46 protein-coding genes and 1 tRNA gene are annotated in these 56,063 nt (G+C 46.6%); 24 read left to right on the forward strand and 23 right to left on the reverse strand.

Features of this window, described 5'->3' with window-relative positions:
• Positions 1-166 precede the first annotated feature (166 nt).
• From QZ176_RS07335 to QZ176_RS07345, 3 genes are all read left to right on the forward strand, one after another.
• Positions 167-1,384, forward strand: coding sequence for a 2-hydroxyacyl-CoA dehydratase (locus QZ176_RS07335; protein ID WP_295152423.1), 1,218 nt, complete (start codon positions 167-169; stop codon positions 1,382-1,384).
• Entirely contained in the window at positions 1,362-1,484 is a 123-nt protein-coding gene (locus tag QZ176_RS07340; RefSeq protein ID WP_295152424.1) for a hypothetical protein, read from the forward strand. Before QZ176_RS07335 ends, QZ176_RS07340 begins: the two co-directional genes overlap by 23 nt.
• Positions 1,485-1,758: 274 nt before the next feature.
• A complete protein-coding gene (locus tag QZ176_RS07345) occupies positions 1,759-2,388 on the forward strand; it encodes a hypothetical protein (RefSeq protein ID WP_295152426.1) in 630 nt (209 codons plus the stop codon).
• A gap of 51 nt (positions 2,389-2,439) precedes the next feature.
• On the opposite strand, the gene QZ176_RS07350 is transcribed toward QZ176_RS07345, so the two are convergent.
• From QZ176_RS07350 to QZ176_RS07360, 3 genes are all read right to left on the reverse strand, one after another.
• Positions 2,440-2,530: transfer RNA gene (locus tag QZ176_RS07350), tRNA-Ser, on the reverse strand.
• A gap of 606 nt (positions 2,531-3,136) precedes the next feature.
• Positions 3,137-3,553: a polymer-forming cytoskeletal protein gene (locus tag QZ176_RS07355; RefSeq protein ID WP_005873147.1), complete on the reverse strand. Its 417-nt coding sequence runs from the start codon at positions 3,551-3,553 to the stop codon at positions 3,137-3,139.
• Entirely contained in the window at positions 3,505-4,425 is a 921-nt protein-coding gene (locus tag QZ176_RS07360) for a M23 family metallopeptidase (protein WP_306528386.1), read from the reverse strand. Before QZ176_RS07360 ends, QZ176_RS07355 begins: the two co-directional genes overlap by 49 nt.
• 165 nt (positions 4,426-4,590) lie before the next feature.
• Between QZ176_RS07360 and QZ176_RS07365 the strand changes: the two genes are divergently transcribed.
• Positions 4,591-5,034 (forward strand): Dps family protein, encoded by a 444-nt coding sequence (locus QZ176_RS07365; protein WP_005873145.1) that lies wholly within the window; start codon positions 4,591-4,593, stop codon positions 5,032-5,034.
• Between the two features lie 197 nt (positions 5,035-5,231).
• On the opposite strand, the gene QZ176_RS07370 is transcribed toward QZ176_RS07365, so the two are convergent.
• Both QZ176_RS07370 and QZ176_RS07375 read right to left on the reverse strand, forming a co-directional pair.
• Positions 5,232-5,363, reverse strand: a complete 132-nt coding sequence (locus QZ176_RS07370; RefSeq protein WP_295152428.1) for a hypothetical protein — start codon at positions 5,361-5,363, stop codon at positions 5,232-5,234.
• Between the two features lie 207 nt (positions 5,364-5,570).
• A complete protein-coding gene (locus tag QZ176_RS07375) occupies positions 5,571-5,927 on the reverse strand; it encodes a histidine triad nucleotide-binding protein (protein ID WP_177387424.1) in 357 nt (118 codons plus the stop codon).
• A gap of 130 nt (positions 5,928-6,057) precedes the next feature.
• Between QZ176_RS07375 and pheS the strand changes: the two genes are divergently transcribed.
• The 6 genes from pheS (at position 6,058) to serA (ending at position 14,891) form a co-directional block, all read left to right on the forward strand.
• Complete coding sequence (pheS, locus tag QZ176_RS07380; protein ID WP_295152431.1) at positions 6,058-7,053, forward strand: phenylalanine--tRNA ligase subunit alpha; 996 nt, start codon at positions 6,058-6,060, stop codon at positions 7,051-7,053.
• On the forward strand, positions 7,050-9,380 hold the full coding sequence (gene pheT / locus QZ176_RS07385) for a phenylalanine--tRNA ligase subunit beta (protein WP_295152433.1): 2,331 nt from the start codon (positions 7,050-7,052) through the stop codon (positions 9,378-9,380). The genes pheS and pheT overlap by 4 nt, the downstream gene beginning before the upstream one ends.
• Positions 9,377-10,651, forward strand: a complete 1,275-nt coding sequence (gene aroA / locus QZ176_RS07390; protein ID WP_295152435.1) for a 3-phosphoshikimate 1-carboxyvinyltransferase — start codon at positions 9,377-9,379, stop codon at positions 10,649-10,651. The genes pheT and aroA overlap by 4 nt, the downstream gene beginning before the upstream one ends.
• Positions 10,641-11,477, forward strand: coding sequence for a 4-hydroxy-3-methylbut-2-enyl diphosphate reductase (locus tag QZ176_RS07395; protein WP_295152436.1), 837 nt, complete (start codon positions 10,641-10,643; stop codon positions 11,475-11,477). Before aroA ends, QZ176_RS07395 begins: the two co-directional genes overlap by 11 nt.
• 112 nt (positions 11,478-11,589) lie before the next feature.
• Positions 11,590-13,257: a 30S ribosomal protein S1 gene (locus QZ176_RS07400; protein WP_295152438.1), complete on the forward strand. Its 1,668-nt coding sequence runs from the start codon at positions 11,590-11,592 to the stop codon at positions 13,255-13,257.
• Between the two features lie 56 nt (positions 13,258-13,313).
• On the forward strand, positions 13,314-14,891 hold the full coding sequence (gene serA / locus QZ176_RS07405; protein WP_295152440.1) for a phosphoglycerate dehydrogenase: 1,578 nt from the start codon (positions 13,314-13,316) through the stop codon (positions 14,889-14,891).
• Positions 14,892-15,492: 601 nt separating this feature from the next.
• Here serA and QZ176_RS07410 read toward each other — a convergent pair.
• The 3 genes from QZ176_RS07410 to QZ176_RS07420 form a co-directional block, all read right to left on the reverse strand.
• Positions 15,493-16,443, reverse strand: a complete 951-nt coding sequence (locus QZ176_RS07410; protein ID WP_295152442.1) for a DUF3137 domain-containing protein — start codon at positions 16,441-16,443, stop codon at positions 15,493-15,495.
• A 242-nt stretch (positions 16,444-16,685) separates the two neighbouring features.
• Positions 16,686-18,983 carry a DUF1007 family protein gene (locus QZ176_RS07415; RefSeq protein WP_295152444.1) on the reverse strand — a complete coding sequence of 766 codons (2,298 nt, stop codon included), beginning with the start codon at positions 18,981-18,983 and terminating at the stop codon, positions 16,686-16,688.
• A gap of 3 nt (positions 18,984-18,986) precedes the next feature.
• Positions 18,987-19,913, reverse strand: a complete 927-nt coding sequence (locus QZ176_RS07420; RefSeq protein WP_295152446.1) for a zinc ABC transporter substrate-binding protein — start codon at positions 19,911-19,913, stop codon at positions 18,987-18,989.
• Between the two features lie 114 nt (positions 19,914-20,027).
• Between QZ176_RS07420 and QZ176_RS07425 the strand changes: the two genes are divergently transcribed.
• Positions 20,028-20,381, forward strand: a complete 354-nt coding sequence (locus tag QZ176_RS07425; RefSeq protein WP_295152447.1) for an HTH domain-containing protein — start codon at positions 20,028-20,030, stop codon at positions 20,379-20,381.
• A 133-nt stretch (positions 20,382-20,514) separates the two neighbouring features.
• Positions 20,515-20,955 (forward strand): hypothetical protein, encoded by a 441-nt coding sequence (locus tag QZ176_RS07430; protein WP_005873131.1) that lies wholly within the window; start codon positions 20,515-20,517, stop codon positions 20,953-20,955.
• Between the two features lie 847 nt (positions 20,956-21,802).
• Here the strand turns inward: QZ176_RS07430 and QZ176_RS07435 are convergent.
• The 4 genes from QZ176_RS07435 to rpmB form a co-directional block, all read right to left on the reverse strand.
• Positions 21,803-22,033, reverse strand: coding sequence for a YdcH family protein (locus tag QZ176_RS07435; RefSeq protein ID WP_177387402.1), 231 nt, complete (start codon positions 22,031-22,033; stop codon positions 21,803-21,805).
• A gap of 246 nt (positions 22,034-22,279) precedes the next feature.
• Complete coding sequence (argJ, locus tag QZ176_RS07440) at positions 22,280-23,473, reverse strand: bifunctional glutamate N-acetyltransferase/amino-acid acetyltransferase ArgJ (RefSeq protein WP_295152449.1); 1,194 nt, start codon at positions 23,471-23,473, stop codon at positions 22,280-22,282.
• The gene (locus QZ176_RS07445; RefSeq protein WP_177387602.1) at positions 23,466-24,596 is read right to left on the reverse strand and encodes a potassium channel protein; all 1,131 of its coding nucleotides are present in this window, start codon (positions 24,594-24,596) and stop codon (positions 23,466-23,468) included. Before QZ176_RS07445 ends, argJ begins: the two co-directional genes overlap by 8 nt.
• An 18-nt stretch (positions 24,597-24,614) precedes the next feature.
• A complete protein-coding gene (gene rpmB / locus QZ176_RS07450; protein ID WP_040304421.1) occupies positions 24,615-24,806 on the reverse strand; it encodes a 50S ribosomal protein L28 in 192 nt (63 codons plus the stop codon).
• A 145-nt stretch (positions 24,807-24,951) separates the two neighbouring features.
• Here rpmB and rpe point away from each other — a divergent pair, with 145 nt between their 5' ends.
• Entirely contained in the window at positions 24,952-25,593 is a 642-nt protein-coding gene (gene rpe, locus QZ176_RS07455; RefSeq protein ID WP_295152451.1) for a ribulose-phosphate 3-epimerase, read from the forward strand.
• 21 nt (positions 25,594-25,614) lie between these two features.
• Positions 25,615-26,421: a 3'-5' exonuclease gene (locus QZ176_RS07460; RefSeq protein ID WP_295152453.1), complete on the forward strand. Its 807-nt coding sequence runs from the start codon at positions 25,615-25,617 to the stop codon at positions 26,419-26,421.
• Between the two features lie 1,859 nt (positions 26,422-28,280).
• On the opposite strand, the gene QZ176_RS07465 is transcribed toward QZ176_RS07460, so the two are convergent.
• Entirely contained in the window at positions 28,281-29,417 is a 1,137-nt protein-coding gene (locus QZ176_RS07465; protein WP_295152455.1) for a glycerate kinase, read from the reverse strand.
• A 395-nt stretch (positions 29,418-29,812) separates the two neighbouring features.
• On the reverse strand, positions 29,813-31,189 hold the full coding sequence (locus QZ176_RS07470) for a GntP family permease (RefSeq protein WP_295152457.1): 1,377 nt from the start codon (positions 31,187-31,189) through the stop codon (positions 29,813-29,815).
• A 327-nt stretch (positions 31,190-31,516) separates the two neighbouring features.
• Here QZ176_RS07470 and QZ176_RS07475 point away from each other — a divergent pair, with 327 nt between their 5' ends.
• Positions 31,517-31,669: a hypothetical protein gene (locus QZ176_RS07475; protein WP_295152459.1), complete on the forward strand. Its 153-nt coding sequence runs from the start codon at positions 31,517-31,519 to the stop codon at positions 31,667-31,669.
• 148 nt (positions 31,670-31,817) lie between these two features.
• Positions 31,818-31,961: a hypothetical protein gene (locus tag QZ176_RS07480; RefSeq protein WP_295152461.1), complete on the forward strand. Its 144-nt coding sequence runs from the start codon at positions 31,818-31,820 to the stop codon at positions 31,959-31,961.
• Positions 31,962-32,313: 352 nt separating this feature from the next.
• On the opposite strand, the gene QZ176_RS07485 is transcribed toward QZ176_RS07480, so the two are convergent.
• From QZ176_RS07485 to bamD, 5 genes are all read right to left on the reverse strand, one after another.
• Entirely contained in the window at positions 32,314-32,736 is a 423-nt protein-coding gene (locus tag QZ176_RS07485) for a Sua5/YciO/YrdC/YwlC family protein (protein ID WP_295152463.1), read from the reverse strand.
• A 13-nt stretch (positions 32,737-32,749) separates the two neighbouring features.
• Positions 32,750-33,649 carry a DMT family transporter gene (locus QZ176_RS07490; RefSeq protein WP_295152464.1) on the reverse strand — a complete coding sequence of 300 codons (900 nt, stop codon included), beginning with the start codon at positions 33,647-33,649 and terminating at the stop codon, positions 32,750-32,752.
• Positions 33,650-33,940: 291 nt separating this feature from the next.
• Complete coding sequence (locus tag QZ176_RS07495; RefSeq protein ID WP_295152466.1) at positions 33,941-34,576, reverse strand: GyrI-like domain-containing protein; 636 nt, start codon at positions 34,574-34,576, stop codon at positions 33,941-33,943.
• 321 nt (positions 34,577-34,897) lie between these two features.
• Positions 34,898-37,405: an endopeptidase La gene (gene lon / locus QZ176_RS07500; RefSeq protein ID WP_295152468.1), complete on the reverse strand. Its 2,508-nt coding sequence runs from the start codon at positions 37,403-37,405 to the stop codon at positions 34,898-34,900.
• Positions 37,406-37,413: 8 nt separating this feature from the next.
• Positions 37,414-38,061, reverse strand: coding sequence for an outer membrane protein assembly factor BamD (bamD, locus tag QZ176_RS07505; protein WP_295152470.1), 648 nt, complete (start codon positions 38,059-38,061; stop codon positions 37,414-37,416).
• A gap of 252 nt (positions 38,062-38,313) precedes the next feature.
• Here bamD and QZ176_RS07510 point away from each other — a divergent pair, with 252 nt between their 5' ends.
• From QZ176_RS07510 to QZ176_RS07540, 7 genes are all read left to right on the forward strand, one after another.
• Positions 38,314-39,060 (forward strand): type II secretion system protein, encoded by a 747-nt coding sequence (locus QZ176_RS07510; protein ID WP_295152472.1) that lies wholly within the window; start codon positions 38,314-38,316, stop codon positions 39,058-39,060.
• Positions 39,061-39,072: 12 nt separating this feature from the next.
• The gene (locus tag QZ176_RS07515; RefSeq protein ID WP_295152474.1) at positions 39,073-40,137 is read left to right on the forward strand and encodes a type II secretion system protein; all 1,065 of its coding nucleotides are present in this window, start codon (positions 39,073-39,075) and stop codon (positions 40,135-40,137) included.
• Complete coding sequence (locus QZ176_RS07520) at positions 40,137-40,670, forward strand: hypothetical protein (protein ID WP_295152476.1); 534 nt, start codon at positions 40,137-40,139, stop codon at positions 40,668-40,670. Before QZ176_RS07515 ends, QZ176_RS07520 begins: the two co-directional genes overlap by 1 nt.
• 15 nt (positions 40,671-40,685) lie before the next feature.
• Complete coding sequence (gene raiA / locus QZ176_RS07525; protein ID WP_177388896.1) at positions 40,686-41,228, forward strand: ribosome-associated translation inhibitor RaiA; 543 nt, start codon at positions 40,686-40,688, stop codon at positions 41,226-41,228.
• A 284-nt stretch (positions 41,229-41,512) separates the two neighbouring features.
• The gene (locus tag QZ176_RS07530; protein WP_295152478.1) at positions 41,513-47,623 is read left to right on the forward strand and encodes a hypothetical protein; all 6,111 of its coding nucleotides are present in this window, start codon (positions 41,513-41,515) and stop codon (positions 47,621-47,623) included.
• Between the two features lie 689 nt (positions 47,624-48,312).
• On the forward strand, positions 48,313-50,109 hold the full coding sequence (gene lepA / locus QZ176_RS07535; RefSeq protein ID WP_295152480.1) for a translation elongation factor 4: 1,797 nt from the start codon (positions 48,313-48,315) through the stop codon (positions 50,107-50,109).
• A 662-nt stretch (positions 50,110-50,771) separates the two neighbouring features.
• Complete coding sequence (locus tag QZ176_RS07540) at positions 50,772-51,416, forward strand: DUF6882 domain-containing protein (RefSeq protein ID WP_365951719.1); 645 nt, start codon at positions 50,772-50,774, stop codon at positions 51,414-51,416.
• A gap of 212 nt (positions 51,417-51,628) precedes the next feature.
• On the opposite strand, the gene QZ176_RS07545 is transcribed toward QZ176_RS07540, so the two are convergent.
• Positions 51,629-52,372 (reverse strand): hypothetical protein, encoded by a 744-nt coding sequence (locus QZ176_RS07545; protein ID WP_295152484.1) that lies wholly within the window; start codon positions 52,370-52,372, stop codon positions 51,629-51,631.
• Positions 52,373-52,676: 304 nt separating this feature from the next.
• Between QZ176_RS07545 and QZ176_RS07550 the strand changes: the two genes are divergently transcribed.
• On the forward strand, positions 52,677-53,195 hold the full coding sequence (locus QZ176_RS07550; RefSeq protein WP_295152486.1) for a hypothetical protein: 519 nt from the start codon (positions 52,677-52,679) through the stop codon (positions 53,193-53,195).
• An 803-nt stretch (positions 53,196-53,998) separates the two neighbouring features.
• On the opposite strand, the gene QZ176_RS07555 is transcribed toward QZ176_RS07550, so the two are convergent.
• The 3 genes from QZ176_RS07555 to QZ176_RS07565 form a co-directional block, all read right to left on the reverse strand.
• On the reverse strand, positions 53,999-54,928 hold the full coding sequence (locus QZ176_RS07555) for a ribose-phosphate pyrophosphokinase (protein WP_005873085.1): 930 nt from the start codon (positions 54,926-54,928) through the stop codon (positions 53,999-54,001).
• Between the two features lie 143 nt (positions 54,929-55,071).
• Positions 55,072-55,245, reverse strand: coding sequence for a hypothetical protein (locus QZ176_RS07560; RefSeq protein WP_295152489.1), 174 nt, complete (start codon positions 55,243-55,245; stop codon positions 55,072-55,074).
• A 479-nt stretch (positions 55,246-55,724) separates the two neighbouring features.
• Positions 55,725-56,063: hypothetical protein (locus QZ176_RS07565; protein ID WP_295152491.1), on the reverse strand; the 339-nt coding region annotated here is incomplete at its 5' end.

Consider the following 56,063-nt stretch of genomic DNA (forward strand, 5'->3'; position numbering starts at 1 on the left):
AGGTGCGCGACATACTGCGCCAAAACGGTAAAATTTACACTCAACTTAAAATCGACGAGGTTACGAACCTAGGTGCGGTCAAGATCCGCCTGCGTAGCCTAAAAGCGACTATGATAGAGCGCGAAAGGCAAGGCGCGCAACAAGAAGCAAGAAAGGATGCGCGCTAATGTTTGCTAAATTTACGAAAGATATGAAAGCGACCCACACGATATTGATCCCCACGATGATCGATCCGCATTTTCGCTTTATGCAAGGCGTGCTGCGCGACGAGGGCTACAAGAGCGTCTTGCTCGGCGAAAATCGTCAAAATATCGTCGAGGAGGGGCTTCGCAGCGTGCATAACGACATGTGCTACCCCGCGCTGCTCGTCATAGGGCAGTTTATCGACGCGCTAAAAAGCGGCGAGTTCGATACGCACAAAGTAGCGCTTCTCATCAGCCAAACGGGCGGCGGCTGCAGGGCGAGCAACTACATAAATTTGCTTCGCAAAGCGCTTGAGGACAGCGGCTTTAGCTACGTCCCCGCGATCTCGTTAAATTTCGGCTCGCTAGATGAGAATGAATTTAGCCTCGGCAAAAAATCGCTTCTAAAGCTCTTTGCCGCGATATTTTACGGCGATTTGATGATGGGGCTGTATAATCAGTGCAAGCCCTACGAAAAGATCAAAAATCAAACGAATGAAATTTACGAACTATGCGCCGAGCGGATCAAAAATTTGACTGATCAAAGATCGTTTTTCAATCTCAAGAAAAATTTCAAATTTATCCTCTCACAGTTCGCTAAAATCGAGCGTGACGATAAGCCGCGAGTGAAGGTAGGCATCGTGGGCGAAATTTATCTCAAATACTCGCCCATCGGCAACAACGGGCTAAACGCCTACCTCATCCGCGAAAATGCCGAGCCCGTAAATACGGGACTGATGGACTTCGTGCTTACCTGCATCTACGATGCGGTTTACGACAAGCAGCTCTACGGTAAGGGCGGCGTGGCGTATTACGGTTCGCTTGCGGTCGCTAAGGTAGTGGAATTTTTCCAGCGCATGATGATTAGGCAGATGAAGCGCTTCGGATTTCGCGCGCCGAGCCCATTTAGCGAGGTTCGCGCCGCCGCCGACGGCTACATCGGTCACGGCGTGAAGATGGGCGAGGGCTGGCTGCTGACGGCGGAGATGGTCGAGTTTATGCGCCACGGCATACAAAACGTCGTGTGCGCGCAGCCCTTCGGCTGCCTGCCAAACCACATCATCGCGCGCGGAATGATCCGAAAGATCAAACAGAACTATCCGCAGGCAAACATCGCCGCTATCGACTACGACCCGGGCGCAAGCGCGGTAAATCAAGAGAACCGCATAAAGCTGATGCTTGCCAACGCAAATAGAAAGTAGCGCGCCGCATATCAAAAATGGCTTTGGAATTTTAAATTCTAAAGCCTGCCGTAAAATTTTAAAATTTAAAAGCAAGCTCGCGATGATGGTTAAATTTTGACGCGCAAATAGCTCGCTTCCTTCCGCGAAATTTCCTCGAGATTTTAAAATTTTAAAATCTTGGCAGCGCCATTGCGCCTATTTTGCCTTTTCCGTGCGTTTTGGCTTCAATTCTTGCGAAATTTCATCGGAATTTTATGGAAGTCCGCGCGGAATTCTACGCGCCGCCGCCATAGAATTCCACCGCAGAATTCTATTCCGCTGCGCCGTAAAATTCCACTCTCGTTAAGGCAAAATTTAATACAATCCGCTTTTAAATTTTACGAAGGAAGTTTATGAAATTTTGGATTTACGGCGCAGTTTTGGCGCTATGCTGTGGGATTTTTAGCGGATGTGCGAGTAAGAATTTGCCAGGCTACATGCAGGGGCGTGAGCATATCGTCGCAATGAGCGCGGCGTCTGGCGGTCAGCTGCGTATGAGTGGCGAGATTTACGATTATGTATTTGATGCAAATCTTAGTGCCGTGCGCGCTAAGGTCGCGAGTCTGGCGTCGCTAAATAAAGACGCGATAAGGCGCAACGTAAGTATGCTCACGATCGACAGATACAACGAGGGCAGCGATGCCGCGTATATTCAGCACGAAATCGAGCTCGTAAAATACGATCTGCCGCTATCCGTGCAGGCTAAGCTGATGGACGACCCAGAGCAGCTGGAGCCCGCGTATAGTTCTACGTTTCGCTACTCTTATCTGATCGAAGGCAAATATTTTAAGCGCTTAAAAGATCACGACGAGCTGCGCAGATCGCACCGCCTAAGCGTACCGATCGAATACCCCGCGCGTATAGCGGTCGATAGCGGGATCAAAAGCGAGCGCGACGCGAAAATGGATACCGACATACAAGGGCTCATCGTGATGCCGCTAATGATGCCAGTGCTGCTTTTAGGCAGTATCCTAAGCGGCTGAAATCAGCTGAATCACGGAAGTGAAATTTAATTGATTTAAATTCTAAGGTAGTGGCGGACAGAGAGGGATTTGAACCCTCGAGCCCCGGTTAGAAGCTGCACCCTTAGCAGGGGTGTGGTTTCGGCCACTCACCCATCTGTCCACAAAAAGAAATCGCATTATACATAACTAATCTAATAATGGGCTTAAAAATTAGCTCAGTCCGCGGAATTTATCACCTCGCGGATATTTGAGCTGGCGGCACAAAGAGCTATAATGAGTCAAAACATCCGGCGGAGATAATTTATACTTGCTTACACAGCTTATGCGAAACTTAAAACTTATGCGAGCTTTTAAAGTCTGTGCGAGCAAAAAATTCGCGTCCATGCGTTATTTTGCAGCAAAATTTTAAAATTTAAATTCAGTCGGGCGCGAATTTTAAAATCCGGCTTACAAACAAAATTTCAAAACCCCGTGTAAGCGCAAGATTTTAGGATTTTACGATCTGCGTAATTCTGAAATTTTAAGCATATTTAAGCTTTAAAATTTAGAAAATTTCAAAGCTTAAAAATTTCAATAATTTTGGTTGTGAGGATTTTAAAATTCCAAATTTTAAAATTGATGACACTCTAAGATCTCGCAAATATAAAAATCTTTAAAATTCTAAGAATTCCAAAGGCTATAAATTCTAAAATTTCAATATCAATCGGATTCTAAAACCCCGTTAGCTAAAGCGTTTTAAATTCCAAGAATTCCAAATATGTGCGATTTATTCGCCTAGAGCTTTGTCGATGAGCTTGACGTCTTCGCTTGCGCTGCCGTCGATGACTAGGGCTTGATCGCCGCCACTTACAGCGCTTTTTCCGTTAAATTTTGCGCCGACTTCGATGCCGAAGCTTTGCGATAGCACGTCGCCTACGAGCACACCGCCGCCTAGCAGCTCGACGAGCTCGGCTTCGATATTGCCGAAAAATTTGCCGCTGATTACGATATGTTTGGCTCTAATCGAGCCGCGCGCGGTACCGTTTTTACCGATGACGACGGTGTTATCGGAGATCACGTCGCCTTCGACATTGCCATCGATATGCAAAATGCACGACAGGTGCAGCTCTCCTTTGATGAGCGTGCCTGACGAGATTATTGTTGTTTGAGCGGTGTTTGCATCGCCTTTATTAAAGATTGCCATGGGACATCTTCCTCCTTAGTAAAAATTTCTTTGTAATTTTTTTCGTTCCAGTTGATGAAATTTAGCGGATCTAGCGGCAGCTGTAAAAATCTAATCTCGTAGTGCAGATGGGGCCCGGTGCTAAGCCCGGTGTTACCGCTAAAAGCGATAAGATCGCCTTTGTTTACAAACTCGCCTACTTTGCGAGTTAAGTTTGAATCCAAATGCGCATATCGTGTCGTAAAGCCGTAATTATGTCGGATCTCGACTAGATTGCCGTAGCCCGTAGCACCCGCGCCGCTGTATTGGATGATACCATCTGCAGGTGCGTATATAGGCGTTTTAGGCGGCGTACGTAGATCAACGCCCGGGTGAAACTGCTTGCGCTTTAAGATGGGATGGTTGCGCCAGCCGAATTTCTCGCTGAGCTGATGAGTGCGCATGACTCTGCCGTTTGGGATCTGCATAAAAATTTCTTTTATCAGCGCGTCGGAGAATTTTTCGTTGATGATCTTTTGCGCGCGCTCTTTGATCTCTTGTTCGGAAGTGGGCTTGATGTGAGATAAGCGGTCGATCGCGCGCTCATCTTCCTCAGGATCAAGCCCAAACTGATGCTCCAAATCCGAAATTTTACCCTCGATGGCTTCAAATTCCATTTGACTTGCCGCGATACCGTCGCGAAGTTTTTGATTTAGCTCGTTAAGCTCGGTTTTGGTTCGCGAAAGGCTGTCGATTTTAGAGCCCAGGTACCTGATATATAGCGCACCCGTGACAAAAACGGTAAAAACAAATAGTACCAAATATAACGCGATCTTTTTGATGATTTGCGAGAGCAAAAAATTCCTAGAGCCGTTAAGGTCGGTTATGGTTATCATAAATTTGTTTTTCATAATGCGGCATTATAATGCAGCATAGCTGAAATTTCAAAAAAATTGTAGATAAATTTAAAAGCTATTTAATTTCAAAATTTCACTAAAAGATAAAATTTATTACTTAGTATAATTATAATTTAAGAAAATCTTGCTATAATTACAGCAATTTTAAATAAAGGAGACACAATGTCAAAAACAGTAAAACAACTAAACAAACTTCAGGCGGACGCTCATGCGTTCTTTGTTGCATTCCACGATTATCATTGGAATGTTAAGGGCTTACAATTCGCGCAGGTTCACGCTTACACCGAGAAAGCATACGACGAAATGGGCGAGCTCTTCGACGATATGGCTGAGCGCGCACTTCAAATAGGTGGCAAAGCCGTAACTAAGGCCAAGGATCTAATTGAGCTTTCAAAAGACGCTCCGATTAGCGTAAAAGATAGCTATAGTGTATCTGAGGTACTTGAGGATGTTAAAAAAGCCTATGAGTATTTGGTAAAAGAATTTAAAAAGCTTCAAGAAGTAGCCGAAGAAGAGGGCGACGATACGACTTCAAATATCGCGCAGGATCACTATGGCGATTATGAAAAACGCCTATGGATGCTAAGCTCAATGCTAAGCAAATAATCCTTGCAAATCCTTTCAAAATTATTAGGGGCATATGCCCCTAAAATCCATTAAAGTTAATATTGAAATTTCAAAAAATTTTAAAATTCTAAGATTATAATTTCACGCTAAAATTTTAAATTATGCTTGAAAACTGAAGCTAAATCGCTCATTCAAAGCAAAATTCATGTAGGTTTTAAATTTAATATCGTTGAAATCTAACTCATTCGCCATGTAAAAGTATAACTCTTTTTATAAAGCTCGGTTTTATTTAAAATTTCCTTGCCGATTTCAAATTTCATAGCCGTAAAAATTCTAAAAGCCAAGGCTTTGTAGCTAAAGAGTGGCATTTGCTAAGAGATCGTCTGTGATAAATTTATATTTCTTTTTAACGTCTGATGATAAATTTTAGCTTGTAGTTTTACTATTTTGATTATTTTTAAAACCTCGGTGCTTATAAATGAAGCGGAATTTTAAAAATTTCAGAGAATTTCGCAAATTCCGTAAAATTTTGCAATTTCACGGAATTTTAGTTTTTATAGAATTAAGCTCTAGCCTTAAAAATTCTCTTCGGTATTTCGGTCGCTGACGCGGTCCCACGGTAGCTTCATTCCGCCTAGGATATGAAAGTGCAGATGCATCACCTCTTGACCTCCGTTTTCGCCGCAGTTGCAAACGAGACGGTATCCGCTCTTATCAAGCCCCATTTTGCGAGTTACTTCTTGGATAAAAGCGCTCATTTTACTCATCACTTCGGGAGGCGTTACTTGGAAGTTTTCGTAGCATTTTTTAGGGATCGCCAGGATATGGATCGGCGCTTTTGGGTTGATGTCGTGGAAGGCCAAAAATTCATCGTTCTCTAACACTTTGTTGCACGGGATTTCGCCGTTTACGATCTTTTCGAAGACGTTCATTTTAGATCCTTTTATGAGGGTTGAAATTTAGCCGCGATTATAGCCAAAAAATCCAAACACGCAAATTTACCTAGCTTTTATCAAATTTTAACTACAATCGCGCCATTAAATTTAACCACAAGGATAGAATTTGCAAGAAATTAAAGCAAAAATCGACGCCGCATCGAGCTTAAGTGAGCTGGAAGCCGTGCGCTTGGAGCTTTTTGGCAAAAAAGGCATCATAACGGCACTTTTTTCCGAGCTCAAATCCGCAGCGCCCGAGCAGAAAAAAGAGCTTGCCGTAAGCGCGAATGAAAAGCGCGATTATTTCGGCGAGCTCATCGCTGCAAAAAGGGCGAGCCTGGAGGTGGCGGAGCAAAAAGAGGCGATGAAAAATGAAGCAACCGACGTCACGCTTTTTAACGAAAACGTATACTGCGGCGCGCTGCATCCGGTGATGGAGACGATGGATAAGATCATCGACTACTTCATCGCGCAAAATTTCAGCGTCGAAAGCGGCCCGCTCATCGAGGACGACTTTCATAATTTCGAGGCGCTAAATTTACCCAAATACCACCCTGCGCGCGATATGCAAGATACGTTTTATCTAAATGATGGGCGGCTGCTACGCACGCACACCAGCGGCGTTCAGATCCGCACGATGGAGAAATTTAAAGCTCCGCCGGTGCGTATGATCGCCCCGGGCGCGGTCTTTCGCCGCGATATGGATCTAACCCACACGCCGATGTTTCATCAAGTGGAAGGCCTCGTAGTCGAGCAGGGAGACCGCGTGAGCTTTGCAAATTTAAAATACGTTTTAGAGGAATTTTTGCGCTATATGTTTGGAGACGTAAAGGTGCGCTTCCGCCCGAGCTTCTTTCCGTTTACGGAGCCAAGCACTGAGGTCGATATCAGCTGTATTTTCTGCCACGGCGAGGGATGCCGCGTCTGTAAGCAGACGGGCTGGCTCGAGGTGTTAGGCAGCGGCGTGGTCGATCCTAATGTCTTTAAAGCGGTAGGCTGGAAAAACGTCAGCGGATACGCATTTGGGCTCGGCGTGGAGAGATTTGCGATGCTGCTACATGGTATCCCCGATCTGCGCTCGCTATTTGAAGGCGATATTAGATTATTGGAGCAGTTTAAATGATAATAACGAGAAATTGGCTACAGGACTGGATCGACGTAAAAGAAATTTCAAGTGAGAAGCTGGCCGCTACGCTAAATTCCATCGGTCTTGAGATCGACGCGCACGATAAAATTTCACTTCCTAAAGGCGTCGTAGTAGGGCTCGTAAAAAGCAAACATCGCCACGAAAATTCCGATCATCTAAACGTTTGCGAGGTTGATGTCGGTAAGCAGAGCTTGCAGATCGTCTGCGGCGCGAAAAATGTCGAGGCAGGGCAATACGTCGCGGTTAGCCTAATCGGTGCCGTGCTTCCTAGTGGACTTGAGATAAAGCCCGCCAAACTTCGCGGCGTGGAGAGCTTTGGCATGATCTGCTCGGCAACCGAGCTTGGGCTTGCCAAGACGAATGACGGCATTATGGTGCTTGATAGCAGCATCGGCGAGCTCGTGCTCGGTAAGGAGCTGCGCGAGTATGAAATTTTTAATGATGATCTTATCGAGATCGAGCTTACCGCTAATCGCGGCGACTGCCTTAGCATCTTAGGCATAGCGCGCGATCTGGGCGCGGCACTTGATCTGCCGCTAAAGGAAAAGCACGAGTTTGAAGATGCCGACGGAGCGCCTGGTATCGGTAGAATTTTAAGCGTGCGTGCAAGTGATGAGGTAAGCGCTAAATTTGCTTTTCGAGCTTACGAGATCAAAGGCGAGCTGAAGTTAAATTTAAAGCAGACCTTGCGTCTTGCAAGCGTTGGTATTTTGCAAAGCTGCGCGGTGCAAAATTTCATCAACTACGCTACTCACTCTACTGGAGTATTGCTGCGCGCTTATGATTTTGAAAAGATCGCTTCCGCAGATGGCAAGGTAGCACTTGACATAAAGCCTATGCCAAACGGCGAGTTCGGCGTTTATGCGGGCAAGAGACTGCTTAGCGTAGCAGGGATTTGCCAAGACGCAGAGCTAAAGGCGTGTTGCAGTAGCAAAGTGGTGCTATTAGAGGCAAACTACACCGCGCCACTAATTATCGCCAAAGCAGTAAACGAAAACAAAAGCCTAAAAGGCGACGAGCATGTGTATCGCTCAAGTAGAGGCAGCGAGCCAAAGCTTAGGCTGGGGCTAGATCTGCTATTTAGATTGCTACTTAAAAATAAAGCCGTGAGCCTATATGCGGGCACACAAAAGATTTCAAACGCTTCAGAGCCGCTTATCGTGGGCTTTAGCGAAAAAGAGATAAACTCAATGATCGGCGCGCAAATTGCGCGCGATAAGATCGTAAAAATTTTAAAAAGGCTGGGCTTTGATGTGGGCGTCGAAGCCGATCTAATCACCGCCAAGGTGCCGCCTTTCCGCCACGATATCGTAAATTCTCACGACGTGTGCGAGGAGATAGTGCGTATCGTGGGCATAGACAATATCGCTGCCGCGCCGCTAAGCTTCTATGAAAAAAACCGCCTAAACGATACCTACGTAAATTTGCAAAACGGGCGTAAGCTTCGCAACAAGGCGGCAGCAGTAGGATTTTTCGAGTGCGTACATTATGTATTTGACGATGGCAAGGCGCTAGAAAGCTTAGGCTTTAAGCCGTGCAAGGTTAAAATTTTAAATCCGATCAATGGCGAGCTGGACGCGCTAAGACCGACGCTGATTAATCATCTGCTAGAATCTGCTGAGCGAAATTTAAAGAATTCCCGCAGAAGCGTCAAGCTTTTTGAGCTAGGAGAGGTGTTTGATGCGGACGGCTCGCAGAGCCTAAGGCTGGGCTTTATAGCTAGCGGACTAAAAGCCGAGCCCTCTATCGCGGCCGGCGCAAAACCCGCTGCGGTGGATTTTTTGTATTTTGCAAATTTAATCCAAAGCGTCATCGGTAAATTTAAGGTCAGGCTGCCCGGCGAAAATTTGAAATTTTTAAGCGAATTCGAGCAGGCGCAGATCGAGCAGGGCGGCGAGATAGTGGGCTTTATCGGGCGCGTGGATTACGCCGTAGAAGCAGGGCGCGATCTGGATAAAAGCTATCTGTGCGAGATCGATTTTTCCAAGCTTAAATTTGAAAATATCGTAGCGGACGTTTATTCGAAATTTCCTAGCGTATCGCGCGATCTAAGCATTTTGGTGCCTAGCGGAATGCGCTTCGAGCAGATCAAAGAGTGTATAGACGCCCTTAAAATCGAGGCGCTAAAGGAGCTTATCCCAAGCGATCTTTATAGCGACGAAAGCCTGGGCGATTCAAAGAGCCTGACGATCAGACTTGTATTTCAAGACCTTCAAAAAACGCTCTGCGATGAGGAAGTGGCGGGCTTTACCGATAAAATTTTAGCCGCGCTTAGCAGCGAGCTGGGACTTGGGCTGCGATGAGAATTTTTGCGCAAGCGGGCCCTTTGCGGGCAGAGATTTCAAACATCGCAGCGGATAAATCGATCTCGCACCGTGCGGCGATCTTTTCGCTGCTAGCGGAGGGGACGAGCAAAATTTCAAACTATTTAGCCGCCGAGGATACGCTAAATACGCTAAAGATCGTGGAGCTTTTGGGCGCTAGTGTACAGCGCGTAGAGGGCGAAATTCTGATCACTCCGCCGGAGGTTATCAAAGAGCCTAATGTCCCGCTTGATTGCGGTAACTCGGGCACCGCTATGCGACTATTTATGGGTTTTTTGGCGGGACGAGAGGGCTTTTTCGTGCTGTGCGGCGATCGCTATCTAAGCGAGCGTCCGATGAGGCGCGTTGCGGATCCGCTTTGCAAGGTGGGCGCTAAAATTTACGGACGAGCAGGCGGCGAAAAGGCGCCTATTGCGGTGCTCGGGCAAAAGCTCGGGTATTTTGAATACGCGAGTAAAATTGCGTCCGCGCAGGTAAAGACCGCTCTCATTTTAGCGGCCTTGCGCGGCAGCGGGTGTAAATTTAGCGAGCCCGAGCTTAGCCGCGATCATAGCGAGCGGATGCTAAAAGCAATGGGCGCGCAAATTTCGCGAAACGGCCTTGCGATCGAAGTCGCACCGCTTAGCTCGCTGCTTAAACCGCTTGAAATTTTTATTCCAAACGACCCCAGCTCGGCATTTTTCTTCGCCGTCGCCGCAGCGATAATCCCGGGCTCGCGCATCGTGCTAAAAAATATGCTGCTAAACAAAACTCGCATAGAGGCGTATGAAATTTTAAAACGCATGGGCGCCGAGGTAAAATTTCATAAAACGAGCGAAATTTACGAGCAGATCGGAGATATAGAGGTCGCTTACGCGCCGCTTCACGCCGTAGAGGTGAGCGAAAATATCTCGTGGCTGATAGACGAGGCGCCTGCGCTTGCGATCGCCTTTGCCTGTGCACAGGGAAGTAGCGTGCTTAGAAATGCCGCCGAGCTGCGCGTGAAGGAGTGCGACCGCATAAAGGTAACCTGCGAAGGGCTTCGCGCCTGCGGTATTAAGGCGCGCGAGCTACAGGACGGCTGGCAGATCGAAGGTGGCGAGGCGAACGCGGCGATCATCACGCCGTGCGGCGACCATCGTATCGCGATGAGTTTTGCGATTTTGGGCTTAAGATCGGGGATGATCGTCGAGGATAGCGATTGTATCGCGACGTCGTTTCCGAACTTCGCCGCGATTTTAAGACAGATCGGAGCCGGTGTTGAAGATTGAGATGGCCAAAAGCTACGGCTTTTGCTTTGGCGTCAAGCGTGCGATCAAGATCGCAGAAAGCGCCGGCGAGGCGGCTACGATAGGCGAACTCATACATAACGCCGAAGAGATCAATAGGCTAAGGCAAAATTTCGGCGTCAAAACCCTGGGGGGCGTTAGCGAGATCAAGGACGAGCAAAAGCTCATCATCCGCACGCACGGCATCCAAAAGGACGATCTGCAAAACCTAAAAGCGCAAAACAAGCAGCTCATCGACGCTACCTGCCCTTTCGTAACCAAGCCGCAGCAGATCGTAGAAAAGATGAGCGCGGAAGGCTATGATATCGTAATCTTCGGCGATAAAAATCATCCCGAGGTAAAGGGTGTGAAATCCTACGCAAAATCACGCGTATTCGTGATCATGGATACGAAGGAACTGCAAGACGTCAAGCTCGGCTCGCGCGTCGCGCTCGTTTCACAGACTACGAAAAAGATAGAAAGCTTTACTAAAATCGCGGATTTTTTGATACAGCGCGCAAGGGAGCTGAGAATTTTTAATACGATTTGCAATGCGACGCTGGAAAATCAAGAGGCTGTAAAAAGCCTGTCACAAAAGGCCGACGTGATGATAATCGTAGGCGGGAAAAATTCCTCCAACACCAAGCAGCTTTTTTTAATTTCACAAAATTTTTGCAAAGACAGCTACCTCATAGAAAACGAAAGCGAGCTTGAACGCTCGTGGTTTGAAAACAAAAGCCTCTGCGGCATCTCCGCAGGAGCTAGCACGCCTGATTGGATCATCAAAAAAGTAGTGGCGCGAATCGAAAATTTAACGCGGAATTTATAAGCTCTCTTATCAAATTTACTCTTAGAAATTTATCAAATCGAAAGCAAATTTTGGCTAGAATCGCGCATTTTAGTTCTTTTCAAAAAAGCACAAATAAATTTAAAGGAAGCATATGGCTGAGGTGAACGAGAAGGTTCAAAACCACGCAGAGGAAGATTTTGCGACATTGTTAGAGGAGTATGACGCCGGGAAGTCTCGCGACGAGGTCGTCACAGGTAAGGTTATCGCCCTTAAAGACGGCGAGGTTTTTATAGACGTAGGCAGGAAGTCGGAGGGCATTTTAGACGCCGCCGAGGTTAGCGACGAGCAAGGAAACCCGCAGGTTAATGTAGGAGATGACATCAAAGTCGCTATTATCGGAAGCAGAGGCGGTCGCCCGGTCGTATCGTATAAAAAGGCCCTAAAGAAGGAAAAAGTAAAGGCGTTCATCGACTCCTATGATGAAAACGCAGAGAATGTTTATGACGTTAAAATTCTATCGTTTAATAAGGGCGGTTTCGTTTGTACTAACGCAGATGATGTGGAATTTTTTATGCCTCGCTCGCAAAGCGCGCTTAAAAACCCAAATGGCGCTGTCGGTAAAAATTTCAAAGTAAAGATCATCAAGGTCGATAGAGATGAACAAAGCATCGTAGTATCGCGCAAGAAGCTACTTGATGAGGATCGCAAAGCAAGCAAAGAGGCGATCGAGAAAGTAATCGCTACCGAGGGCATCATCGAAGGCGTCGTCAAAAAGATCACCACCTACGGTATGTTCGTAGACGTAGGCGGCGTTGACGGACTCGTGCACTACAGCGAAATTTCATACAAAGGCCCGGTAAATCCAAGCTCGCTCTACAAAGAGGGCGATAAGGTTCCGGTTAAAGTTATCAAATACGACAACGATAAAAAGCATCTCTCTCTTTCGATAAAAGAGGCGATGCCCGATCCTTGGAACGAGATCAAAGATAGCCTGGAAGTGGGCGATACTATCCGCGTAAAAGTAAGTAATATCGAGCCTTACGGCGCGTTTGTCGATCTTGGCAACGACATCGAGGGCTTTTTGCATATCAGCGAAATTTCATGGGATAAAAATATCAAAAATCCGAAAGATTTCATCAGCGAGGGCGAGGAGCTCGACGTCGAGGTCGTAGAGATCAACCCTAGCGAGCGCAGATTGCGCGTAAGCCTTAAAAATTTACTTACAAAGCCGTTCGACGAGTTTGTCGCTAAGCATAAAGTAGGCGACGTGCTAAAAGGCAGCGTCACTACGATTACAAATTTCGGCGCGTTTGTGAGGATCGACGGCGTAGAGGGGCTTTTGCATAACGAAGACGCTTCGTGGGATCGCGGCGAGAAGTGCAAAAATTTATTCAAAGTGGGCGACGAGATCGAGGTTAAGATCATCAAGATCGACAAAGACACTCAAAAAATTTCTCTAAACCACAAAGAGCTCGGCGATAGCCCGATTAGCGAGTTTGCCAAGAGTCACAATCAAGGCGATGTCGTAAAAGGCAAGATCCGCGATATTAAAGAGTTCGGAATTTTTGTCGAGCTTGGAGGCGGTATCGACGCGCTTATTCGTAAGGAAGATCTTGGCAACGTAAGCGTAGATAGCCTAAAAGTAGGCGACGAGATCGAGGCTGCGATCGCTTTCATCGATGAGAAGAAAAACAGAATCCGCCTAAGCGTGCGTAGGCTAGCTCATCAGAAGGAGCGCGAGGCGCTAAATGAGATCAATAGCAACGACGACGAGAAGCAAAGCCTAGGGGATCTAATCAAAGATCAACTAAATAAATAAAACTCTTTCCGCAAGGCATCCCCGCCTTGCGGACCTACTTCAAAAGGTTAAATTTAATGAAAACTATCATAGTCTGCGACGCAATCCACAAAATCGGTTTTGATATGCTTAAGCAAGAATCGGACGTTAAAGTAATCGACGCTACGAACGTGCCAAAGAGCGAGCTTTACGGAATTTTAGGCGATGCAGACGTCGCGATTACCAGAAGCTCTACGGCGGTGGATGAGAAATTCCTTGGCGCCGGCACCAAGCTAAAAGCGATCGTGCGTGCTGGCGTGGGCGTCGATAACTGCGACATCGATGGCTGCTCCAAACGCGGCATTATTTTGATGAACGTACCTACGGCAAACACCATCGCCGCGGTCGAAATGACCATGTGTCATCTGCTGAATGCTGCGCGCAAATATGTAAATTCCTGCAACGATCTGAAAATTAATAGAATTTGGAAGCGCGAGAAATGGTATGGTACCGAGCTTTATAAAAAGAGCCTCGGCATCATCGGCTTTGGAAATATCGGTTCGCGCGTGGGGGTTCGCGCGCTTGCGTTTGGGATGAACGTCATCGCCTATGATCCCTATATCGAGCCTGAGAAGGCCACGAAGCTCGGTGTAAAATATACGAAAAATTTCGACGAAATTTTATCTTGCGACTTCATCACGATCCATACGCCGAAAAATCAAGAGACGATAAATATGATAGGCGAGCCGCAAATAGCGAAGATGAAATACGGCGTGCGCCTAATAAACTGCGCCAGAGGCGGGCTATATAATGAAAAAGCGCTCGCAAACAATCTACGCAGCGGCAAGATCGCGTATCTCGGCATAGACGTTTTCGATAAGGAGCCTGCGACCGATCACGAGCTTTTGGATATCGAAAATTTAAGTGCGACTCCGCATCTTGGAGCAAATACGCTCGAATCGCAAAGCAATATCGCCCGGGAAGCCGCAGAGCAGGCGATCAGCGCCGCGCGCGGCTTAAACTATCCAAACGCTTTAAATTTGCCGCTTAAGCTCGAGGATCTGCCACGCGGTATCGAGCCGTATATAAATTTGGTCTCCAAAATGGCCTATCTTGCGGCGCAGATCAACAAAGGTCCGATCAAATCGATTCGCATCGAGGGCAGCGGCGAGGTGGTGCAGTATCTAAAATCGATGCTCGTTTTTGCCATCGTCGGCGCACTACACGATTCTTTGGGCGACTCGCTAAATTACGTCAACGCTAAATTTCTTGCCGACGAAAAGGGGATTGAGACGAGCTTCGGCGAGCTTGCGCGAAGTGTTTATAAAAGCGAGATCTCGGTTAAGGTTACGACCGACAAAGCGATCTCAAATGTCGCGGGTACCGTCTTTGACGGAAGCGAGGAGCGCATCGTAAATATCGGCGGATTTAAGACCGATTTTAAGCCGAAAGGCAAGATGATAATCTTTAAAAACACCGACGTGCCGGGCGTTATCAAATCCGTAAGCACGATCCTAGCCGACGAAAACATCAATATCGCAGATTTTCGCCTAGGCAGAGGCGAGGAGGGGGACGCTTTGGCGGTTATTTTGGTCGATTCCGAAGTGCAAAAAAGCACGCTCGATAAGCTGGCGGCGCTTCAAACCTGCCTAATGGTGCGCTACGCGGCGCTTTAATCTTTTTCCGCTTAGGAGGCGGAATTTTAAATTTCGCCTCTCCCAAATTCTTTAATAATTTAAATTTACAATCCAGCCTACGACAGCGTTTGATGAGGCGACGCGGGAACGCGCGGCGAGGATTTTGGCGGAACTTGCCGTACGTACAGAGCCGGCGCTTGAGGTACGTTGCGGCATGCGTCCGGGCAGATACCTTTTAGCGTGCGGCTTTTGTAAGCGCCGCACGCTCTAAATTTAACTCTCGTCGCGGACTTGTTTTTAAATTTAAATTTCGTCCTTGCATATCTGCTTTTAAATTTCATCATCTCAGTGCTGCCGATTAAATTTTGCCGCTATGCGGGTTTGGCACTAAAAGCCAGAGGCTGCGATGCGAAACGCGGTAAAATTTTATAAATTTTTAGACACGGAGGGTGCTTTTGCCTCAAATTTATTTGCGGCAGGCGTTTCATTTCTTTGATCGTATCGCTCGTTTAAATTTCAGGCAGTTGCCGAGAGATCGCACTGCTGATTAAATTTTACGTTTTGCCGAAATTGCGCTTCTGTGAAAATTCCGCCCGGCCTAAATTTAGTCGATGCAAAATTTCAGCCGCAATGCGCCCTGCTAATTTGTGAGTTTAAGTGTTTCGATTAGGCTTAAAATTTTGCGGATCTGCGTTTGGTATTCGCGCGCGAGCTCTATGCTAGCGGGCCTATCAAAAAGCGTAGTTTCGAAAAGATCGGGCGCGCCTTTTAAAAATAGATATAAGCGCTCATCCATAAATACCGCGCTAAGGTCGAACTCGCCACTCGTTTCGCGATTTATTTCGAGCAGACGCTCCATAAATGCGGGCGTTAGCAGATAGCGCGCTTCTACTTTGTCATCCGCAAACACGCGAAAATCGCGCATAAAATCCACATCGTCCATCATCTCTTTTTCGCCGAAGATCTTGGCGTTTAGCTCCTTGCTTACCACTATCGTTTTGCCCGAGGTTTTTTTCGCGAGCTCGCAGATCAGTACGTTGCCGTCAAAGTCCATATAGTTATCGTAGAATATTTTGATCAACATAATCGCCGCCATGAGCGGATTATCCGTTCCCATATAAAACCTACCATTACTATGTACCTCGCTGAGACTAAATTTAATCCCGCAGTGCGCGCCCGTAATCCGATCCTCGCTTTTGATCTTAGATTTCCTATAAATTCTAAATTTTTGAAATTCCTCTTCTTGCATGCCGGTATATGGATCGTATTTTAAACCGGCATCTATATCGTTTATTACGGCGCGGACGAATATCTCTTTGTAAAATTTATAGTAGTGAATTTCCGCTTCGCTTTCTTGACTGGCGCAATGCATAAGAAATATCCAAAAGATCGGAAAAAAGATCAGGGCGCCCAAAAATTCGGCAATTTCTATAGAGGGAGTGTCTGCTTTAACGCCGTCTAGAAACACTAATACGAACAGGACCGCAAAAAAGGCGGCTATACTGAGGTAGTAATATCTATTAAAAACTCTAGCGCACGCTTTTTGCTCGATTAAAGTCTGCGAAATAGCATCTTGCAAAGAAGGCGACATATCTATCCTTGAGAAAAATTTCGCCCGTATTGTAGCGAAATTTAACGTGATTTATAAAGAGCGAATTCCGCCGCTTAATGAATAGTCGGGATCGAAATTTAATTTACGCGGGTCCGTGCGGCGTAAAATTTTAAAATCCTACTCTTTGAAATTAGATCCGCACTGGATTTAAAATTTAACGCATTGCATAAACTTATATTTCACGCGAGCCGCTTTCTAAAATTTGCATTAAAACCTTGCGATTACAGTATCCTGAGGGTGTCTGAGATGAAATACATAAAAATCCCGAGCCCGAACATCACGAAAAGCCCCGCAAATTCGATGTAAAGCTTCAAGCTTACGAGCCGCTTCGAGCTTAGCTCGTTTGCCTTCGCGCCGAAAAGTGCGGCTAAAAATATCACGACGCTCATTCCAAAACCGATAAAAAGCGCACTCGCGACGCTAAGCGCGAAGCTGCCGAGGCTGAAGGCAAGCACGAAAATAAGGATCGTGCCTGGGCAGGGCACGAGCGCCGCAGCAAGCGCGATAAGCCACTCGCGCCCTTTCTCGCCACCGCCAGTAGCGCCATTTTGCAGAGAGCGAGACGAGGTTTGGTTTTTTAAATTTGCAGAATTTGAAGCCTGTTTTTGCTTGTTTTGGCTAGATGAGCTTTCCTTTAAATTTGCGGCTAAATTTGAATCCGAATTTAGCTCTGCCGTTGCGGCACCTAAATTTTGAGTATCTAAATACCGCGCGGATTCGCCGCTTTGGATATTAAATTTAGAAAATTTATAGCTCTTTGACGCTGCGTGAGCGGAATTCCCGGAGTTTGAAAATGCCGCGTTTTTTAATCCAGCGCCTGTTCTTGCGGTGTTTGCGGCGGAAGTGCAAGCGGCGCAGGAGCAGCACGCATCGTGGTGGGCGCCCGATCTTACGCGGCGAGCTTTGTCGTAGATGATGAGCGCGGTTATGACGATGATCAGAAGCGCCGAAATTTTCGTGGTGATTGAGGCGGAGTTTGTGGAGACGAGCCCTGCGATGTTTTGCAGCACGAACATGCTCGCGCTTACCAAAACGAGAGCTCCTAGGACGTGCAGAAGCCCGATTTTAAGGGCAAATCCGAAGGCCTTGACGTAGCTGCCGCCATGGGCTAGGAAATAGCTCGCCGTTAGCAGCTTCGCGTGCCCGGGGCCTGCCGCGTGGAAAAAGCCATATATGAAAGAAAGCGCCAAGACCCATAGGATGGTGCTTGCGCTTGCATGCTCGCTGCTTGCGCGAAACGCCGTTTTGAGGCTTTTCATAAAATCCATCGTCTTTTGCGCGACAAATCCCAGCGAGGCCTCTTCGTGCGGCTCGCTCGAAATATTGCCGCTACCGGGCGAAACGCCGTTTTTGCTCGCGCTATTTTTCGCTAAATTTAAAGAGTTAGGCGGCGTCGCGAGATTTTGCGTAGAATGCGCGGAATTTAAAGAATTGTCTCGGATCGTCGTCAAATTTTCGCCCGCATCTTTATCTGCAGACGCCGCAGAATTTGCGGAATCGTTAAAATTTATCGCGGCGCTCCTGTCGCCCCCGTTTTGCGCTAAATTTGAATTATCGCCTAAAGAAGCCGCGGCGTTTTCGCTATTTTTCGCGGCGGCCTCTAAGTTTTCGCTGCCGAAGCGGTCGGAATTTGCGGAATCACCTTTCGCCTGCGCGTCTTTTTTGGCGGCTTTATTAATCTGCGCGAGAGTATCCGAGGCGGCGATATTTTTTTGTGCTTCTACTGCAGCTTCCGAAACGATATCGCCGACGGATCTTTGGTTTGATCTGCGCGCCGAGCTGGCATTCGGTTTAGCTTGCCCGCCTTGCGCAAGTTTATCCTCTGAGCCCGCAAGACTCTGCTCGCTAGATGCAACACCGCTCTGCGCTAAATCGGAGTTTGGCGCGCTTGAAATCAGCGGTTTTTTATCTGCGATCTTTGGCTTTTCGCCGCTAAATTCTATAAAAGTGGTGGCTAAATTTGAATTAGGCTTCGCTACAAAGCCCTCGCCCAGATTAATGGGCTTATCGTCAAGCATTTTGAAATTGAAAAATCCCTGATCGTCGTTAATGGAAATTTTAAGAACGCGGTTGTTTCGCAGTTCGAAGCCAACCTTTTGATCGAACTCGAACACGAGTCTGCCCTTTTTAACGAGGCTTATTGCGTTTTTAAAATTTCCCTTGATCTGCGTGCCTACGAGGTTGCTAAGCGCAGGCTTTACGTTTTTTGGCGCTTGATCGTAGAATTCCGCCTCGCAAAGATAATTTTTGGGGGTTAGATAATCGGTCATCGCCTTAGTTATCTCGGCAAGCTCGCTATTTTCAAGCTTGCCGTTGGAATTTATATCGTAGGTCTGCATTATGACGTCGGTAAAATTTTGAGAGAAAAGCCACGAAAAATGCAGGCTCACGATCTTGCCGTCTTGTGCGACGGGGGTAATGCTAACGTGCGCAGTGGGTGTATATAGGGCGCACAGAGCGCACGCAAATATCCGCGAGCTAAAGATCGCGGATAAAAGTAAAATTTTAATAAATTTCATCAACTACAAATTTTCTCCGAAAACGTCGATCGTCTTTTTCATCGTCTCGTACCAATCTAGCGGCAGCTGATCGATCTCCATCACCTTTGCGCCTGTTTGTGCGGCGATGGTTTGCGCTGCCTTTTTGGAAAACTGCGGTGCGACGAAAATCACTTTGATCTTTTCCTCTTTGGCTTCCTCGATTAGCTCGGCCAAATCCGCAGGCTTAGGCTCTTTGCCCTCCACTTCGACTGCGATCTGCTCCAAATCGTATCGGTGTGCGAAATAGCCCCAAGACGGATGATAAACCATAAATTTCTTTCCCTTGACGCCCGCTAATTTCTGCTTTGCGTAAGCGTCCAGCTCGTCAAGTTTTTTAGCAAATTTATCAAAATTTGCTTCATAAATTTTAGCATCCTTAGGATACTGTTTGGTTAATGCGTCTTTAATATTTTTAGCTTGAATTTTTACAAGCTGCGGATCGAGCCAGATATGTGGGTCTAAACCGCCGTGATGGTGATGGTGCTCGTGCGCCTCGTGGTCTTTGTCACCATGCTCATGATGCGCGTCATGATCGTGATCATCGTGATGTGCGCTATGATCATGTTCGTCGTGATGGTGATGCTCTGCCATAGCCATTTTAGTGATGCCATCTTCGGTGCGGATTATCTTCATCTTCGGATACGATGCGGCAAGCTTTGGTAGCCAGACTTCATCAAATTCTATACCGACTGCAAAATACAGATCGCTATTTTCTAGCATTTTCATCTCCGAAGGCTTAGGCTCGTATGTGTGCGGATCAGCGCCTTTGCCGACCATCGTATTTACCTGCAGAGTATCACCTGCGATCTGTTCAACAAAATACTTCGTAGGAAGTATGGTCGTGGTGACCGTAGGTTTGGCGAATGCTACGCAACTAGCTGCTAAAAGCGTGAAAATAAGCTTTTTCATAAAATTCCTTTCCAAAAAAAATTGCGGAAGTATATCAAAAGCAACTTAGTTGCAACTTAATATAAATTTATCTAAATTTCGCTATCATCGCTTAAATTTTAAAAAAGGCGTAAAATGGATCCCAAAGATTTTTTAGCGAGTCACGATATCGCTCCTACTGCGCTTAGAGTGCAGATCGTGCAGATCCTAAGCGAGAAAAAATGCCCGGTAAGCTACGATGAACTAGTAGAACAAACGGGTGCTAATAAAACCACGATATATCGCAATATAGCGCTTTTGGAAGAGAAAAATTTGATAATTACCAGCGAGAATAATCATAAAAGCTTTTATGAGCTTACCGACGGCGCCAAAGCGTATTTTGTCTGCGAAAGCTGCCATAAAATGGAGGAGATTTCGATGCCAGCTTTGCCACAAAAAAATGTCAAAAGCGTGCTTGTGCGAGGATTGTGCGAGAAGTGCGGCGGCTGAGGCGAGAAATTTAATCAAAAGCGCCAAAGAAATTTGGCTAAAACGCTAGGGCAAAATTTAACCGATTTTTAACGGATTTTTATAAAACAAACGATATAATCCGAGCGTTTCATATTTTAAAAGGGAAAATTCAGTGAATAAAAACGATACGATAAAAGCAATAGAGAAGTTTGTAAGTTCTCAAGAAATGACGATGTTTCGCCTGAAAAAGGGTATCTACGGCGATGCGATGAAAAACCTGGATCAGGTTTTTACGCCGTATAAGGAGTTTGCCGAGTTTTTCAAAAATCCCGCAAATAGACTGCAAGAGCTGTTAGGCAACATCGCGTACGAATCGATTTTAAACTACACTGAAGCAGGGCTATCGCACTGCGAGAAGATCCACTCGATCTATTTTGTGGAATCCAAAGGATTTTTCAAAAGTGGGCTAAAGTATATCGAGCCTGATGCGACCGCGAGAGAAAGAGCCAAGAGCTATTACGACAAATTGCTGGAAAATAATGAGAAGCTTAATGAATATATCGATATCGGCTTGCAAAGGCTACATGGCTTAGAAGCGAAGGTTTTCGAGTAGGCCAGGCTAGCTTTGGGATTTGATTTGCGTGGCGAAATTCTATCGCAAATCCTTAGCGTTTAAAATCCTATGATTAAATTTCATACCTTTTACAGATCCACTTATATTATTTAATTCCGCGTTAGCGCCGCTTTTAATTGCGCATATAACAAATAGGGCGGCTTGAGCAATTCCGTGGCGGTAGGCATTATCCGATACTATCAAAGAAATAATCTAAATTTTTAAAGCTCAACGAAGCGGGTTAAAATAAGCAAGCTTGGCTAAATTCTTTGAAGAGACTAAAGCAGGCTCTAACATAAACTAGTGCTTAGTTGGAGTCTGCGAATTTGAAATTTTGTGGCTAGCGCGAACGGGAATTTAAAATTCTAGCGCTACTTTAGATTTCTGCGAAATGCGGAATTTTAAAGTAGGTATTGCGCCCGCAATAAGCAAAACGCAGGATTTGAAATTTTCTAAAAATGCTCGCTGCAAAGTAAAAATTTAAGAGCCAGGCTGCAGGGCGACGCAGCGTAAATTTTAATTTACTCTGTAGCGCAAAACGCATTCAGCAAGAAATATTTTTGGAAGCGGAAGGGGCGATAGAGAGCCGTAACGAATTATATTTGATTGCGCTAATACCGCATTGTTGGTATATGCAGTGATGCAGCCGATGCGTAAAAATTATTTAGCGGTGTCAAGGCGGAGCGTGCGGTGTAAATTTTAACTCGTTTTTTTTATTTATCATGCGAGGCAAATTTAAGCGGCTAAACTTATTACGATTAAAAAATTCTAAATGTGGATTAAAGCTTGGCGGCGAAATTAGCCTTGCTAGCACTCCGCTGCATCTTAATTTCGCCGTCAAGCAACTTTATTTATCTGCCTTTTCGGCTTTATATTGCGCTAGCAGGGTGCCTAGCTCATCTTTTATGCGAAGCTTTTCCTTCTTCATCGCATCGATCTCCAGATCGCTCATATGCACTCTGCCGGCCTGCGCGTCGGCGATCTTGTGATCCAGCTCGTCGTGTTTCTCAAAAAGCGAATCAAATCGTGCGTTTTTGCCTTTTAACTCAGTGATTAAATCTCTGTATTCATGAAACATGCTTTACTCCTTTGAAAAATTTATTCAAGTATATCAATAAAGCGCTTAAAACCTAATTTCAGCTATCAAATTTAGACTGAATTTCACGCATAAGATTCCAGATTTTAAGAGGTAGAATTTTAGTCTTTAAAAATTTAAAACAGGGCAAATTTAAATGATAAAATTTTAAGAGCAGAGCTTTAAAGCCCTGCCGCTTTCGCTATTTTCGAGACGAGATTTTTAGGTTATGAAGTGAGCTGTGAATCTTTATGATCTATAATCGGCGTTGATTTTTACGTAGTCGTAGCTAAGATCGCAGCCGTACGCGCTAAACTCGCCCTCCCCGAGCCCTAAATCGCACCAGATCGTAAAGCTTTTTTGCTGCATCACGGCGTGAGCCGCAGCCTCGCGCGCGGCGTCCAGCTCGCGATTTTGCGCATCATAAAGCAGCACGTCGTCGTATTTGATGCGCAGCTTTTCTTCGTCGCATTTGATGCCGCAGGCGCCTATGGTCGAGGCTATACGACCCCAATTCGGATCTTCGCCAAAGATCGCCGTTTTAACAAGCGGCGAATTGCTTAGCGCCTTCGCCGCCCTGCGGGCATCCCCAGCATTTGCGGCGCCGCTTACTTTAAATCGCACCAGCTTGGTTGCGCCTTCGCCATCTTTTACCAGCATCAGCGCAAGCTCATGCGTAAGGGCATTTAGCGCGGAGGCGAAAGCGTCCTTTTCGTAAGCGCATTTAGCGCTGCTGCAGAGCATAATCGTATCATTGGTGGAGGTATCGCCGTCGACGCTTACGGTGTTGAAACTCTGCTCCGCTGCCTTTTTTAGCAGCTCGTCCATATCAGCGCGTGGGATTTTTGCGTCGGTTAGGACGAAGCAGAGCATAGTTGCAAGCGCAGGATTGAGCATGCCTGCGCCCTTGCAAACGGCTGCGATGTGAAATTTATCGCCGTTTTCTAAAGAAATTTCATACGCAAGCTCCTTTTTTATCATATCTGTCGTCATAATGGCGGTGGCTAGGGCATCTGAGTTTCGCGCCGAGAAGTTAAAATTTTGCGCGGCGGCGATAATTTTTTCCTTTTTGAGGCGGTATCCGATGACGCCGGTGGAGCTCATAACGGGGTTTATCAGAGCGGTCTTTTTGCCAAGCTCGCTAAAAATTTCATCGATATCGGCGATGCCTTGCTCTCCGGTCATCGAGTTTGCGTTTTTAGAATTTACGAGGATAAAATTTGTTTTAAGCTCTCCGCCCGCGCGCTCCTGCGCCCTTTTGAAATGCCTAATCGGCGCGGCTTGAAATTTATTGCTCGTAAAGATCACGCTTATGGCAAAGGGCTCGTCCGCACGGATAAATCCCAGATCGTTCCCCTCTTTTTTAAAGCCCGAATTTACGCCATCAAAATAAAAGCCCTCGACATTCTGCAAGCCGCCCTCGAGCTTAGTGATTTTAAACATATCTCATCTCCTGCGGCTTGTATTTGCTGCGGATGAGCTTTTTGGTGTTACGGATGCCCTCTGCCGTGCCGATGACTAAAAATTTCACCCCAGTACCGATGAGGTAGTCGCCATCCGGCATCGGGATAAAGCGGCTGTTGGGCTCTTTGATTCCTACGACGTCGGCGTTTGTAAAATCGCGCAGGCGAGTTTCTTTTAAGCGTTTGAAGCGGATCCACGAAAAATCGGGCACCGTGATCTCCTCGATATCGATAAGCGAGTCTTTTTTATACAAAAATCGCTCCAAAATGTTTTCCATATCAGGGCGCACGCTGATTGCAGAGAGCCTTTGTGCGGCGAGTTTGGATGGTGAGACGATAGAATTTGCGCCGAGTTTTTTTAGCCTCTCGGTGTCGCTGTCATCATCGCTATTTGCCATGATGAAGTAGGGGGTGATGCGACCAAGCTCCTTTTCGTATAGGCGCACCAGCGAGATTATTGCGATATTATCGGCTAAATTTGGACTTAGCGTGATGACGGATTTTGCAGATGACAGATGGGCTTTTAGCATCGTGGTTTCTACGTGCGGCTCGCCTACGATGAAATATGGATAGCGGTTTTCTTCGGCGATTTTGGCTAGAGCGGGATCGGGGTCGATCACGACAAAAGGTAGATGATTTTCGCGAAACTGCTTGGCAAGCTCGGCGCAGTAGATGTTGTTGTAACAGATAATGTAGTGGTTTTTGAGCCTTGCGATGTTATTGATCATTCGTTGCTCCCTAAGTAAATTTTGAAGTTTGCCGTTTTTTATGACCTCGACGACGACGCCCAGGCAAAACGAAAAGGTTCCAAAGCCCATGAGGATGAATAAGACGGTAAAAATTCTACCCGCGGGCGATATCGGCGCTACTTCGGTAAAGCCTACCGTCGTAAAGGTCATGCCTGCTTGATAAAAGGCGTCTACGAGCGAAAAGCCCGCTATAAAGACGTAGCCTAATGTGCCGATTAGCATCATCAGCACGATGGTTATAAGCGGTAAGCGAAAAGGTCGTAGCTGGTCGTAAATTTCTGTGTAGAGGTTGATGTCCGGCTTAGTCGAGCCGGACCAGTCGAGGAATCGCTTGATCTTGTCCAAAACAGACATAAATTCCTCTTTAAGAGGTTATTTTGATTGTTTTTTCATAGTTCGTAGAGTTGAGGCGGCTACTTTGATTCGTCTGGTTGAGCCGTCTTCTAGCTGAACGCGGATGGTGCGTAGATTGACCTGGAATTTCTTTTTGGTCCTGTTATTTGCGTGGCTGACATTGTTTCCTACCATCGCACCTTTGCCGGTGATTGCGCATCTTCTTGCCATAATAAATCCTTGATGATTAAAATAAATGGCGATTATAGCGAAAAAATTTCAAATTATGCTTAAAATCCGCTGCGGTTTAAATTTAGCGAAATTTATGACAAAACTAAGTAAAATTTCGCATCTTGAAATTTTATAAGGAATCTTAATGTATGTAGCACCCAGCATTTTATCGGCGGATTTCGGCAGGCTCGCGGAGGAGATTCGCGCAGTCTGCGAAGCGGGCGCCGATCTCATTCACGTAGACGTGATGGACGGGCATTTTGTACCCAATCTCACGATCGGACCGCTCGTAGCAAGCGCCGCGGCAAAGGCGAGCAGCAAGCCTTTAGACATTCATCTGATGGTTAAAAACGTGCCGTTTTTCGTCGATCTTTTTTTGCCGCTAAAGCCGAAATTTCTTAGCTTCCACATCGAGGAGGAGAGCCATCCGCTGCGCCTCATAGATCATATCCGCCGCAGCGGCGTCTCGCCCGCGGTAGTGCTAAATCCGCACACTCCGCTTAGCGCGCTGGAGTTTATTTTGGGCGAGGTCGATATGGTGCTTTTGATGAGCGTTAATCCGGGTTTCGGCGGACAGAAATTTATCCCCTCGGCGCTTGAGAAAATTAAGCAGCTGCGCGAGCTGATCGATCGCAAAGGCGCAAAATGCCTCATCGAGGTCGATGGCGGCGTAAACGGGCTGAATATCGCAGATATCGACGAAGCGGGCGCCGACATCGTGGTGGCGGGCAACTACATATTTTCTTCAAACGACTACGCGGAAGCGATCCGTGCGCTTAAAATTTAGGCGCGGCACAGGGGTAAAATTTTGACGCATAGAATCGAAAATTTAATAAATTTACTGGCTCAAAAGAGCATAAATTATTACGATTTTATCTCAAAAGCAAGCGATATTGCCGAAATTACCGAGCTTTTCGAGCCCAAAGACCTTTCGATGTGGCGGGCGCTGGGCATAGAGATAATAAAGCTAGATAGCGGCAAAATCACGCTCAAAGCCCGCGAGACGGACATAGACGATCAGGAATTTTGCTTCGTGGACATCGAGACGAACGGCGGGCTCTCAAACGGACAGATCATCGAAATCGGCGCGATAAAAACGCGCGGTACGCAGGAGCTGGATCGCTTCGAGAGCTTCGTTTACGCGCCCGTCGTGCCTGAAAATATCACGGAGCTTACGGGGATCTGCGCGGAGGATCTGGTGGGCGCGCCGCCGCTAGCTAGCGTACTGGAGCGGTTTAGGCTGTTTTTAGGCGATAGCGTTTTTGTGGCACACAACGTCAAATTTGACTACGGTTTTATCGACGCGAGCCTGCAAAAATGCGGCTTTGGGATGCTTTTAAATCGCAGGCTCTGCACCGTCGAGCTCGCGCGCCGCACGATAGAGGCGCAAAGATACGGCCTTGGCTCGCTAAAAGAGCTTTTAGGCGTGCAAAACGTCCACCACCGCGCATTTAGCGACGCCATTTCCTGCTTTGAAATTTTCAAATTCGCGCTCTCGCGCCTGCCGTGGAGCGTGCAAAGTACCGAGGATCTGATACTTTTTAGCAAAACCGCAAAGAGCCTGGCGCTACCTAAGCCGCAGATTTCGGGGCGGGGCGAGGGCGAAATTTTATAAATCGCGCGCCGAATTAAGAGATGAAATTTTAATGAAATTTTGCTCCGTCGTTTGAGGGGCAAAATTTGCGCTTTTAAGCGGCGGCGCTTTAATCTGCGCGGATTGCGGTAGCGTAATTCGATCCGAGCGATTTTGGGCGGCGCAAATCGGCGCGTATGGACCTGGATTTTGAAATTTTACCCTTGCCGTAGCGATTGAATGCGCACAAATCGCGGCGGCGCAAATTTAAAGCGCTACTGCGGCGAGATGTGATTGCGAGCGAACCGAAACGGCGCGAATTTAAGCAGACGCGGTTTTAAACCGCATTGCGATCGCACCGGATTTAAGTGCAAATGCCCGCAGCGGCGCCCTTTACGTATGCCGGCTAGGCGGATCATGCGATTTTAATTTGCTCTGGCGGGTGCGGCAGCGAGCGCTCGCGGAGCCTTTTTGCTTTCGCGGTTTTGATTTTTGCGGCGATAAATTTTGCGCCCGCCCGCGGTTTTACAACCTTGCTTCGGGCGAATTTTATGAGCGCTCGCAGTCGCGCGGATGCGTCCGAAGCGTCGCGCGCTTTAAATTTAAAATTTAGCCTAGACGCGCGAATTTGATGCTTTAAACTCTAAAATCAATAAATTTTATCCGCGCCTGCGCGTCTTTTGCGTCCTAAAAGCGATAACCCGCATCGCCGCCGCAGATACGCTAGGCACGAGGGTTTTCTGCATTCGTCGCTTGGAATTTTGAGATTTGATTTTAGCTTGACGACCTGATCGGTACGCGCCCGTGCCGCAAATTTTAAAATGGAGCTTTATAAAATTTTTTGGCGCCTACCGCAAATAAAATTTCATAAATTTTTATCGCAAAACACAGCGCGATCGGAGCAAATTTAACGCAAGCCCACTCTTACCATAGCGGCGTACGGCGGCTGCATCCGCACTAAATTTAGTGATAAGCAAATCCGCGATCTTAATAATACAAAATTTACGCAGACGCAGCCCGCCTCTCATCAAAGCGTCATCGGAGGGCTGATGGGCTTTGCTAGCGGGCGAAGTAGTGCGTCGCCGCCAATCTTTGCAAGAAGCGCTATTTTGCGATTGAGCTGTCTTTTCGCCTCAAAAAGGGAATATCGCGGGCTAAAATTTAAACGGAATTTTATAAAGCGGATCGCTGCTTTTAAATTTACGTTGCAAATTCCATAGACTGCGAATACAGCGGTCAAATTTTAAAATTCTGTATGTTTTAGCCATGCCTTGAGGTTGCATTGTGAGGGCTCGCAAGCCGCTTGATTGGAAAATGAGTTTTAGATCGCGCCTTGAGTATATACCGCGCAGTAAAGTAAAATTTCGCGTCGTAAAATTTCACGCTGCTACGTCACCGCTGAGCCGCTTGCCGTCTTACCTCCCATCCTATCGCTCCGTATTTTCAAACGCGCTAGAATTTCAGCAAAGCTACGTTTTAATGCAAAATTTATCCACTTACCGCGGTCTGCGGCGGATGAAATTCTGCCGCCCGTATCAAGCCGCGTATAGTATTTACTTGCCGCGCATGCACGTCATAGCCCGTATCCTCCCCTTGCCGCAAGCCGCCGCTTTACTAACGTCCATCGTTGTAGGCTCTCGCCTGCTTCTTCGCGTATATTTTTGCGCCTTGTAAGCTGCGCGTCACCGCATCTGCGTCAAGATCACGCCGTGCCTTTAAAGCGCGCAAATCTATCCTGCATAAAATTTCGTTTCTTCGCTGTGCTCGCCGCCTGCCGCACTTTGTCGTGCTTGTCTGCCGCGAGCCGTCGTCGCCTTATTTCGCAACCGCACCTGCCACGCATACATACCGCGCTCGTGCAAGTTTTAGCGGACGCGCTTTGAAATTTCAGTCCAAAATCCCTATTTGGCGCTGCGCCCTAGCAGAAACAATCTCACTGCTTGTTCGGCGACGCGGGCTAAATTTTGTGTTGCGGTCTCTTTTTCCATCGCGCGCTCAAGGCTCATCGGTTCATTTAGGATGCAAAAAAATGCTCCTATGCCACGCTCGTTACAGCCACCGGCACAGGGCGAGATGCCGCCTGCCAGCGCGATTACGGGCACGCCGTAGTGCGCGGCGATTTTCGCGACGCCGCAGGGGGTTTTGCCCATCGAGCTTTGAAAATCTAGCCTACCTTCGCCGGTGATGACGAGTTCGGTGCCTTGCATATTGCGATCTAGCCCGATCTCTTCGGTGATGATGTCGATGCCTGGCTTAAGCGTCGCGTTTAGAAAGCTCACGAAGCCAAAGCCTAGCCCGCCGGCAGCTCCTGCTCCGGGGCTATTCCAAAGCTCGCGTCCAAGATGTTTGCTTGCGACGCTTGCAAAATTTATAAGTCCCGCATCGAGCTGCTTTACCATCGCTGCATCCGCGCCTTTTTGCGGAGCGTAAATATATGCCGCGCCATTTTCGCCAAAGAGCGGATTATCCACGTCGCAGGCGATGAGAAACTCGCATTCTTTAAGATGCGGCAGCACCGAAGTGCAATCTATCGTGGCGAGTTTAATCAGATCCTCGCCCGCTCCCGCAAGCTCTGCGCCATTTGCATCTTTAAATTTAAAGCCGAGCGCGCGCAGCATCCCCATGCCCGCGTCATTCGTAGCACTTCCGCCGATGCCGATGATAAACTTTCGCGCGCCGTGTGCGATCGCATGCGCTATCATCTCGCCAAAGCCATAAGTGCTCGTTTTTAGCGGGTTGCGGCGCGATTTTTCGATGAGCGGCAGACCCGATGCGGACGCCATTTCTAAGATGCCTAGCTCGCCTTTTAAGGCGTAGCGCGCGGGTGTTTTTTCGCCTAACGGATTTGCTACGATGACGTCCATGAACTTAGCTTTTAACGCGTCGGCAAGGGCTTCAACGCTTCCTTCGCCGCCATCTGCGATAGGTTTGACGAGCACCTCACAGCCTAGCTTTTCGATGCCTGATTTTATGGCGTTGCCCGCCTCAAGCGAACTAAGCGAGCCCTTAAATGAGTCGATCGCGACTAAAACTTTCATATTTTTCCTTTAGCTCGTATTTTAAAATTTTGGAATTTTACAGCGCGTAGGCTAAATTTACGATGACAAGACTGAAACAAGAGTAGAATTTTAAAATCTCGTTGCCAAATTTATGGGGCAAATTCTAAAATTTCATGTCGTGGAATTTTAAAATTTTGTAAGCCACAGAATTTCGGCTAAATTTTAAAATTCTGTAGCAATAAAATTTTAAAATTTCGCTCCTTGAGGCTTTGTGTGTAAATTTAAAACTATGTTAAGCGAAATTTTAATACTAAGGCATTTGCGCGACGCGGGCTAGCTACGTAAATTTAAAGAATTTTATGTAGCTAGCCGCTGGTAGATGCCCGTAGCGCTCCGCACTGATTTAGCGCGATAGAACGGCTAAATAAGCTAGCCTAGATCAAAAACAGCGACAAAACCCACACGCTGATCATGCCCGTAATGCCCATAATTAGCGTAAGCATTGTTTGAGTGCGGTAGCCTTGTTGCGGGTTCATCTTGCTGAAATTCGTAACGACCCAGAAGTAGCTGTCATTAGCGTGCGAAACCGTCATCGCGCCCGCTGCGATCGCCATTACCACAAGCGCGCCGGACATTTCGGAGGTGAAGCCTAGTACCTGCATTAGCGAGCCGTCTGCGTTAAATGCGCCCATAATCGAAGCTGTAGTGATGATCGCCACGGTGGAGCTTCCTTGCGCGGTTTTTAAGACGGCTGAGATTAAGAACGGGAAGAAAATCCCCGCGGCTTTAATGGCAGTCGCATTGTCCTTGATGTAGGTTACGAAGCCGGCGTCGGTGATGACCTTGCCTAGCACTCCGCCCGCTGCGGTGATGAAGAGGATCGGGCCTACGATTTTTAAGGATTCGTTGGTGATCTCGCTAAATTCGCCTAGTTTGCCGGTTTGTGCAAGCAAAAATACCGCAAAAACTACGCCCAAGGCTAGCGCGATGATAGGATTTCCTAAAAATTGCGAAATTTCGCCTGCAAACCCGCCTACTTTTAGGATCTTGGCGACGGAACCCAGCGCCATAAATAGGATCGGCACCAAAATAGGGGCTAAGCTCAAAAATCCGCCCGGCAATTTGCCGTATTGTTTAAGCAGATCGTCGTAGCTTTTTGCGATAACCTCATTCGCTTCAGCCTCGCTTATATGCACGTTCTTGGCGACTTTTTTGGAAAAAAAGTATGTAGCGATCAGCACCGGCAAGGACACTACCGCGCCCATTGCGATTACGAGTAGCAGATTGCCGCCTAGACCCACGGCGCCTGCTGCGGCGATCGGTCCCGGAGTCGGCGGGATGAATACGTGCGAGGCATAGAGTCCGCCTGAGAGCGCTACTGCAAGAGCGACCGGATTTTCGCCGATTTTTTTGCTGATAGCTTCTCGGATCGGATTTAATACGACGAAGCCGCTGTCGCAAAATACGGGGATACCTACGATCCAGCCCATTATGAGCATCGCAAGCTCGGGGCGCTTTTGCCCGACTACGTTTACGACCATATCGGCGAGTTTGAGCGCCGCGCCCGTCTTTTCGAGCACGGTGCCGATGAGCGCGCCGAAGATTATGACGATACCGATACTCTTAAACGTGCCGCTGAATCCGTCGCCGATAATCGCGGGGATCTTGGCTAGCGGTATGCCCGCGACGATCGCAAGCGCCAGGGAGATAAGCATTAGCGCCAAAAACGGGTGAACGCCTGCTTTGGAGATCAAAAAAATCATCACGACGACCGCTATGGCGAAGCAGATGATTAACGCAACACCGCTCATAAAAGCTCCTTGAATGGATTTAATTTGCCCGCAAGCGGTTTAAGCTAAGCCGTTTGCGCTTCAAATTTAATGCGGTAATTTTAGCGAAATTTTAATATAAAGCAAGAATAGCGGCGTTAAATTCATGAAAATTTATGATTTATGCGGGAATGATGGACTAGCTGGCGGAGTTTGTCGGTTGGAATTTATCGGTTGGAATTTATCGGTGCCGCGCGGCGAGAGCGGTTAAAATTTTAAAATTTACGTCGTTTGCTTTGATATGCTGTTTGTTTTAATGCGCTACGCGGCGGGCAGAGGAAATTTTATCGAGGATCGGTCGCCGTCTTGGTGCGGCAATGGAGACCGCTTGCGCTTTACGCGCAGCTTTGGCGGCTTGGGGGCGTGAGCGACGCGGACGGCTTTGCGGCGCCTGCTGCGGCGGAAGCAGTGAAGATAGAGCGCAATAGCCGCGGCGGCGATAGCGGCGATGAAAGGCGATAGTATCGGCGGCGGCGGGACTTTTGATATACAATCGGCGATGATAGAATTTTGATCGAAATTTACTCCCGCGGTGATGAAATTTTAATTAAAACTATCGGCAGAAGCGGCGGCCGAATTTTATTAAAACTATTGGTACAGCGGCGAAATTTTGATTTTGGCGGCGTCAGAGAAGCTGTTTTCACAAGATGGAATTTTAATCAAAGGCAGAAGCGGCGTCGGTAGGGCTGCGATAAAACGGCGCGTAGCGGCTAGGATAAAAACCAGCGGCAATGCCCGATCTTTAAAATTTTAATCGAAAATGCTCGGGATGCAAGAATTTATAGCGACAATCTTAGCTCGCCTGAGTTGAAATTTTGATCGAGAGTATTTGACGATAGAATTCCATTAAAAAACTATCTGCGGTGGAATTTTACTGCTTAAGGATAGTAGAAATGTGCATTTTCTATATGATTTTTTTGCGAGTCTGCCGTGATCTTTTCACGATTTTTTAAAATTCCAGACGGTATTTGCGCGGTCTATATATGACGAAATTTTACGGTTCGGTAAATTTATAGAGCCATTTAAATTTACAAAGTCGCTTAAATTTATAAACTAGAGCCTCTTTTTTGAGTGCTCTTTGCGCGCGTAAATTTTAATCGGCAGCTCTATCTAATCCGCAAAATTTTAGTTTTTGAAATTTTATAGATTTTCGAGCTTGCGTTTTGGCTGAAATTTTGATCCACGACCTCATCCGCCGCAGCTTTCGCCCACTCTTCGTCGAAGTTTTGTCCGTTTAAATTTGCGCTGCTAGAGTAAAGCCAGTCAAATTGCCTCAAAAACTCCTCATGAGCGCACCCTTTGACTACGCGCACGGCTTTTGCGTTCGGATACAAAAACGTCGTTTTTCTCGCGCGACGCACTAAATTTTTAAATTTAGCGGGCACGCGAGCGAGATTTTTTAGCTCGCTAAGCTTCGCCGTCGTTATGAGACAGGGTTTGTCCGCCGCTCGGCGTTTTAGCGCGTTTATCTCGCGAAAATCCTTGCTCAAAAATCCCGCCGTCGTATCGGTCTGCGCCAAATAAATCATCTCTCCTCCAAATTTATGCCTTTTTCCTATCTTTAGCCAGCAAAAATATACACGAGATAATGAGCGTAAAGCCCGCAAAATCAAGAAACACGAACTCCGTCCCCAGCCAAAAATAGGCAAATGCCGCCGCACTCACCGGCTCGATGCACGCTATCATGCTCGCCCTGCTAGCGCCTATTATCTTTAGCCCCGTCATGTAAAAGCTAAACGCGCATATCGTGCCAAGGATCACCACCGCGGCAAGCGCCGCAAAGCCGTCCGCGTCGCTCACGCCGCCTAGCCGCCAAACACGCGTGTAAAGCGCGAGCGCGCCGCCGCCGATGACCATACCCCAGCCTAAATTTAGCGCAATGGGGTATTTTTGATTTAGCTTCGCGGGGATGAGGCTGTAAACCACGACGCCAAGCGCGCTAATCAGGCACCAAACCAGCGCCTGTGCGCTGATAACGAGCGAGCCTAGATCGCCATGGGTGGCGAGCAGCACGACGCCGAGCACCGCTAAAATAAGCGCGATGAGCTCGACCTTTTTAGGCGCGCGCCGCTGTAAAAAACAGACGACGGCAAGGATGAGCGCGGGCGCGGAGTACTGGATCACGGTCGCGACGGCGGCGTTTGAGAGCTCGATACCGCAAAAATACGAATACTGCGTCATCATAAGCCCAAAAAACGCGTAGATTAGCAGCTGCGGTAAAAGCGCGCGATCTTTTAACGGCGCAAGAGCTAGGCGCGGCGAGCGAGCGACATAATACGCTACCATAGCAAGCCCCGCAAGGCTCAGGCGGTAGGGCACGAGCCAGTCGGCGCTAACGCCCTTTTGCGTGAACAGATACTGCCCGCAAACGCCGCTAAAGCCCCACAATACGCCGCCAAGAAGCGTGATGAAAACGCCAAAAAATTCGCTCTGAGATCTCATTTACCGCCTTAAATTTAAAGCCAAAGTATATATGTTTATGCTTAAGCTGGGGTTAAATTTAGGACTTTGGCGTAGTTTATCGGACTATATTTGCAACTAATAAAATTTTGTAAATTTTAAAATTTGAAGCAATTAAAAAGATTATAAAATTTATGAGGCTATGTAAGAATGAAATAAATTCTAAATTTAGCTTAACGTTCTTGATTTATGGAATAAATTTTGACATTTACGATACGCCAAAGCTTCATAGTGTATTGCTTTTTATATAAGTCGAATTTAGCTCAAAGGCGGTTAAATTTTTCTAATCGGTAGTCTAATTATCGTTTTGCATTTTTGCGGCGGGGTTTTTCTGGGGTCGCTTAGGTAGATTTCATGATGCGCCCTTTGCTCACCAAAGTCCTTTGCATAGCCGTTTGCGGCGATAAACTTGTCTATTTTAGCAACGCTCCCAGGCTCGTCGTCAAAGCTACCTATGTGTAAAATTTGCGCGCAAAGGCCTTCGTCTATCCTCAAAAACTCCGCTACGCCGCAGTCTAACTTCTTTTTCCAAGCAGCCTGCCGCACTGCCCAGTCGAAATTTTCTCGCGTGATAAAATCGGGCAGTCTAATCGCGCTAATCCAGCTAAAATCACTCTTTCTAGCATAGTCTGCAGCGCCGCAAGCCGAGCCGCTTTGTCGCCAAAACCCCTCTAGCGGTGGCACGACGTACTCAAAAAAGCCATCGATCTTATAATCGGTTTTGTAGCTCATTTTTAGCGCGTAACTCACGGCGTAAAGCACCTCTATCGCGCGCTGATACGCGCCGCCTGATTCGTTCGGGTCACCCTCACCGCGGATGCAAACGAAATTTGCAGGCGGGACGGTTAAAATTTGCGGCACTTGCTTTGGCGCGTAAAGCTGTCTAAGCTCTTTTTTAAAATCAAACATTTTATTCCTTTTACGAGATAAATTTCATAAAATTTTGGGCTAGAAGCGGAGCTAAATTTTAAACGGTCATAAAATTTTACAGCATTACGCGATCGTGTGAATGCAAAATTCTATGAAATTTTACGTTTGCCGCATCGTTACAAGAAATTTTGCCGCAAGCGCGTCAATGTCCAGTTACGCAATAAAATTTCACGCCACCTCAAACGGGTATGAATTTTGGCGATAGAAATTTTACGTGGGCAAAACGCGCCGCTATAAATATTTCAAAATTCCGCCGAAGCGCGCGGCTAAAGCGGCCAAATTTAAAACGGCGCTTTAAATTTAGACCAGCGCCAGCTTTAGCACCTCTTCGATCCGCTCTACGGGCGTTATTTTCAGATCGTTTTTGACCTCGTCAGGGATCTCTGCTAGGTCGCGCTCGTAGTTTTTGCGCGGGATCAGCACTTCGGCGATTTTGGCTTTGTGTGCGGCGATGAGCTTCTCTTTGAGTCCGCCGATCGGCAGCACCTTGCCGCTTAGCGTGATCTCGCCGGTCATCGCAAGATCTGCGCGAACTTTGCGCTCGCTTAAAATCGACGCGATCACCGTGCTCATCGTGATGCCCGCGCTCGGTCCGTCCTTGGGCGTCGCACCCTCGGGTACATGGATGTGAAGGTCGAATTTGTTGTAAATCTGCTCCGAACTTTCGGAATTCTCCTCTGCGCTTAAATTTCGTGCCGCTGAGCTTTTAGACGCGCCGCCGTTTGCGCGCAATGCGGAGTTTCTGCCCGCGCGTGAGGCTTTTGTTGCGCCCGTCTTCGCGTCTTGGCCTGCTTTGAGCTTACCCTCGTCGATCAGCACCTTTACGACGCTAAAGGCGATCTGCGCGGATTCTTTCATCACGTCGCCGAGCTGGCCCGTGATCGTCATCGCGCCCTTGCCTTTGATCTTGACCGCTTCGATCTTGAGAACGTCGCCGCCTACCGCAGTCCACGCAAGCCCGTTTACGATGCCGATTTGATCGCACTTTTCGACCTCATCGATCTCGAAAACCTTTTTATTTAGAAATTCGCTTAAATTTTTCGTCGTAACGACGATTTTTTTAAACTCTTTGTCTTTTAAAATTTTAACCGCGACCTTGCGGAAGATTGCTGCGATCTGGCGGCGCAAATTTCGCACGCCGCTTTCACGCGTATACTCTTCGATGATCTCGGCAAGGGCTGCGGGGTTGATCGCTACGTCGGCGGCTTTTAAGCCGTGACGCTGCAGCTCCTGAGGGATCAGATAGTCCTTAGCGATCTGAAATTTCTCCTGCGGCGTGTAAGAGCTAAGCTCGATAAATTCCATCCTATCGCGCAGCGGCGCAGGTATGAGAGATACGTCGTTTGCCGTGGCGATAAAGATGATCTTGCTAAGATCGATGTTAAAATTTAGATAGTAATCCCTAAAGCTCGAGTTTTGCTCTGGGTCTAAAATTTCAAGCAGAACCGCCGTCGGATCGCCCTTGTATGAGCTTGAAATTTTATCGATCTCATCGAGCACGATGACGGGGTTCATCTGATTTGCCTCGATGAGGCCTTGCACGATACGCCCAGGCATCGCGCCGATGTAGGTGCGGCGGTGTCCGCGCAGCTCGTTTACGTCCTCAAGCCCGCCTAAGGCGATGCGGATGAGCTTACGCTTAAGCGCGGTCGCGATAGAGTTTGCAAGGCTCGTCTTGCCTACGCCGGGAGGACCGTAGAAGCATAAAATCGCGCCGCCGTTTTTGCCGTCCTCTTTACTTTTCTTGCTGCTTGTGCCGCGAAGCTCCAAAAGCTGCTTTAGCGCGAAATACTCCTCGATACGCGCCTTGGGCTTTTTTAGGGAGTGGTGGTCTTTATTTAGCTGTGTCGTAACGCCCTCGATAGACATCTTGTGTTTGGCGGTCTTTTCAAAAGGCACCTCCAAAACCCAGTCCAGATAGCTCTGCACAAGCCCCGCATCGGCGCTGTCCGGATGGAGGCGGGCAAATTTATCGATCTGCTTTTTGATCTCTTTGTAGGCGTCCTCGCCCAAATACGGCTTTTTGGCTTCCAGCTTTTTGCGGTACTCCTCGATCTCGACGTCGCGATCAGCGTCGCCTCCGAGCTCCTTTTGGATCTGCTTGAGCTGTTCTTTTAAAAAATACTCTTTGTTCGTCTTGTCAATCTTGGAATGAACCTTACTTTTGATCTCCTTTTCGAGCCTCTGCGCTTCGATCTCGTCGGAGATGTAGTTGATGAGGTTGAAAAGGCGTTTTTGCAAATTGCTCTCGGTAAAAAACGAGTAGGCTACCTGCTTTTTTAACCGCAGTGCGCTTAAAATAAGGTCGCAGACGCGCGCGGCATCGGTGCCGTCGTCGATGGTCTTTAGCAGATCGTTTGGAAAAAAATGCGTAAGAGTGCTAAGCGTCTTGGTTTTTTCCTTTAGCACGCTTACTAGCGCGTCTAATTTTTGATCGTTGCCGCGCTCGTCGTGTATGATATCGACGGTAGCGACCAGCGGGTCTTGCGAAATTTCTTTTACGATTTTGCCTTTTAGCGCGCCTTGGAATAAAATTTTAACCCGACCGTCGGGAAGAGGCACGGTTCTCATCACGGAGCCCACGACGCCTGCGTTATAGATGCCGCCGAAGCTTCTATCGCCGCTAAATTCCGACTTTGAGCTTACGACCATTATCATAGATTCGTTTTTGGCTGCTAGATCGAGGGCTTTTTTGTTATGTTCGTCGCCGATGAAAAGGGGCGCTATCATAAATGGATATAAAAATAGCTCGTCCTCGACGATGATAGGCAGATCGCTCGGGAAGGTTGTATTTTGCATCAGTTGCATCGCTCCTCCTACTCAAAAATCGCGCGATACCAAGGCGAGCGCGGTTTGATGACGTCGGTGCCGTTTAGTGGGGACTCTTCGATGCGCTGCTCGTAAATTTTAGCAGAACTTTCGCGATCGGTGCGCTGGTAAAGGTCTTTGATGTCGATATTTAGCTGATGCTCGGCAAGGCGTAGCTTTGTTAGCATCGTCTCAAGTAGCGGACGATACTCGCTCTGCGGATATTCAGCTATAAATTTTCGAATTTCGTCGATGCTGTTTAGCATTAGCTTTTGGTTGCGATTTGGGCGGCTAAAGGAATCGAAATTTGCTCTAATTTTTAGAAATCTTGCGTATTCGATCTTCTGCGTCGTGCCGTAGAGGCGGATATATTCGTCTAGGTATTTGTTTGCTTTCTCGTAGTTTTCATCCTCCACAAAAGCCCACGCCATAATGAGTGTCATCTCCTCAAGCAGCGGCGAAGCGATGTGTTCGCTAGAAAAGCTAGTGTAGTGCTTCTCGGCATCCTCCATGCTGGCGTTATTGATATCTTCTAAAATTTTAGAATACCATGCCTCGGGGCTTAGATTAAAAAGCTCGCCGTCACCTTTGCCACTGCAGCCGCCGATAAACGCTATAAATAGGAGAGCGGATAGAATTTTACTTAGATTTGTCATAAAAAATCCTTGGAATTTATTTAGCTCGTAATTTTATAGTCTTTGAGTAAATGCAAGCTTAAATTCCGCGTCCAAATTTAAAAATGAAATTTCTTTAAAATTTTTGTGCGTTCGGGCTTAAAAATCTTTGTAAACCAAAAAAATTTACGCGATAAATTCTAAATTTAAGTTTAACAATAGTATAATTAGCGCCGATAACGCAGAGTAAGTTTGCGTTTCCGTAATTTCAAAATTTTAAAGAAAGGATGTAAGATGAAAAAAGGTTTTACTCTAATCGAGCTGATCTTTACCATCGTGATTTTGGCGATCACGACGATGGCGATCCCGCGTATCGTCGCGCAGACGACCGAGCTAAATGCCCTTGCGATCAAAGAGGAGCTTGTATATAACGCTAAAGCTTTTATGTCTCGTATATCTAAAGCGCAGTGGGATAGCGCATACGCAGCAGATGCTACGTGCGGAGGAGATGCGAGCTGCATGGATAGAATTTTGACCGTAACTCCAGTCGTAGATGATTCGGGCAATAGTACCAAGGAAGTTAGACCGGGGATTTTGCCGGAAGCTAGTCAGCGTGGAATCAGCTCCCAAGCTCCAGCTACGAAAAAGCAATTTGGTAGAAATGGAATTTCTTTTGGCGGCGGTCGTTATAACGATGTTGATGACTACGATAAATTTACTACTCAAATGACAGTAGGCAATTTAGTAGGCTCTAGCAGTAGAGGTGATTTTATCCTCAATACTAGGATTAATGTCGATGTAGATTATGTAGCAGAGCCTTTTAGCGCGGCGGAATATGCTTCCAGTACCGATATAAGTGGTGTTCTTAGCGATCAACCATCTAATGGCGCCGTTACCAATATCAAGATGGTTAGGGTTGCCGCTACGGATTTAAACGACGCCGTAGCGAGAGACGGTGCTGCTAAATCAGTTGTTTTAAAGGCATTTTTATCTAATATCGGCGTCGGCGTTCAGACAACCGTCACTAGACTACATAACTAATAGGAGCGCGAGATGAAAAGAGGCTTTACCCTTATAGAGCTTGTGTTTGTTATCGTAGTGCTAGGGATCATCTCGATGTTTGGCGCTGATCTATACACCAAGATCTATAAATCTTACGTGCATGTACGTGCGGTAAATCAGCTGGAAGCCAGAACGCAAAATGCGATGATGCTAATCACAAATCGCTTGGAGGATAGAATAAAAAGCTCTACCATAGGCAGAGATCTTGCCGTAAATGATTTTGTGCCGATTAGCGACCTTACTAATCCGAGATTTGATATATTAGAGTGGATCGGACAAAGCGTAGAGACTAGAAATATAAATCAGAGAAATCCTGGCTGGAGCGGCTTTATGTCAATGTCTCAGTTACGAGATAGCACATGGACGGCTGATACAAATAATGCCGGATATATCGCAGATACTAGGGCTGCGTTTAATATGGTATCCTTGGGTAGTAATTTTCCGCAAGTAGCTAGGATAGTTGGAAATTTAAGGGCTACGACATATAATAGACCTTCTACTAACACCCAAGTTGCTGTTATTTTTAGGGTTGTTACTAACGATGCTTCGCCTACTAGTGTAAATATAGGTTTTGGTTACGACGGAAGGGTTGAAGATGACGGTAGCAATCGTGTGCTAATCGCCGTAGGTACTCCTAGTAATGCGGGTAGCGGTAGCATACAAGGTGAAACTATCGCCATCAATCAATATCCGTTCAATCCAAACAATGCCAACTCACAGGAATTTTCTGAGCAATACTATATAGCTCATAGCGCCTACGCGATCGTTCCCGCTAATGTCGTAACTTATACGAAAGACAATGCGGGAAATTTGAGTAAGAATTTTGATCTAGTATTGAAATATAACTATCGTCCTTGGAGCACCGTTGCAGGCGATGCACACTCATATAACAATAATAATACTGGTAGCGCATTGCTTGCCGAGGACGTGAGCTTGTTTAGGTTTAAGGACGATAACGGTGCCGTCGCGCTTAAACTATGTATGAGAGACGATGGCAGAAATTTTGATCCTTCGGAGCTGGATCTAAACGTTTGTAAAGCACAGGTGGTGTACTAATGAAAACTATGCAAAAGGGCTTTGCTCTAGTAGCAGCCATATTTTTTATCATCATTGTAGCAACTACGGCGATTACGGCACTATCTATAGCATCCATGACGGCTCGCGATGTCAATAATATCCAAGGCAGAGAGCAGGCGCTACTGCTAGCGCAGAGCGCTACGGAGTTAGCCGTCCTTGCTATGCAAAAGCACCAGTATCTAACTACCGATCTTAAGGCAGGAGGCGCTACGGCTGCGACCAGTCCTACGTTAAATACGATTACGCTCGAATATCCGTCAAATGATCCGGCTCAAAAGATGTTTGATATCACCGTGACATTTGGATATTTTGATAGACAGCTGGGTGCGCCCGGCAATCATACCGTCGCTTATAGTAATTTTGGGCAAGGCTCGTCCGAAACACTTGCAAATGGTAGTGTGGGCAGAATTCTAAGCCATGCCGCGCTCGTAGACGTAGTAGTGAGATCTAACGTAGAAGTTATGGGCAGACCGCAGATTACGTATCACAGGCGCACTATACAAAAACCATAACGTAAAGGAGAGACGATGAATTTAAATATCGTGGGTAAGCAGTTTGAGCTAACGGAAGCTATTAAAAATTATGTCGAAAACGCATTTGAGACGCTAGAAAAATATAATCTCGACATCATCTCGGGGCGTTGTGTAATTTCTGCCGACGAGAAGCAAGGCAAAAAAGGTTTTGTAGTGGATTTTTCATTAAATTTAGCGCATCAAGACACTATCGTCGTGCGCCAAAAAGATAAGGATCTCTACGCTGCCGTCGATCTCATCGTCGAGCGCGCCTCAAAAGTGCTTCGCAGATACCACGATAAGGTAAATTCTCACAAAAATCGCGACGAGATGAAGCAAAACGCCGTAGATAATGCGGTCGGTGCCAATAAGCCAAATTTAAACGATGAAGTTGATGAGATCGTCCCTACCGAGCTGGATCTATATAAGCCGCTAGAGATCGATGAGGCGCTAAATAAGCTTAAAGAAAGCACTGATCAGTTTTTGGTTTTTAATGATATGGACGCTAAAATGCGTGTGCTTTACAAGCGTAAAGACGGTAAATTCGGCTTATTTTAGAATTTTAGAATTTTAGAATTTTAGAATTTTAGAATTTTAGAATTTTAGAATTTTTAAGGCGCGGAATTCTCGCGCCTTTACTTTAATTGTTTGAGAGTTGTTGTTTATTTGTTATTATATTATTTTTAATGTAGCCCAAGATAAACAAAATCGCATTTTATAAAATCTTTCTTTTAGGAAATCTTTAAAATTTATTTATATTTGTTCCATATCCATATAAAATTTAAGCAAAAAAAATGTAAAATAATAGTCAAAAATTATGTTATTGACCGGAGGGTAGTATCATGAAAGTTAAGAGTTTTAGCTTTGCGCCCATTTTGGCGCTGTTGTTTTGTTTCGCGACGGGAGTATTCGCAGATGATGTTAGGTCGAACGTGAAGATAAATCCTGCTACCCCAATGAGCAACGAGTATCGTGACGATGGCTGGCTGGACGGAAAGGCAGGCAGAAGTGGTTGGACTTGGCACGGAGATCAGGGTGTGTATAATTTCACCACTATAAAAAATCGGTCTGACGAATTAAACCAAAAGCCGATAGTTAGATTCGGCGGTGCGGGCACATACGTCTTTGGAGACTACGCCGTGACCGGAAAGCCGGTGATTAGTTTAAGCTGGCCTTCTGCTTTAGGCTATGGTTACATGTGGGGAGCAAAAGGCACATACATTAAAGATGACGGCGACGGACAGTTTTATTTGAATAGTTCAAAAGCTGTTTTGAGGCTTCCTAAGGGCGTGACTAAAAACGATATAGTCTATGCGAGACTTTATTGGCAGGGAAATATATTCAGCACGACTGATTTTGACAGCGAAGCAGAATACAACAGCAAAGACGGAAAAAAATTGACCGGTTTTGCTGAGCGGTATACACGGGTGAAATTTAAAATGAAAAGCTCGAAAGGTAAAGCTAGCGTAATAGAAGATGTTTATAGAGATAGATGCGAAGGAACGGCTGCTTGGAACTTTTTGGCAAAATCTCGCAAGCCCTTACGTTTGCGTTTAAAATATGGCTGCACTAAAGATATTACCGATCTAGTCAAGCAATATTTTAAAGATTATTCCGACAGCATTGAATTTACTGTAGGAAACGTAAAAACGAGTGATGGTATGGATCAAAACGGTGCAGATTTTACCAATGGAGAGTTCAACAGCGTTCGTCTTGGGCCGTACGGCGGATGGGGAATAATCGTAGTATATGATAAAACCGCCCCGTCCAGAAGGGCTTTGCTAGATAATTTACAATCTAACGATAGCGTAACGGGTCAAAAAATGACTTATACAGAGGCCATAGAATATAAAAATAAATATTTTAAACCAAAAAACGTAACTATTTACGGCGATTATTTTGTCGTCACCCCTTGGAAAGACGGTGGATATACGCCTATAAACATTAACGCTACCATCAGTGGATTTTATACACCTAGAAGTGGGTCCGTAAATGCAAAGCTAGGGTTTTTAGGGTTTGGTGGCGAGAGACAAATGACCTCCGACGAGTATTTTAAAGTTCAACACAAAGGAACCACACAAATGGATTCGCTATACGGATCCAGTGGGGTTAATCAACGGTTAGCTAACGATCGCGCTAATATATACGATGGCTCTGTCGCTTTACTTATAAATGATAACGGCACCTATAAGTATAGCTATCCATACGGCACCGGTTATTTAGGTGGATTTGATCTGGACGAATTCGATATCAGTTCAAAGATGAAGAATGCGCAATCTAGTCTAAACATCTCTTTGGGTGCGGCGTATGAAGATCTCAACGGAGGTCAAGCCGATCAAAACTTCATAAGTATGATTGCTATTTCCGCCGATTTGTATGTTCCTCAAATGTGCTATCAGTATGAGGTATATAACGCCGCTAACTGGGTAAAATTCTTTAGAACTAAAGATGAAGATCCGCAACACGGAAAAGTTATAGGCTCCAGATATAGCGGCTCTGAGGTTACTAACAATAAGCCAGAGCAGATCAAAAACCCGGTAGTTGCGGGTGAAAATATCTATTATAGAATGAAGTTTGAAAACAAACTAAACGGCGGTAATAGCGAGGATGCTGCAGGTGCAGTAGTATCGATCGACTTTGGTCAAGCCGGCGCTACCTATACCAAAGATAGCGCTACTATAAATAACGAGCTAGTCGTAAATGATCCTATCACTACCACTACAAATACCATACCTGCGGCGGCAGCCGATGAACTAGTCTATTTACGCGATGGTCAAAAGGGTGCATATAAGACGATGAAAGATGTCATAAAAGGTGGCGCTCCAAACGTTACGAAGGCTATTTATAAAGATAGGCAGTTTACTACGCTTGATGGTAATATATTGAAATTTTATATAGGTCAAGATGCGGGTAATTTGATTGCTTCTCCAAAACCTGGCGGCAGCCCTGTACCCGTAGGCGGTTTAATGCAACCGGGTAAGGCGGCATACGGCGAGTTTAATGCTACCGTAAATACGGGTGCAACCATATTGCAGGCTCCTGCCGTGACATTAAGCTACAAGATGAGTATAGATATCGGCGGCGGTCAGCGAGTCGTCATAGATATGGATAGTGCCTCTGAACTTGAGCTATGCGATGCGACAAAGGTTTCTAAAAGCGTTAATATCCTACCTTTAAGCGGTTTACAGGTAGTCAATAAGAATTTTAGTAAAAATGACGACGATGATAGACTATATACTCAAGTCTCCGATAAGCCTTTCGATGCGAAACTTATCTTTAGACCAGATTATGAAAGCCAATTTTGCAAGAAGTATGACGATAAAACTGGTAAATGCGAGGAGTATATTGATGCGGCTGCAAATTCCAAATACTTTAAAAGGGATCCTCTTACGGGCAAGCTTGTATATATCGGTAGCGAGGCTAGAAAGCTTGAAAAATTTGATTTGAGTGGTAAATTGTATTTATCCGTCATCAGGGCAAGAAATGCTGCTACTACCTCAGATAAAGTTGCCGATAGTGATAAGGGAAATAGTGCAGTTTACTCATGCCGATCCGTAACAGACTCTTTAAAAATTCCATTTAAACTAAATGGCGATGCTTATTCCATAGATAAGAAAGTGGATTTTAAAGACAAGTCTATTTTAGAGCTAAATAATATAGAAATAGGAGACGCGTATCAGGGTCTTACGTTTATGCTTAGCTATCGTCCGGACGAGCAAGCTACCTCAAGATCTGATTTAGATCAGTATATAAAAAATAAAGATTTAAATAATAGCGATCCTAAGGCTTATTATTTAGAGCTTAAGAAATGGGAGCTTAAAAAGCAATACGGATATTGTGAAACGGGTGAGGATTTTAGCTGGTGCAACAAAAAACTAACCGCAGAGCAAAAGAAAGATATTTGGGAAAATAAAATACAAAAGAAGCTAGACGAGCTTAAAAATAGTATAGATACGGCTAGCGATGAGTTTGGTATTAAAATGTCAAAAGACGGCTCATTCCACATATGTGGTAGCGATAACTTCGTGCTTCGCCCAGCATATTTTAATGTAGATACAGAAGCACTGAAGAATTTGGGCAAGTATAGCAAGATCGTAGATATCACTGCTAGCGGCGATATAACTAAAAAAGGCGTTAGTACCGATGTTTATAATCCTACCGAACTTCGCGTGGGTGGTGACTATGAGCAGAACGCAGATATCTTGGCTCATGTAATATCGGCCAGAAGCTATAGTGACAACGGCGTACCTAACTACACAGCAGAAATCGGTGGCGATCTTGGCAATCAACGTTATCATCTGCGTAAAAGTTATGGCGCAGATTCCGACGATACTCAAGATATATCAACTAAGATTCGTGGTATTCAAACCTATTTGCGTCCGTTTATATCTAATGAATGCGCGGCTAATGTCACTACTCAATCCTATTATGTAGATAGAAAGAATGCTTCCACTACATTAAAACGTGGCGTTAAAGAAGATGGTTGTTATGGCGGTACCGCAGTGGAATATTCCGGTGCTAAATACAATGCCGAAACGGGCAAATACGAGATTGATCCGGAAGCTATCAAAAAAGGCTCTTTTGGCAAGAGCGATGATGTCTCGTGCGTATTAAATGGTACAAGCTCAAAATTCGACGCATCGTATAGAAGAGTATGGGATAAAAATGCCGTAAGCTTATGGGCGAATTTTAACGCTAGAAATATCGTAGAAGCAGGAGGCGTTGCGAAATTTGATAGCAAAGGTCATGTTCAAGGTGCATATCTGATGACCCAGTCCAGAAAAGATCCGGAAGCCAAAGATAAAAGCTATGCCGTTATCTATACCGAAACCATAGGTAAAGATGCCGATAAAATTTTTAATTACTATAATGTCGGCGATGTACTCGTAAACATCTATGATAATTCGTGGACGGATGCTTATTCCGATCAGACATACTCTAAAAAGTGGAAGAGCGCTAAATGCATTATCAATTCATCTAGCAATACTCCGGACGCTAAAGGTATGGTAGGTTGCGATGTAGGCATGAGAATTGCTGCCAATAAAGATAAAGCTATAAACGACAATATTGTATTGCGCTATAAGCCGGATCGTATCAGAGTGTCGCTCGTAAGCCTTGATAATGGTATAACAAGCGGCGTAGGTGATAATAATATCACCGGCGGAACATCCGCATATACATATTTTAATGATCCGTATATTGAGAATAATGTCGTAGTATATCCGGGCGAAAATTCCGCACAGAATTTAGCTGTAACGCGTCAGATAAGCCAGCTTGCCAAACTTAAAGTCAATGCCGTGGCGTATCTATCTGACAAAGTTTATAAGGATGTCATCGCTACGCTTTATGACGGATATAAGCAGGATGTTGGCGGCACTCCTCAAGCCGTGTGCGGATTTTCGAGCGATCTTGATTTTGCGCTAAATTTTGGATTTGATTGCGCTAGCAATAGTGCCGACGGACGTTGCTCCACAGCTACCGCTAGCAGGACCGGCGGAGATACAAATTACGTGCCGTATCCTAATAGACCTACCGTTGTCTACAATATCCGTGGTGGTACACAGTTTTTCGCTAGGAATTCTAACGAGTGCCTAGGTTCTACGGGATATGATAGCAGATGCTATACATATAACGCAAGAACCTTAAGCTCAACTGTTACCGGAGGTTGGGAAGAAGCTGCTTCCGCCGCCGATGTTGGCTACAGCATGCCTATACCGCTTGGAATGGCGCTTAATTATTACTCCGATGCTTCATTAATAGGCGGACTTATTAATAGACCAAAAGGCGGCACAGGAATTAATTACGATTCTAAGTCGAGCGATTTTAGAATTTTGGCACAAGGATTTAGAGAGGGGCAGACCCCTGGTTCAACTGTATATTTTAATTTCGCTAGGATGCATAAAACCCCTAGCACTCCGGTGCTTATCTACGCTAGTGACTTTAATATCGGAAATGGCACGGTTAGTATCGCCGAAAATTTTTGGCCGTCAAAATTTGATAAATCATACAATGCTATCTCGGATACAACTTCGGAGCAATATAATATAGATGGTATAAAGCTATCTCATGAGAACTTCGATGACTTTGTTACTAGAAAGGTAGAAGAGACAACAGGGGTTAAAAAAGCAGATATGAGCGTAGCAAATAAAGCTGCTTATATAAATACTGCTAATACTAATAGCAAAACTTATAAAACCGGCACTACTATTACAGATTTTAGCGATAATATAGGCACTTACGCACTATTTGTCTATGGTACGTCATACGACAAGAGCCTGGGATCTAGAGTGTATCAAGCCACTACCAGAACTGGGGTAACCGTGCCTATTTATACGCAGATCTATTGCGGTAGAACCGATAGGTGCGCAAATATGCCTGCTCCTAGCGCACAACTTGCTTATGAAGCCCCTGGCTCGAATATATTTACCGTGCTAGCGGCTCAAGATCCTAGCCTAACTGATTTTACGAAGTTCGTAGTAAATACTAGGGCTACCCTAAATAATATAGGAGCAGAATTTGTAAGCGCTTATACTAGCTTCACGCCTACTGGTGTAACTGTTCACAGGGGCAATGTAGTAAGCTACGGTAAGGAAGATATAGCTATCCAAGCTACTGCTCCGGGCCAGGCTACAATACGTATTGAAACTAACCCATGGCTTATCCATACTCCTGCTGGAAATCAAAATACTATGTTTACCGTACCTCCTACTACTGGAGCTTACTCTAGCAGGTTCCCTGGCGTGCCACAGTATTTCAATCCTCTTACTGTAAATGTAAGAGCTGTTAGTCCTACAGTCTGGGGTGGAGAGGGTCAAGTCAAGTCCGGTACGGAAGACGACGTAGGATCATTCGCTGGCGGTAGCACATCGGATAATAGCACTAGCGACACTTCGACTAGCAAGCTAGGTACGGGCGACATTCGCGATATTTACAATCAAAAGACCGATTGGTAGTATCTGTGTAAGCTCGTAGCACAAAGGCTAGCCTCCCGGCTAGCCTTTTTTTATGAGCGAAATTTTGGTTTTCCTGGCGACAAATATTTTGGAATTTTGCTTTGCAAATTTTTGTCTGTAAATTTTACGAGATAAAATTTTTTGGAATTTTAAATTGTTAAATTTTACTATAAAACTTGGCGAAAAATTTTACTCATTGAAATTTGTGCGCCGTAACGGCATAGAATTGCGCGCTAATCCCAAGCGGTAGAATTTCAAAGTAAAATTTTATATGGCGATCCTCCTCCCGTTTATTAAAATTCTCAGCCATCGGCATTGCGAGTTTCGCGTAGCGTAATCACGCAAGGTTTATTGTAAATTTTTATTGCGCGAAATTTAATAGTAAAATCTACACTAAGCGAGGTATAAAAGATCTCAGCCACATCCAGGACGCAGTCCATTAGTAAAATCTGCGCTCAACTCTCATCTTAAAATTCTATCGCGGCAAAACGCACCGCCGATAAAACTAAAATTCTATCACTCAAAGCCGCTCGTATTCCCCCTTATCCTTCAAAATTTAGTTTAGTAAAATTCCAATCCGGCTAGATCTGTTGTATAAAAGTCGCTTCATAAATTCCATTTGTTCATTTACCCGTTTTTAAATGAAATTTCGGCACAATGCGGCTTAAAATTTCATCAGGGAAAGCCATTTGAAAACAAAAAATATCAGAAACTTCAGCATCATCGCACATATTGACCACGGCAAATCCACGCTCGCAGACCGCCTGATTAGCGAGTGCAACGCCGTCGAGGCGCGCCAGATGAGCAGCCAGATCATGGATACGATGGATATCGAAAAGGAGCGCGGCATCACGATCAAGGCGCAGTCTGTGCGGCTCGAGTACGAGCTTGGCGGCGAGAAATACGTTTTAAATTTGATCGACACTCCGGGCCACGTGGATTTTAGCTACGAGGTCTCGCGTTCGCTGGCTAGCTGTGAGGGGGCGATACTCGTCGTGGATGCCAGCCAGGGCGTGCAGGCGCAGACCATCGCAAACGTCTATATCGCGCTGCAGCACAACCTCGAGATCATCCCCGTGCTCAATAAAATCGATCTGCCCGCCGCCGATCCGCAGCGCGTAAAAGATGAGATCGAGCATGTCATCGGGCTTGATTGCAGCAGCGCGATCGAGGTCAGCGCCAAAACGGGCGTGGGCATCAAGGAGCTTTTAGCGGCGATAATCACTCGCATCCCCGCGCCCAAAACGGACGACGCTGCGCCGCTTAAGGCGCTCATCTACGACAGCTGGTTCGATAACTACCTAGGCGCGCTCGCGCTCGCGAGGCTCTACGACGGCGTGCTGAAAAAGGGCGACGAGGTCTATATCATGGGTAGCGAGAACCGCCACGAGGTGCTTGATCTAATGTATCCCAACCCGCTCACGCCCGCAAAAACCCGCGAGCTTAGCAGCGGCGAAGTGGGGATCGTAGTAATGGGGCTAAAAAACGTCGCCGACGTGCAGGTGGGCGATACGATCACGCTTTTTAAAAATCGCGCCGCTGCGCCCGTGGGCGGATTTGAAAAGGCCAAGCCCTTCGTGTTTGCGGGCATCTATCCCGTGCAGACCGATAAATTTGAAGATCTGCGCGACGCCTTGGACAAGCTCAGCCTAAACGATAGCTCGCTTAGCTACGAGCCTGAAACGTCGCTCGCGCTAGGGTTCGGCTTTCGCGTCGGGTTTTTGGGGCTGCTGCATATGGAGGTCGTCAAGGAGCGGCTCGAGCGCGAGTTTGATCTCGATCTCATCGCTACGGCGCCGACCGTCACATACGCCGTGTATCTTACGGACGGCTCGTGCGTGCGGATACATAGCCCCAGCGAGCTTCCCGCGCCAAATTTCATCGAGCGCATCGAGGAGCCCTACGTCAGAGCGACCATCATCACCCCGAGCGAGTTTTTAGGCAATCTCATCAGCCTTTTAAATTTACGCCGCGGCATCCAAACCAAGATGGATTACATCACGCCTGAGCGCGTCCTGCTCGAATACGACGTGCCCACAAACGAGATCATAATGGACTTTTACGACAAGCTCAAGTCCTGCACCAAGGGCTATGCGAGCTTTGATTACGAGCCGATCGATTACAGGCGCGGCGATCTCGTAAAGCTCGACATCCGCGTCGCCGGCGAAGCGGTCGATGCGCTCTCGATCATCGTGCCCGCTTCAAAGGCCGAATCCAAGGGGCGCGACCTCGTCAAAGCGATGAAGGAGATCGTGCCGCGGCAGCTTTTTGAGGTCGCGATCCAGGCAAGCATCGGCAACAAGATCATCGCTCGTGAAAATGTCCGCGCAATGGGCAAAAACGTGACGGCCAAATGCTACGGCGGCGACATCACGCGCAAGCGCAAGCTGCTAGAAAAGCAAAAAGAGGGCAAGAAGCGCATGAAGGCGATCGGCAGGGTAAATCTGCCGAGCGAGGCGTTTTTGAGCGTGCTGAAGATCGATTAAATTTTATACTTGAGCGGGCGATCTAAATTTTAGCTTTTGCCGTGCGGCCGTAAAATTTGATTTTAAATTTTGGCGATCGTTCGGGCGTTTAAATTTAGTGGCTCGTCGTTCGGTATGAAATTTCGTCTTTAAATCACGATCTTAAGAGACGATTTAAATTTTATAACTGCACGGCGTTTAAGCTCTATCGCTCGCCGTCCGAGCTGATACATTCGCTTCTACGCGCCCGTTTTGCGCCGCTTTAGGCTCTAGCATTCACTACTCGATCGTAGAATTCTGCCGCTTGCCGTTAGGCTAAAATTTCATCTTTAAAATTTAAAATTCCGCGAGCGGTTTAAATTTTTGCCGTTCGCCGACTATTGTAGTCGCGTTCATCATCTCCTGCAGCTGCACCCGCCGTACCCGTCAATTCTATTCCGACGGCGTCCGCTATGAAATTTCACCTGCCGCGGTTTTGAAAAATTTGATTAAATTTTCCTGCGCGCCGCATGAAATTCCATAGTGCGAGTGTTTTATAACAAAACGGCGTGCGCGGCGCATAATAGGGCACGCCGATAAATCCAGCAAAAGCGCTAAATTTATCGACGTAAAAAAAGGAGAAAAATGAAATTTTTAGACCGCTTAGGCGTGGATAGGAATAGCTTTACTGATCTGTTTTCGGCATGTTTGGGTTGCGGCGCAAGGGTGCAAGAGGCGGGCTGAAGCTGATCGTAAAGGGCAGGCGCCGCTCTGTGGATTTTGAGCGTGGTGAGACCCTCTTCGGCGATGATGCGCCGCGCACCATTTGGTATATCGGCAGCGAAGCAAGTGGCAGCCGCACGTGGCTGTGGGGGTACGAGAACATAAACCGCCTCAATGAGCGGCCACTTGCCCTTGCGCGAGATGTGCGCGATTTTGGCTTACGGCACGGGCTAGCGGAGCTTAGTACGCCTAGGCTTGCACTAAGTGCGGAGATAAACGGGCATGCTCTAAGCGCGATCGCGTGCGGATTATCGCAGGAGCCGTTATGTTACTACCGCTGCCCGCACGCCGGCGGAGCGGTGTTTGTGGCATTCGCGGCAGGCGAGTGCGTGACGCCAGATGGTACGATCAAGCCCGGTATGGACGCAAGCGAGCTTATCTCTTTGGCGCGCGATTACATAGGCGCATTTCAGCTAAATCACGCCGTTTTATCGGGGGCGCTTTTGCTTAGAAACGGCACGAAATTTAGCGAAGCGGCGGGCAAAATCGTAGCAAATTTTAAAAATGACGCGCTCTTTTTGTTTGATAATTCGGGGCGGCTAAGCGAGGTGGAGTTCGCCGTATAGAGCCGCAAATATTGCGGCATGCATTTGCGGCTTTGAAATTTACGTTGTGAAATTCTGCTTCGTAAATTTTATATCTTAAAATTTTCAGTCTTAGAATTTTGCTCGGTAAAATTTAGATCGAAAAATTCCCTCGAGTGAAATTCCTCTTAAAATTTTACGTTGCAAAATTCTGCCGCTAAATTTACGCCAAATCTCTAAATTTTAAATCAAAATCAGCCGCCGTCGATGTCGAAATCAAGATGCTCTTTGAAATAGGCGCGTAGCCTGCGGCGGTCGTTGCGACCGGGCGTAATCGCAAACCACAACACGCGGTCGTTCAGATCCTTACCACGGATCAGCACGGTGTCGCGCAGCAAGATGTCGTGAAAGTCGCCGTTTAGCCGCCACGACGAGAGCGCCTTGGCGAAGAAAAAGATCACGACGCCCGCGACCATGATCACGAATGCCATTCCCACGCGCTCACTCATGGCGATACCCACTAGCCATAGCACGATCATCGATCCGATCCCAAATTTAAAGAGTCGCTCGTGTTTTACGTAGCGGGAGTGGCTAAGCGCCGTGTAGCCGGTGCAGGTGCGCAAAAAGCCTGGAGTGAGCCTAACGTAGTCGATGTTAAAGAGCAAAATTTCGCTCTTGCGCTCGTTTGAAACGAAGGTGATCGCATGGTCGCTAAATTTAAACAGCCCGCCGCCGTCGCGTCCTTGATACCAAGCTACGCCTGCGATCAAAAGTCCTAAAATCCCGCCTCCGCCGCGTCCGTGACCGTCGCCTAAAAAAATTTCATCTAAATCAAGCCCGGCCGACACGCCGTAAAAAAATATAAAGACCATCATCGCAATGACGAAGATCACGATGAAGGAGTTGTCGTTTTTGACGCTAAATCCGCCTGCGCTTGTGGTTCGTGCGCTGCGGCTGCGAAGGGCGGCTTTGTAGTCTTTGGTAGTAAAAGTAGGCATCGGCTTCCTTTCTTTCGGGCTTGCAAAACAGCTTGCGCGCGCTTTCAAAGCCCTTTTAAAACGGTGAAATTTTATAAAATTTCAGATCAAATTCGGATTAAATTTTAAATTTGAAGAGGCTTTAAAATTTAAATGGGCTGCAAATTTAAAGGATTTGAAATTTAGCCGTCTAACTACGCTTAAAATTTGCGCTTTCGCTCAAATTTATCAAAATTTAAACGCGCAGCGGCGCCGAAAGATCGTAAATTTAGCCCGGGCTAAACCCCGTTTTTGTATAATCGCACAAAATTTTAAAGGAGAAAAAATGAAAAAAATTTTTGCTTTGCTTTTTGCGGCGCTATTTTTTATCGGTTGTGGGCAGTCTCAGCCGAAAGTACCGATCGCAAGCGCGTATAAATTCAAGGGCATTACCTACTACCACATCCAGAACCATAATCCGAAAAAATTTGTCTATCAATCGCCGGAAGCGGTCGAGAAAAAGTACAACGAGCAGCTTTTAGCGGCGTTAAAAGAGGCGAACCTGCTGGATCAAAACTCTACCGATGAGCTTAAAATTACAATAAAGCACCACAGGGGCTTTACGGGCGAAGCTACTCCGTTTCCTAGCGATAGAATCGGTGGTATAGACGTTGCTTATCAGATTCAAATCATAAGAGGCGACCAAGTGCTAAGAAACTACACGCAGGATGAGTTTGAGTTTTACGATCCAGGATTTTTCGGCAATATGAAAACCATAGCGTTGCAAAATACAGACGATAGCTATGAAAATGACGCGATCGCGGCCATGGTTAAGCGTTTAATGGAGATCATAAAGAAATTTTAGCGGCCAGCTTGGGCGCAACGCACGCGTTGATGCCGCATTTGGCTAAATCATAAATGATTTTTTGACGTCTCGCGAGCTTTTAAATCGCGGAATTTAAAAAAATCGCTGCGAGCTTGAGCGGTAAAATTTGAAGAAGCGGATTGCTTGAGGGATACCGACATATCGATAGCTTCTCGCCAATGAAGCGGCGAACACTCGATAAGCACGGCATTTTGAGTCTTACAATACTCTAAAATATAAAGAATTTCGGCACTAAATTTAAATGTGATCGGCGGGTGTATTCTTGCCGGCGCGTGCTACGGATTTCGCGGCGAAATTTAAAAACGCGGTTTGCATGATTTAGCGGATGCGAGTTTTGCAGAAGCGCAGCTGCACGGACAGATAGCGAATGCGCGGCAAATTATCATAAATTTAAAGCGTAGCGGCGCTGCGCGATCTCATCAAATATGCAGAAAATTTTACGGCAAATTTAAAACGCAGTCTAGCGGAGTTAATACGGCGGATTAAAATGCGACTTGCAGCGGTTGGTGCGGCAAATTTGCTTTGCGGTTGCAGTTAAATTTTCCGCCGCGCGGAGTAAATGCCACGCAGAAGTTAAATTTGCCGCGTAGAAGCTAAATTTCGCGTCGCAGTTAAATCCATAATAGTCAAATCGGTAGTGAGCTCAAACGCCGTAAATTTAGAGCTCGCAGGCGTAAGCGCTTGACTTAGGCTGAGCCGCGATCTTTTATTATAAGACGCCTATTGTTCGCATTCCCGCGGCTGTCTAAAACAAACCGCACAACGCTTTAAATTTTAAAATTTTATTTGAATAAGCTATTTACGCTCTCGTCGTGATATACGCGCCTTATGACCTCGCCGAAGAGCGGAGCGACGCTGATTACCTTGATGCGGTCGCTTTCCTGCTTTAGCGGGATCGTGTCGGTCACGACTAGGCCGTCCAGTGCGCCGCTTTCGATGCGCTCGTATGCCGGGCCGCTTAGCACGGCGTGCGTGCAAAACGCGCTGACGCTCTTCGCGCCCTGTTCCTTAAACGCACCCGCGGCCTTGACGATGGTGCCCGCGGTATCGATCATATCGTCGATTAGGATCACATCCTTGCCTGCGACGTCGCCGATGATGTTCATCACCTCGCTTTTGTTCGCCTCCTCGCGGCGCTTATCGACGATCACCAGATCGAGCGAGAGCTTTTTGGCAAAGCTTCTGGCGCGCGCGACGCCGCCCACATCGGGGCTGGCGATGATCGGATTTTTTAAATTTTTCTCTTTTAGGTAGTCCAAAAATATCAGCGAGCCGTAGAGGTTATCGACGGGCACGTCGAAAAAGCCCTGTATCTGCCCCGCGTGCAGATCCATCGTGACGACGCGGTCGATCCCCGCCGTCTGCATCATATTTGCCACGAGCTTCGCGCTGATCGGCACGCGCGGGGCTGCCTTGCGGTCTTGGCGAGCGTAGCCGAAGTAGGGCACGACCGCCGTGATCGAGTTCGCGCTGGAGCGCTTCAGCGCATCTGTCAGGATCAAAAGCTCCATCAGATTGGAGTTTGCGGGCGCGCAGGTAGGCTGGATGACGAAGACGTCCTTGCCGCGCACGCTCTCACCGATCTGGACGCTGATTTCGCCGTCGCTGAAGGTTTTGATCGCGCACTCGCTAAGCGGCAGCGAGAGATATTTGGAGATTTTTTTGGCAAATTCGGGATTTGCGGTGCCGGAGAAAATTTTATATCCGCGCATTTTGATGACCTTTGGATTGAAATTTGCTCGAATTCTACACCAAAAGCGCTAAATTTTAGCTAATTCGCCCGCCGCACCCGCGTAAAATTTATAAGCGAACATCGCGGACCGCCGCACGTTTGCGAGATAAATTCTTTAAAATTTCAGGGCGGCTCGGCTTGCCGCAGTCTTACTAGGGTGAAATTTGGCTTTGGATTGTAGCCGATACGCGCGCGGATCATCGGAGCCCGCGTTTTTTGTGCCGGTAGTTGCACGACGGATGCGGCTAAAACCGTATTGAAAAGTTTTATGAAAGTCTGAGGGAGCGCATCAGTCATGGGTACGGCTAAAACCGTATCGCAGAGGGCGGGGCGCCGATTAGCACGGAATTTTATATTTTCTATAACAGACGGGCAGAATTTTATCTTTTAAAGCTGCGGAGATTGCGCGTAAATTTAGATTTGAGCTTGCGCGGGACAGACTGCGCGAATGCTTCGGCGTGCTAAATTTAGACTGTCGCGGCGCATAAATTTTAGATTTCTTGGGCGGTTAAATTTAAAATGCGTTTTGCTTTGGCGAAAATTTAAAGCTCGCTTTGGCGATCAAATTTAAAAGTTGGCCCTCTAGAGCTTGATTGTGCGCCGCGAAATTTTAAAATTTATCGGGTAAGCTCCATTCGCCGCGTAAATTTGGATACTACCTTTGCCGTTTAAATTTTAAAATCGTGCAGGCTTGCTTCGCCGTGTAAATTTCGGAATTGCTTTTGCACGTTTAAATTTTAAAATCGCACGGAGATAAATTTAATCCACAGCGAGTGCTATTCTGTGATTTTGGTGGGCTCGCCGAATAGCCTATTTATCTCGGAGATCAAAATTTCCTTGCCATCCTGCGCGCCGTTTGCGAGCTCGGCAAGACCTGCCTTAGCGGCGCGCACGCTCTTACTCGTGTCGCGAGACTTTGCGGCATAGTTTTGCGGATCGGTGGATCTTAACAGATCGTCCTTCTCTCCGTCGCCATTTCCTGTAGAAATTTTGGAATTTTGCAGCTTGGAATTCGTCGCGGAATTTCGCTGCGCAGAATTTTGCGTCGTAGAATTTTTCGAATTTTGCTGCTCGGAATTTCTTCCCGCATCCGTTTGCAATTTTGCGGCTTGCGC

It is taken from the genome of uncultured Campylobacter sp., assembly GCF_905373215.1.
GTDB lineage: Bacteria > Campylobacterota > Campylobacteria > Campylobacterales > Campylobacteraceae > Campylobacter_B.

What these genes read in the sequence shown, in the direction of transcription:
- bamD (WP_295152470.1), bottom strand. Translation starts at nt 38,061, where the DNA reads ATGACAAATCTAAGTAAAATTCTATCCGCTCTCCTATTTATAGCGTTT.
- QZ176_RS07415 (WP_295152444.1), bottom strand. Translation starts at nt 18,983, where the DNA reads ATGAAATTTATTAAAATTTTACTTTTATCCGCGATCTTTAGCTCGCGG.
- QZ176_RS07520 (WP_295152476.1), top strand. Translation starts at nt 40,137, where the DNA reads ATGAAAACTATGCAAAAGGGCTTTGCTCTAGTAGCAGCCATATTTTTT.
- rpmB (WP_040304421.1), bottom strand. Translation starts at nt 24,806, where the DNA reads ATGGCAAGAAGATGCGCAATCACCGGCAAAGGTGCGATGGTAGGAAAC.
- QZ176_RS07490 (WP_295152464.1), bottom strand. Translation starts at nt 33,649, where the DNA reads ATGAGATCTCAGAGCGAATTTTTTGGCGTTTTCATCACGCTTCTTGGC.
- QZ176_RS07555 (WP_005873085.1), bottom strand. Translation starts at nt 54,928, where the DNA reads ATGCGCGGATATAAAATTTTCTCCGGCACCGCAAATCCCGAATTTGCC.
- QZ176_RS07445 (WP_177387602.1), bottom strand. Translation starts at nt 24,596, where the DNA reads ATGTCTGTTTTGGACAAGATCAAGCGATTCCTCGACTGGTCCGGCTCG.
- QZ176_RS07365 (WP_005873145.1), top strand. Translation starts at nt 4,591, where the DNA reads ATGTCAAAAACAGTAAAACAACTAAACAAACTTCAGGCGGACGCTCAT.
- argJ (WP_295152449.1), bottom strand. Translation starts at nt 23,473, where the DNA reads ATGTTTAAAATCACTAAGCTCGAGGGCGGCTTGCAGAATGTCGAGGGC.
- serA (WP_295152440.1), top strand. Translation starts at nt 13,314, where the DNA reads ATGAAAACTATCATAGTCTGCGACGCAATCCACAAAATCGGTTTTGAT.
- QZ176_RS07515 (WP_295152474.1), top strand. Translation starts at nt 39,073, where the DNA reads ATGAAAAGAGGCTTTACCCTTATAGAGCTTGTGTTTGTTATCGTAGTG.
- QZ176_RS07540 (WP_365951719.1), top strand. Translation starts at nt 50,772, where the DNA reads ATGTTTGGGTTGCGGCGCAAGGGTGCAAGAGGCGGGCTGAAGCTGATC.
- QZ176_RS07550 (WP_295152486.1), top strand. Translation starts at nt 52,677, where the DNA reads ATGAAAAAAATTTTTGCTTTGCTTTTTGCGGCGCTATTTTTTATCGGT.
- QZ176_RS07510 (WP_295152472.1), top strand. Translation starts at nt 38,314, where the DNA reads ATGAAAAAAGGTTTTACTCTAATCGAGCTGATCTTTACCATCGTGATT.
- QZ176_RS07335 (WP_295152423.1), top strand. Translation starts at nt 167, where the DNA reads ATGTTTGCTAAATTTACGAAAGATATGAAAGCGACCCACACGATATTG.
- QZ176_RS07560 (WP_295152489.1), bottom strand. Translation starts at nt 55,245, where the DNA reads ATGACTGATGCGCTCCCTCAGACTTTCATAAAACTTTTCAATACGGTT.
- QZ176_RS07355 (WP_005873147.1), bottom strand. Translation starts at nt 3,553, where the DNA reads ATGGCAATCTTTAATAAAGGCGATGCAAACACCGCTCAAACAACAATA.
- QZ176_RS07485 (WP_295152463.1), bottom strand. Translation starts at nt 32,736, where the DNA reads ATGATTTATTTGGCGCAGACCGATACGACGGCGGGATTTTTGAGCAAG.
- QZ176_RS07495 (WP_295152466.1), bottom strand. Translation starts at nt 34,576, where the DNA reads ATGTTTGATTTTAAAAAAGAGCTTAGACAGCTTTACGCGCCAAAGCAA.
- aroA (WP_295152435.1), top strand. Translation starts at nt 9,377, where the DNA reads ATGAGAATTTTTGCGCAAGCGGGCCCTTTGCGGGCAGAGATTTCAAAC.
- QZ176_RS07400 (WP_295152438.1), top strand. Translation starts at nt 11,590, where the DNA reads ATGGCTGAGGTGAACGAGAAGGTTCAAAACCACGCAGAGGAAGATTTT.
- QZ176_RS07375 (WP_177387424.1), bottom strand. Translation starts at nt 5,927, where the DNA reads ATGAACGTCTTCGAAAAGATCGTAAACGGCGAAATCCCGTGCAACAAA.
- QZ176_RS07345 (WP_295152426.1), top strand. Translation starts at nt 1,759, where the DNA reads ATGAAATTTTGGATTTACGGCGCAGTTTTGGCGCTATGCTGTGGGATT.
- QZ176_RS07420 (WP_295152446.1), bottom strand. Translation starts at nt 19,913, where the DNA reads ATGAAAAAGCTTATTTTCACGCTTTTAGCAGCTAGTTGCGTAGCATTC.
- lon (WP_295152468.1), bottom strand. Translation starts at nt 37,405, where the DNA reads ATGCAACTGATGCAAAATACAACCTTCCCGAGCGATCTGCCTATCATC.
- rpe (WP_295152451.1), top strand. Translation starts at nt 24,952, where the DNA reads ATGTATGTAGCACCCAGCATTTTATCGGCGGATTTCGGCAGGCTCGCG.
- QZ176_RS07370 (WP_295152428.1), bottom strand. Translation starts at nt 5,363, where the DNA reads ATGCCACTCTTTAGCTACAAAGCCTTGGCTTTTAGAATTTTTACGGCT.
- QZ176_RS07470 (WP_295152457.1), bottom strand. Translation starts at nt 31,189, where the DNA reads ATGAGCGGTGTTGCGTTAATCATCTGCTTCGCCATAGCGGTCGTCGTG.
- QZ176_RS07530 (WP_295152478.1), top strand. Translation starts at nt 41,513, where the DNA reads ATGAAAGTTAAGAGTTTTAGCTTTGCGCCCATTTTGGCGCTGTTGTTT.
- pheT (WP_295152433.1), top strand. Translation starts at nt 7,050, where the DNA reads ATGATAATAACGAGAAATTGGCTACAGGACTGGATCGACGTAAAAGAA.
- QZ176_RS07425 (WP_295152447.1), top strand. Translation starts at nt 20,028, where the DNA reads ATGGATCCCAAAGATTTTTTAGCGAGTCACGATATCGCTCCTACTGCG.
- raiA (WP_177388896.1), top strand. Translation starts at nt 40,686, where the DNA reads ATGAATTTAAATATCGTGGGTAAGCAGTTTGAGCTAACGGAAGCTATT.
- QZ176_RS07545 (WP_295152484.1), bottom strand. Translation starts at nt 52,372, where the DNA reads ATGCCTACTTTTACTACCAAAGACTACAAAGCCGCCCTTCGCAGCCGC.
- QZ176_RS07410 (WP_295152442.1), bottom strand. Translation starts at nt 16,443, where the DNA reads ATGTCGCCTTCTTTGCAAGATGCTATTTCGCAGACTTTAATCGAGCAA.
- QZ176_RS07435 (WP_177387402.1), bottom strand. Translation starts at nt 22,033, where the DNA reads ATGTTTCATGAATACAGAGATTTAATCACTGAGTTAAAAGGCAAAAAC.
- QZ176_RS07465 (WP_295152455.1), bottom strand. Translation starts at nt 29,417, where the DNA reads ATGAAAGTTTTAGTCGCGATCGACTCATTTAAGGGCTCGCTTAGTTCG.